Source organism: Collinsella sp. OM04-5 (assembly GCF_003439125.1).
Taxonomy (GTDB): Bacteria; Actinomycetota; Coriobacteriia; order Coriobacteriales; family Coriobacteriaceae; genus Collinsella.
In genome coordinates this window covers 57,672-113,028 of record NZ_QSUU01000002.1, presented here as the reverse complement: position 1 = coordinate 113,028, position 55,357 = coordinate 57,672, and the positions used below count along the sequence as shown (strand labels likewise).

Here is a 55,357-nt window from a genome sequence, read left to right as displayed (position 1 = left end):
GGCCATGTGCGCCGGCACGTGCGGTATCGGCCCGATCACGCACTTCGATACCGATGCGTTTGCCGTCAAGGTGGCGGCCGAGGTCAAGGGTTTTGACGGCAACGAGTACTTTGGCAAGCACGATGCCAAGCACCTGGACCCCTGCGTTCAGTTTGCACTGGCGGCGTCGGACGAGGCCATGCACGATGCAGGCTTTGATGTCGAGGGCGCCATCGATCGCGAGCGCCTGGGCGTCTACGTGGGTTCAGGCGTGGGCGGCATGCAGACACTCGTCGACAACGTCCACACGATTGCCGATCGGGGGCCTCGCCGTGCATCGCCCTATATGATCGCGATGATGATTCCCAATATGGCCTCGGGCAATATCGCGATCCGCCACAAGGCAAAAGGCCCGACCCTGCCCGTGGTGACCGCGTGCGCGACCTCGGCCCATGCCGTGGGCGAGGCGTTCCGCGCCATCAAGCATGGCTATGCCGATGCGATTCTCGCCGGCGGAGCCGAGGCGGCCATTATCCCCGATGCCGTTGCGGGCTTTACGTCCTGCCGTGCGTTGACCACCAACCCCGATCCTGCGACGGCTTGTCGTCCGTTCGATGCGAATCGCGACGGCTTTGTGATGGGCGAGGGCGCCTGCGTGCTCGTGCTCGAGAGCATGGAGCATGCGCAGGCGCGCGGTGCGCACATTTATGCCGAGGTCGTGGGCTACGGCAACACCGATGATGCCTATCACATCACGAGTCCCGATCCCGAGGCTGCCGGCATTGCCCGCGCGATATCGCTGGCGGTGGCCGAGGGCGACGTTAAGCCTTCCGAGGGCCTCTACATCAACGCTCACGGCACCTCGACCAAACTCAACGATTCGTCCGAGACGGTGGGCATCAAGCGAGCGCTCGGCGAGGACGCGGCGCGCGCCGCACATGTCTCGTCGACCAAGTCGATGACCGGTCACATGATCGGTGCCACGGGTGCCATCGAGGTCATGGCCTGTGCCATGGCGCTCGAGCAGGGCGTGGTGCCGCCGACCATTAACTACCACACGCCCGATCCCGCCTGCGATCTTGACTACACGCCCAATCGCGCGGTTCGCGCCGACCTTACCTGGGCGCTTTCGACCAACCTGGGCTTTGGCGGGCACAACGCCGCCATCGCGCTGCGTAGATATACGAGGAGCTAGAGCATGGATTCCAAAAGACTTGCCGAGATAGCCGATGTTATGGAGGACCGCGGCCTCACGCGCGTGCGCGTCGAGGAGCCCGATGGCACCGCGGTCGAGCTCGAGCGCGCGAGCGCCGCGCAGCCGGTTGCCGTGCCCATGCCTATGCCGGGTGCCGTGACTGCTCCGGTTGCGGCTCCCGCAGTCGCGCCTGCCGCACCGGAGCCCGCCGCGCAGGCGCCCGCCGCCGCACCGGAGTCCAAAGGCACCGAGGTGACCGCTCCCATGGTCGGCGTTTTCTACGCTGCCCCGGCGCCGGGCGACGAGCCGTTTGTGCACGTGGGCTCCAAGGTCAAGGCCGGCGAGACCCTCTGCATCATCGAGGCCATGAAGGTTCTCAACGAGGTGACGGCCGAGGCGGATGGCGAGGTGCTCGAGATCTGCGTGGCCGACGGCGACCTCGTGGAGTTCGGCAGTTGCCTTATGAGGATCGGATAGGTGGTATCCATGAACAAAGAAGAGCTCAAGAAGCTGTTGCCGCATCGCGAGCCGATGCTTTTGCTCGACGAAGCCGAGCTGGTGGGCGATGAGGCCCACGGCAAGATCACGATCACGGGCGACGAGTACTTTTTGCAGGGGCATTTTCCGGGAAACCCGGTGGTCCCCGGCGTGATTCAGTGCGAGATGCTCGCTCAGAACTGCTGCGTGCTGCTGATGGACGACGAGGAGGCGCGCGGCGCGACGCCGTTCTATACGAGCCTCGATAAGGTGCGCTTTAAGCGTCCGGTGCGCCCGGGCGACACGGTTGATCTGGTGTGCACCATCACGCGTGCGCGCGGGCCGTTCCGCTTTGCGACGGGTACTGCGAGCGTCAACGGTGAGGTTTGCTGCCGCGCTGATATGTCTTTTGCACTCATGCACGAAAGTTAAGGAAGGCTTCATGTTCGACAAAGTGCTCATCGCCAACCGCGGAGAAGTCGCGGTCCGTGTTATCCGCGCGTGCCGCGATATGGGCATCAAGACCGTCGCCGTTTATTCCACGGCCGATGCGGACGCGCTGCACGTGCAGCTTGCCGACGAGGCGTATTGCATCGGCGGCCCGCGTCTTGCCGAGAGCTACCTCAACGACGATGCCGTGCTCACCTGTGCCGTGAAGTCGGGGGCAAAGGCAATTCATCCCGGCTATGGCTTTTTCTCCGAGAAGGCGAGCTTCGTGCGCGACTGCGACAAGTATGGCCTGGCGTTTGTCGGTCCTTCGGCCGAGGTGATCGACAGCATGGGCGACAAGGACGCCGCGCGTCGAACGGCCGCCGCGGCGGGCGTACCCATCGTGCCAGGCTGCGATTTGCTCAAAAGTCCCGAGGAGGCGACGGCCGAGGCCGAGCGCATTGGCTGCCCCGTGCTTATTAAGGCGCGCGCCGGCGGTGGCGGTCGCGGCATTCGCAAGGTCGAGCGCGTGGAAGATGCGGCAAAGGCGTTCATCGAGGCACGTGCCGAGGGCGAGGCCGTCTTTGGCGACGGCGAGTGCTACATGGAGAAGTTCGTCGCGCCGGCGCACCATGTCGAGGTGCAGATTATGGCCGATAAGCAGGGCCATGTGTTTTCGCTCGGCGAGCGCGAGTGCTCGGTTCAGCGTCGCAACCAAAAGCTGATCGAGGAGAGCCCCGCGCCGTGCCTCGACGGACGCGACGACATTCGTGCTCGCATGCACAAAGCAGCGCGTGACCTGGCTCGTGCCGTCGGCTACGAAGGAGCCGGTACCATCGAGTTCCTGTATTCGGACGACGGCAATTTCTACTTTATGGAAATGAACACGCGCTTACAGGTGGAGCATCCGGTTACGGAGTTTGTGACCGATACCGACTTGGTCAAGTGGCAGCTGCGCGTGGCAGCCGGCCAGCCTCTGCCCTTTGAGCAGGAGGACATGCCGGTCCGTAACCACGCCATGGAGTGCCGCATCAATGCCGAAACGCCGGACTTTCTGCCGTCATGCGGAACGGTCACCGCGTTGCGTGTGCCGGGTGGTCCGCGCGTGCGCTGGGATTCCGCCATGTTTACCGGGGCCGCCGTTCCGCCGTACTACGACTCCATGCTCGGCAAGCTCATTGTGTGTGCGCCCACGCGTGACGGCGCCATTCGCAAGATGCGCTCGGCCCTGGGCGAGCTCGTGATTGAGGGCGTGAGCGAAAACAGCGAGCTTCAGCTCGACGTGCTGGCAAACGACGAGTTCTTGTCGGGCATGTACCACACCGATCTGATGGGGCATCTCTATGCTGATGAATAGAAAAGCGAAGACGGTCAACGTCCTCGAGGGGCCGATGACCGAGTCGTGCGCCGAGTTTCCCGCGCGCCACGTGTTTATCAAGTGCCCGGAGTGCCGCCGCGTGATCGATGAGGCACGCCTGCACGACAACCTCGAGGTCTGCCCCCGTTGCGGCAAACACTTTCGCGTGAGCGGTCGCGCGCGTATGCGCATGACGGTCGACGAGGGCACGTTTGAGGAATGGGATGCTAATCTGGCGTCGGAGGACTTCCTCTCGTTTCCCGGTTATGCCGACAAACTCAAGAGCGTGAGCGAGCGTTCGGGCGAGCGCGATGCCGTTGTGTGCGGCAGGGGCAAAATCTGCGGTTGCGATACAGCTCTCTTCTTTATGGATGCCAACTTTATGATGGGCTCGATGGGCTCCGTGGTGGGCGAAAAGATCTGTCGCACATTTGAGCGTGCGACCGAGCTGGGATTGCCAGTTGTCGGCTTTACCGTTTCGGGCGGTGCGCGCATGCAAGAGGGCGTGACATCGCTTATGCAGATGGCCAAGATTTCTGCGGCGGTTAGGCGCCACAGCGAGGCGGGCGGTCTGTATATCACGGTGCTCACCGATCCTACGACCGGAGGCGTAACCGCGAGCTTCGCCATGGAGGGCGACATTATTCTGGCCGAGCCCGATGCCCTGACGGCATTTGCCGGCCCGCGCGTGATCGAGCAGAACATGCATAAGCGCTTGCCCAAGGGATTCCAGCGCTCCGAGTTTTTGCTGGAGCACGGCTTTTGCGATGCCGTTGTTCCACGCGGCGAGATTGCGCTCACGGTAGGCGAGCTGCTGGCGCTGCACGAAGGGCATGCGCCCGGCTTGGGGGCACCGCATGAAATTGTGCATACGGGTCGTCGCGGCAAAAAGCTGGGGCACTTGTTTAAGCGCTCGGCCGCACCAAAAAGCGCGCTCGAAATCGTCAAACAGACTCGCTCGGCGAACCGTGCCACGGCAGGCGAGATGATCTCGTTGGGTCTCGACGGATTCGTAGAGCTGCACGGCGACCGCTACTTTGGCGACGATGCTGCCGTGGTGGGCGGCATTGGCTGGAAAGACGGGCGGCCCGTGACGGTTATCGCCATCGAGCGCGGTACCACGACCAAAGAGCGCATGCGTCGCAACTTTGGTATGGCACATCCCGAGGGCTACCGCAAGGCACGTCGCCTGATGCACCAAGCCGAGAAATTTGGCCGGCCGGTTCTGTGCCTGGTTGATACTTCGGGCGCGTTTTGCGGCATCGGTGCCGAGGAACGCGGCCAGGGCGAGGCGATTGCCCAGAATCTCATGGAGATGAGCGGCCTTAAGACGCCGATTGTCTCGGTGGTGACAGGCGAGGGCGGCTCTGGTGGCGCGCTGGCGCTATCCGTGGCCGACCGCATCCTGATGCTCTCGAGCTCGGCCTATTCGGTCGTGAGCCCCGAGGCCTGTGCGTCGATCCTGTGGAAGGATACCGACCGCGCGAATGAGGCCGCCGAAGCGCTTAAGCTCACGGCCCCCGATCTGTTGGCGCTCGGCATCATCGACGGCATTGTCGACGATAGGGGCCTGTCGCATGAGGAGATTGCCGGTGCCGTTATGTCCTCGGCATTTGATGCCTTCGATACGCTTGGGCGGCTCGACGACGCGACCCTCACAAACCTCCGCTACGAAAAGTACCGCGCAATCGGTCAGTACCGCACGATGTGACAAAGGGACAGTCCGCATGTCACATTGGGAAAGGCGTTCCATGTCACAAGTTTCTAACACCTCGTTTGCAACGACGGTCTCATCAAACGCCATGGCCGTGGTGGACTATCTGTCCAAAAGCATGATGTCGGCGCTGCCGTTTATTGTCTGTGCGGCGTTGTTCCGCACCGTCGCCGTCATTATGGGCGAAGGCATGCTGGGCCTGTGGTCTGCCGATTCCGAAATCTATCGCCTGTTCTACAGTTGGCTCTATAACGCCGGCTACTACTTTTTGCCCATCTATCTTGGTTGGGCGGCCGCCCGCCAGCTCGGTTGCTCGGAGCAGCTGGGCATGATGCTGGGCGGCGTATTGATTGCGCCTGATCTGCTTAAGCTTGTCGATGCCGCATCGACGACGGGGGCATCGATGACTTCCGTGTATGGTCTGCTTCCCGCGCCGGTCAATGATTACACGACGACTGTTATTCCGGTTCTCATCTCGGTGCCCGTGCTATGGCGAGTGGAGTGTTTCTTTCGGCGCGTTATCCCTCAGGCCGTGGCGTTTTCGTTCGTTTCGTTTGCGACCATGCTTGTCATGGTTCCGGTTTCGCTGTGTATCACGGCGCCGGCGGGCAGCTATCTGGGCATGCTGTTGGGCCAGCTTATGTTTATGCTTGGCAATTCCGGTGGCATCGTGTCGCTGCTCACGCTCATGGGGCTTGCCGCGGGCTGGGAGTTCCTTAAGATCGCGGGCGTCAGCAACGTTGTCCTATCGCTCGCCTATGCGCAGTTTATGAGTGTGGGAACGGATTCGTGCATTCTGATCGCCGCGACGATGGCAACGTTCGCCGTTTGGGGTATGCCCTTTGGCGCGTCGCTTCGCGTTGCGGATAAGGACGAGAAGACGCTCATGCTGGGCTATTCGATCTCGGGCGTGCTCGGCGGCGTAAGCGAGCCGGCGCTGTACGGTTGCGGCTTTAAATATGGCAGGTGCCTGACGTGCATGGCCATTGGCGGTGCCGTCGGAGGCCTTGTTGCGGCCGTGGGCCACGTTACGGCCTATACCATCGGCATGACGAATGTCCTCGTGGTCATTGGTTTTGCCACGGGCGGCATCTCGAACCTGCTGTGGTGCTGTGCTGCCGGCGGTGTGGCATTTGCGGTGTCTGCGGCGCTGAGCTACTGCTTTGGCGTGGTGCCGGCGAAGGGGCGGACGACGGGGGACGGAGCTGATTCACCCGAAACAGTGGCGAGCGCTGCTGAAGTGAGCGCATAAACCTGTGCGACACAAGGACGATTCCTTTGTCATGTTCCAAGGTCGTGGTCCGTGTGGGTTGCGGCCTTTTTGTATCTGTGGGGCAAAGTGGCTACACTACAATCCGTTTGAGCAATAGATATATAGGTAGTACCGTGGGGGCAGATAGAGATGGTCGAGTGGATCGTTCGTCGTGCGCAGGGCGACCGTGCGCGTGTAGGCACGTTGACGGGCGTGGTGTGTATTCTCGCCAATGTGGCACTATGCGCTGCGAAGGGTGTAATTGGCGTGCTGTCGGGATCGGTTTCGATTGTGGCGGATGCCATGAACAACCTGTCCGATGCCAGCTCGAATATCGTGAGCGTGCTGGGCTTTAAGCTGGCGAGCAAGCCAGCGGACCCTGAGCATCCTTACGGACATGGACGCTACGAGTATCTCTCGGGTCTGGTCGTGGCGGCGCTCGTGCTGCTGATTGGCGTTGAGCTGGTGAAGTCCTCGGTTGAGCGCGTCATTCACCCCGAACCTGTCGAGTTCTCGCTTGCCCTGGTGGCGGTTCTAGCGCTTTCGATGATTGTTAAGCTGTGGATGGCAGCCCTCAACCAAAAGCTCGGTGACCGCATTGAGTCCGAGACGCTGCACGCGACCGCTCAGGATTCCAAGAACGATGTCCTTGCTACGGGCGCCGTGCTGGCGTGCGCAATTATTTCGCAGATGACGCACATCAATCTTGACGCGTGGGTCGGCCTTGCCGTTGGCGCCTATATTGGTTGGAGCGGCTTTGAGCTCATCCAAGATACGGTGAGCCCGCTTTTGGGCCAGGCGCCCGATCCCAAGCTGGTCAAGCACATTCGAGACAAGATCATGAGCTACCCCGGCGTTTTGGGCGTTCATGACCTGATGGTTCACGATTACGGTCCGGGCAGGAAGTTTGCAAGTGCGCACGCCGAGATGGCGGCCGAGGCCAGCCCGCTGGAATCTCATGACACGCTCGACAATATTGAGCAGGCGTTTAGGAGCGAAGACGGCATGATTGTCACGCTCCATTACGACCCCATCGTGACCGACGATTCAAAGGTGGCGAGCATGCGCCTGCGCATCAACGCTATGGCTCAAGAGATCGATAGCCGCCTTTCGATTCATGATCTGCGCTGCGTGCCGGGCCCCACGCACACCAATGTGATATTTGACTGCGTGCGACCCTCGGATCTGCAGATGAGTGCCGAAGACCTAAAGCACGCGCTGGCACAACGGGTCGAATCCGAATATCCCAAGTCAATTGCCAAGATTACGATCGACGAAGACTACGTAGGACATACCCACGAGTAGGGCCGAGCCGATAAAGCAAATGATGCAGAAGGGGAGAGCATGAAGAAGCTATATCTACTCCGCCACGGCCAGACAGAATTCAACGTCAAAAAGCTGGTCCAGGGCCGCTGCGATTCACCGTTAACCGACCTGGGTCGTCAGCAAGCCGGGATGGCAGCCGCGTGGCTCAAAGCCCACAACGTCGTCCCCGACAAAGTGGTCTCATCACCCTTAGGCCGAGCCATGGACACGGCAAGTCTCGTCGCATGCGAACTCCTCGGTCCGGACGCCGCAGTCGAGCCCTGCGAAGGCATCATCGAGCGCAGCTACGGCTCCTTCGAAGAGGGCCCGCACGACGCCCTGCCCACCGACGTCTGGGATCCGGGCGAGGACCTGGTCCCCTTTGGAGGAGAAGGAAGTCATGCCCTGCAGGAGCGCATGGTAGGCACCCTCACCAACCTCATGGGCGCCGAGGGCATCGAAACCCTCCTAGCAGTAAGCCACGGCAGCGCCAGCCGCCAATTCATCAAGGCTGAAGCCCCAGAGGGCTACGAGCTCCCAACAAAACTCCCCAACTGCGCCATCATGATTTTCGATTTTGACGAGGAAGATTTGCAAGGAGAGGGCGATAGGTCCCAATGCAAGTTCACTCTCCAGCAAATAGTGGACCCCCAACAAAGTCATTAGCCTGAACGAGCAGAGTTAAGCAGACATCAACGTGTCGTCTCCCGAGCTTGGCAGAGGTGCGGCGAAATATATTAAGTTTGTCGCGAGTTCCGCACGCAAAGGAAAGCACTTAATGTGCTTTCCGTCTTGCGCAGGACTGTAGAGCAGCAAACTTAATATATTTCGCCGCCCCTCTGCCAAGCCCAGGCGACTCCACGCACTTTACCTGCGTAAACAATGTGAGTGAAATATGAATCTCGATGGATACGCCCGCAGCCGTGTATACTAAACAGCTGTGTGTAACCAGGGGAGTATTCTGGCTGGACAAAATGCCTGCTTAATAGGGTTGTCAGGTAGTCCGGGCGAAATACAAGGCTGGGGAGCACGTCGTGTAAGTAGTGGTCCTCTAGGGGCGTACGCTCGGTGGTGTACGCATTGTCCCAAGACCACGCGAGAGTTGGGATCATATCTTGATCAGCATGATTCTCGGCCGCAAGATTGGCATGACCCAGGTTTGGGACGAGGACGACAACGTCGTTCCCGTCACGGTCATCCAGGCTGGCCCCTGCGCTGTCTCGCAGGTTAAAACTCAGGCAACCGACGGCTATGACGCCGTCCAGATCGGTTTCGGCGACATCAAGGCCAAGAACGTGAACAAGCCCATGGCTGGTCACTTCGCCAAGGCTGGCGTCGAGCCTGTCCGCTTCCTTCGTGAGGTCCGCGTCGAGAACGGCGAGGAGCACAAGGTCGGCGAGGTCGTCACCGTCGCTGATTTCGCTGATGTCGAGAAGGTCGACGTCATCGGTACCTCCAAGGGTAAGGGCTTCCAGGGTCGCATCAAGCGCTGGGGTCAGCGCCGCGGTCCTATGACGCATGGTTCTCACTTCCAGCGTCACCCCGGTTCTATCGGTCAGTGCGCCTATCCTGCGCGCGTCCTCAAGGGCGTCAAGATGGCCGGTCACATGGGTAACGAGCGCGTTACCGTCAAGAACCTTTCCGTTGTCCGCATCGATGCCGAGCAGAACCTCATCTTGGTCAAGGGCGCTGTCCCGGGTGCCAAGAATGGTCTCGTCGCCATCCGTATGGCCTAAGGGCCCAGCCCATTTAGCCCAGCGTCATACCAAGGAGAACACTTAAATGGCAAAGTTTGAAGTAAAGAACAGCGAGGGCAAGAAGGTCGCCGAGGCCGAGCTCGCCGCTGAGGTGTACGGCATTGAGCCGAACATCCACGTTATGCACCACATCGTCAAGTGCCAGATGGCCTCTTGGCGTCAGGGCACCCAGTCTGCTAAGGGTCGCTCTGAGGTTTCCGGTGGCGGCAAGAAGCCTTGGCGTCAGAAGGGCACCGGCCGTGCCCGCCAGGGTTCCATCCGTGCTGCCCAGTGGCGTCACGGTGGCGTTGTCTTCGCCCCCAAGCCCCGTTCCTACGCTAAGCGTATGAACAACAAGGAGGTCAAGCTGGCTATGCGCTCCGCGCTGTCCGCCAAGCTGGCCGATGGCGAGCTCGTGCTCGTCGACGACTACGGCTTCGAGAAGCCTTCCACCAAGGCTGCTGTCGCCATGCTCAAGGCTCTCGGCCTTGAGGGCAAGCGTCTGACCATCATCGTTCGCGACGAGGACGTCAACGCCTACCTGTCGTTCCGCAACATTCCCAAGACGTTCATCATCACCGCCGACGAGGCCAACACCTACGATCTCGTCAACAACAACGCTGTGCTGATGCCCGCCGACATCGCCGCTCACTTCGGGGAGGTGCTTGCATAAATGACCGCCCACGAGATCATCATCCGTCCGATCGTGTCCGAGCGTTCCTTCTCCGGCATGGAGCAGAACAAGTACACGTTCGAGGTCGCCAAGGATGCTAACAAGTATCAGATCAAGGACGCTGTCGAGGAGATCTTCGGCGTCAAGGTCGTTCGCGTGAACACCCTGACGGTCAAGCCCAAGACCAAGCGCGTGCGCTATGTCGCCGGCAAGACCCGTTCTTGGAAGAAGGCCATCGTCACGCTGGCCGAGGGCGACACCATCGAGGTCTTTGGCAACCAGGCCTAAGACTCGCTGCTGTTGAGTGAGCTCATGCCTCCCAAATAGGGGAGGCGAGAGCTCAAGGTTTTGGGCGTATAAAATGGACACGCCCGGAACCGTGTATACGTCCGGTGTCATCGCACCCGAGGCAGAACCTCGAATCCCTGTCTGCGATGGCTAACGGATTCCTATTGAAAGGGATTGTAATGGCTGTAAAGCACCTTAAGCCGACCTCCGCTGGTAGGCGTTGGCAGACGATCTCCGATTTCTCCGAGATCACCTGCACCAAGCCCGAGAAGTCTCTTCTCGAGCCCCTGCCCAAGAAGGCCGGTCGTAACAACAACGGCCGCATCACCACCCGCCACCAGGGCGGCGGCGTGAAGCGTCGTTACCGCGTGATCGACTTCAAGCGCAACAAGGACGGCGTGCCCGCCAAGGTTGCCACGATCGAGTACGATCCGAACCGTTCCGCTCGCATCGCTCTGCTGCACTACGCTGACGGTGAGAAGCGCTACATCCTGGCCCCCAAGGGCCTCGAGGTCGGTCAGACCGTCATGTCCGGTTCTGACGCCGACATCAAGCCGGGCAACGCTCTGCCCCTCGCCGACATCCCCGTCGGTACGCTCATCCACGCCGTCGAGTTCCAGCCGGGCAAGGGCGCCGCTATCGCCCGTTCCGCCGGTAACTCCTGCCAGCTGATGGGTAAGGAGGGCAAGTACGCTATCGTCCGTATGCCTTCCTCCGAGATGCGTCGCATCCTCGTTACCTGCCGTGCCACCGTCGGTGAGGTCGGCAACGCCGATCACGCCAACATCGTCATCGGCAAGGCCGGCCGTAAGCGTCACATGAACGTGCGCCCGACCGTCCGCGGTACCGTCATGAACCCTGTCGACCACCCGCACGGCGGTGGCGAGGGCAAGAACCACACCTCTGGTCGTCCCTCTGTTACCCCCTGGGGTAAGCCGACGAAGGGCCTTCGTACGCGCAAGAAGAAGAAGGTCTCGAACCAGCACATCATTCGTCGCCGTAAGAAGTAATTTCGGATACCGAGTTTTAGGAGAAAGCACTTATGAGCAGAAGTCTCAAAAAGGGCCCGTTCGTGGAGACTCGCCTTCTCTCGCGTATCACCGCGATGAACGAGGCTGGCAAGAAGGACGTCGTGAAGACCTGGTCCCGCGCGTCCACCATCTTCCCCGAGATGGTTGGTCACACCATCGCCGTCCACGACGGCCGCAAGCATGTGCCCGTGTATGTTACCGAGTCCATGGTTGGTCACAAGCTCGGCGAGTTCGCGCCGACTCGTACGTTCCGTGGCCACAAGGCCAAATAGGGGGTTAACCGTAAATGGCAACTAAGTCTATTGAAACTGAGGCCACCGAGGTTCGCGCCGTCGCTAAGTACGTGCGTGTTTCCCCCAGCAAGGCCCGCCTGGTGGTCGATCTGATCCGCCGCAAGCCTGTCGCTCAGGCCTTCGACATCCTCCACTTCTGCGACCGCGCCGTCGCCGTGGATGTCGAGAAGGTTCTCCGTTCCGCCGTTGCGAACGCCGAGAACAACAACGGTCTGCGTGCCGACAACCTGGTTGTCGCCGCTGCCTATGTTGACGAGGGTCCGACGCTTAAGCGCATCCGTCCCCGCGCCAAGGGTTCCGCTTCTCGCATTCTGAAGCGTACTTCCCACATCACCGTCGTCGTTGCTCCTCGAAAGGAGGCGTAAAGCTGTATGGGTCAGAAAGTCTACCCCACCGGCTTCCGTCTTGGCATCACCGAGAACTGGCGCTCCCGCTGGTTCGCAGAGAAGGATTACGCTAAGACCCTCGGTAACGATCTCGAGATCCGCAAGTACCTCGAGAAGCGTCTTTCCCGCGCAGCTGTCTCCCGCGTCGAGATCGAGCGCGCTGGCGACAAGGTGAAGGTTATCATCCTCACCGCTCGCCCCGGCGTTGTCATCGGTAAGAAGGGTGCCGAGATCGATACCCTCCGCACCGAGCTCGAGAAGGTCGCTGGCGTCTCCAAGGGCCAGCTCTCCGTCGACGTTGTCGAGATCAAGCGCCCCGAGCTCGACGCCAACCTCGTTGCTCAGTCCATCGCTGAGCAGCTCGAGGGCCGCGTTGCCTTCCGTCGCGCTATGCGCAAGGCTGTCCAGTCCGCCCGCAAGGCCGGTGCCAAGGGCATCCGTATCCAGTGCTCCGGTCGTCTCGGCGGTGCCGAGATGGGCCGTCGTGAGTGGTACCGTGAGGGTCGCGTGCCTCTGCACACCCTTCGTGCCAAGATCGACTACGGCACGGCTGTCGCCAGCACCACCATGGGTGCCTGCGGCGTGAAGGTCTGGATCTACCTGGGCGAGAAGCTCCCGGGCCAGCCTGTTCCCAACCCTGCACTCGAGGGCTCTTCCCGTCCTCGTCGTCGTAACTCCGAGAGGAGGGGTCAGTAGTGCTTGCCCCTAAGCGTATTCTTCACCGCAAGGTGCAGCGTGGCTCCATGAAGGGCCAGGCCAAGGGTAATACCGAGCTGCATTTCGGCGAGTTTGGTATCCAGGCTCTCGAGGCCCATTGGATCACCAACCGTCAGATCGAGGCCGCTCGTATTGCCATGACCCGCTACATGAAGCGTGGCGGTCGTGTGTACATCACGATCTTCCCCGATAAGCCCATCACCAAGAAGCCTGCCGAGACTCGCATGGGTTCTGGTAAGGGTAACCCCGAGGAGTGGGTGGCCGTCGTCAAGCCCGGCCGCATCATGTTCGAGGTCAAGGGCGTGCCCGAGGAGGTCGCTCGCGAGGCTCTGCGTCTTGCACAGCACAAGCTTCCCATCAAGACCAAGATTGTTGCTGCCAAGAACGCTGAGCAGCGCATCCAGAAGGAGATGGCTGAGGAGGCCGCTCTCGAGGCCAAGTGGGCTGCTGAGGACGCCGCCGCCGCCAAGGAGGAGAACTAATGAAGCCCGCAGAGATTCGTGAGCTCTCGGACGCTCAGCTCGTTGAGAAGCTGAAGGAAATGCGCGCCGAGCTCTTTAACCTTCGTTTCCAGATGGCCACCAGCCAGCTGGACAACACCGCTCGCGTCAACACCGTGAAGAAGGACATCGCTCGCGTCCTCACGGAGCAGCGCGCCCGCGAGATTGCAGCGGAGAAGTCCGCTGTCGCCGAGTAGGACCTAAGGAGAGAACATGACTGATTCGCGTAACTCGCGTAAGGTCCGTACGGGTGTCGTTACCTCCGTCTCCGGTGCCAAGACCATTGTTGTCACCATCACCGAGCGCAAGCGTCACCCCAAGTACGGCAAGATGATGACCAGCTCCAAGAAGCTGCACGCTCACGACGAGGAGTGCACGGCTGGCGTGGGCGACACCGTCCGCGTTATGGAGACCCGTCCTATGTCCAAGATGAAGCGTTGGCGCCTCATCGAGGTCGTCGAGCGCGCTAAATAAGCAGTCGCTCTTACGACTTGTACGTTTCCGAAGATGTGCGTATGCCTGGCTTGCATACCACGGGCCGTATAAAGGCTGCGCACCTCTCTTCGGTTCTTAGTTCGGAGGAACATCTACCATGATTCAGATGCAAACCATGCTGAACGTCGCCGACAACTCCGGCGCTCGCAAGATTCGCTGCATCAAGGTGCTTGGCGGTTCCAAGCGTCGTTATGCAGGCATCGGCGATGTGTTCATCGGTGCTGTCCAGGAGGCTACCCCTGGCGCCAACGTCAAGAAGAAGGACGTTGTCCGTTGCGTCGTCGTTCGCACCGTTAAGGAGATCCGCCGCAAGGATGGCTCCTACATTCGCTTTGATGAGAACGCCTGCGTTGTCATCAACAACGATGGTTCGCCCGTCGGCACCCGTATCTTCGGGCCCGTCGCTCGCGAGCTTCGTGACAAGAAGTACATGAAGATCGTCTCGCTCGCTCCCGAGACCCTGTAGTTAGGGGAGATATATGTATATCAAGAAGGGCGATAAGGTCCAGGTTCTCTCTGGTAAGGATCGCGGCAAGCAGGGCGTTGTCCTGCGTGCTCTCCCCGCCGAGAACAAGGTCGTTGTCGAGGGCGTTTCGGTCGTCAAGAAGGCCGTCAAGCCCAACGCTGCCAACCAGCAGGGCGGCATCGTTTCGCAGGAGGCTCCCATCGACGCCTCCAACGTCAATCTCGTCTGCCCCGAGTGCGGTAAGGTTACCCGCGTCGGTCACGAGAAGGACGGCAAGAACAAGCTGCGCGTCTGCAAGAAGTGCGGTCACAAGTTCTAAGCTGCCCGCAACATCAAGTTGCTAGCAAAGGCCCGGATGCCACGGCACCCGGGCCTTTTTCTATCCCTACTCATTGCACTCATTGGGGACAGACTTAAATGAGTGCCCTTAATGGGCAAGCATAGATGAGCGGGTGCGCTGTACAAATTGCTTGTGTGCGCGTTTATGCGCGTTAGATTGCGTTAATTGCACACCCATGCGTATAGATGCGCCGTTTTCGGGACAACAATGACCGTTTAGCGGTGAGATACGCAAAAACGCGCACAGAAGCGCGTGTTTGTGCGAATATAGAGCTGTCAGAAAGCAAGGCGTTCTATGACACAGGAGGCACATAATGGCAGATTCCAAGCAGGCTCCGCTCGACGCCGCGGCAGCCGCAAAAGCAGCGTTCGCTTCGGTCCAGGACAAGCCATTCCCCGATGATATCTTTACGGCTCCCGAGCTTCGTTGGGCTGTGATCGGGTGCGGCGTTATCGCCAACCAGATGGCCCAGTCTCTCGCTCTTGCCGGCCGCAAGCTTGCGGGCGTCGCCAACCGTACGCTGTCCAAGGCTCAGGCTTTTGCTGAGCAGTATGGCATCGAGAAGGTCTATGAATCGGTTGAGGACCTCTACGCCGATCCGGGCATCGACGCCGTCTATATCACCACGCCGCACAACACGCATATCACCTATCTGCGTGACGCGCTGGCCGCCGGCAAGCACGTGCTCTGCGAGAAAGCCATTACCCTCAATTCCGCTGAGCTCGACGAGGCGCGTGCCATCGCCGACGAGCACAACGTCGTCCTCATGGACGCCACCACGGTGCTTCATATGCCCTTGTATCAAGAGCTGCGCCGTCGCATGGATGCCGGCGAGTTTGGTCGCATGAACCTCGCCCAGCTCAACTTTGGTAGCTACAAGGAGTACGGCGATCTGACCAATCGCTTCTACAACCGCAACCTTGCTGGCGGTGCCATGCTCGACATTGGCGTGTATGCCCTGTCCGTCATGCGTCTCTTTATGGCAAGCCAGCCCATTGAGGTCGTTTCGTTGGGCAACACCTGTGAGACCGGTGTTGACGTTGCGGGCGGCATCGTCTGCCGTAATGCCGAGCAGCAGCTGGGTGTTGTGAGCCTCACGCTCCACTCCAAGCAACCCAAGCGCTCGATTATTAGCTTCGATAAGTGCTATATCGAGGTCAACGAGTATCCGCGCGCCGATCACGCGACTATCGTGTGGACTGCGGACGGCCACCGCGAGGAGGTCCACGCCGGCACCGAGGCTTACGCCCTTTGCTATGAGATGGCCGATCTTGAGAAGGCCGTTGCCGGCGACGACTCTAAGCGTGAGCTTCTGGGCTATGCTTCTGATGTTATGGAGCTGATGACCAAGCTACGCGCCGACTGGGGAGTCGTGTACCCCGAGGAGGAGTAAGCGATGCTAGCGGAAGATAGGCTCAACGCGATCGTGTCGATGGTTCAGCAGACCGGCTCGGTTACCGTGCCGGAGCTTGCCGAAGCCCTGGGCGTGACGGCGTCTACCATTCGGCGCGACCTGCAGACGCTCGACCGAGCACACCGTATCGCCAAGGTGCACGGAGGCGCGACAAGTCTGGAGCGCGCGCACGTGACGCGCGACCTAACGCTTAATGAGCGCAGCGACCTCCATAACGACGACAAGGAGCGTATCTGCGCCCGTGCGGCGGCACTTGTGGAGCCCGAGAGCTTTGTATACATCGACTCGGGTTCGACGACGCTCAGGCTCATCGAGCATCTTCCACACCTTGAAGATGTCACCTATGTGACCGATTCCGTGCTCCATGCTCAACGCCTTGCTTTGCGCGGCATGCGTACCGTGGTGCTGGGTGGCGAGCTCAAACCCGAGACCGAGGCGCTCGTTGGCCCCGATGCCTTGGCAACCTTAGACCGCTACAACTTCAACTGTGGCTTTTGGGGCTCTAACGGCATTGCCGCCGAGCAGGGCTTCACGGCGCCCGATATCGAGGAGGCGCAAGTAAAGCGTATCTCGATGCGCCATACGGCCAAGCGCTTCGTAATCTCGGACGCCAGTAAATTTGGCATGGTGGCGCCCGTCAAGTTCGCGGACTTCCGTGACGCAACGATTGTTACCGCAGGCGATGTCCCTGCCAAGTACCGGGCAATGGACAACGTCATCACGGTCTAACAGCAAGGGACGGGCTAAGGCCAAAACCACCGCGAAGGGGCAGGAACCTTTGTGGTGGTTTTGACGTTTGTCCAGATAAAACCTGCCAAAATAAACCTGTCCCTTTTTGGCAGGTTTTAGGGCTCCCAGGGGCAGGGGGCTTCGATGTGGATGTGCTCGCCGGTTACGGGATGCGTGAAGGATACGCTGTGGGCGTGGAGCATCAGGCCGCAGGGACGCGGCGTTCCGTACAGGTCGTCGCCAATCAAGGGATGATGCTCGCTTGCCAGGTGCACGCGGATCTGGTGCTTGCGGCCGGTGAGCAGCTCGACATCAATATACGAGCGCGTAGGCAGGCCACGGCGGCTCTTAAGGCGCTTGAGTACCTTGACGCGCGTCTGAGACGGCTTGCCGCTGGCGCCAACGCGCATCTTGCGGCTATCGTGGCGGTCGCGGGCGATAGGCTTGTCGATGAGCTTCTCGTTCCAGTCGATTTTGCCCTCGGCGAGCGCTAGGTAGTGCTTTTCGAACGCGTGGTCGATAATCATCTGATCAAAGGCGGGCTGCGTCTGCTTGTCGAGTGAGAACAGCACCACGCCGGTGGTGTCGCGGTCCAAGCGGTTGAGCGGCTGCATGTCGGTCGCGGCAAAGCCGTCGCCCATCGCCAGCAGCAGGTCGCTGGCGTAGTCGGTGAGCGTGCGCTCGCCGGTGCCGTCGCCGTGGACGATCATGCCGGCGGGCTTGCCGATGGCCATGAGCCAGGCGTCGCAGTAGAGGACTTGAGGTTCTTCGTTCACGTGTAAGCCTTTCGGTTAGCTGATTCCCACAAACATGCAGCCCGAGGTGGCACCGCGCAGGCGGGCGGCGGGCTTGCGGCCGGCTTGCGCTGCCTCGACGGCGCGGCGGACGCGAGCGGTGGCGCGGCCCACCTCATCCGTCTCGAGCAGTGTGCCGTCCACCATAAGACGACGGACGCCGGCGTCGAGCAGCTGTGGTACCTGCGGCGTGAGGTCGATGGGGTAGGCGTCGTACAAGCGTGAGCGGCCGTGGATGTCGGTACGCACCGGCATGACCTTTCCGTCGATATTCTTGAGCGAGAGCTTACGGGCACGCAGGCGGCAGCTGGCACAATCGTGGATGCAACCGTTGGCAACCTGCAGAATGCAATGCTCGCTTGTCATAACGCGCGGGCGGCCAAAGACGGTGATGCCTAGAGCCGCGGGCGCGGCGGCGCCGAGCGAGACAATCTCGTCGAGCGTGATCTCGGGCGAGAGCCAAAACGCACCGGCTCCGCGCTCGGCAAGCGCCTCCATGCAGGGCGTGTTGTGCACCGGCAGGCAAGAGCGAATCTCGGCCGTGGCGCCAACCTGGGCGGCCAGGGCAAGCTCAGAGATGTTGCCAATAGCGACCGTGGCGCCGGCAACAACCCATGGGTCAACGCGGACGTGGTCAACGGCGCGGCAGACCTCGTCGAGTGCGGGCACAATACCCTGCTCAAATGCATCGGCAGGGGAGAGTCCGACAGCCTCGAGCGCGTCGGTGGTCATGTAGATGCGCGTTGCACCCTCCGCGCGAGCGGCCTCGGCGGCCTCGAGCGAGGTGACGGTAGCGCAGATCTGCGGCTCATCGCGGTAGTGCTCGGGCGCGGGGCGGGAATCATTGGTGACAATCGCCGGTAGCTCGAGCGTGCGGGCGCGCTCCTCGTACGGTGCCAGAATGGCCTCTTCCAGCGCCTTACAAGCGGCGGCGCGCACCTTGTGCACGGCGGAAAAGCCCATGCCGCAACTCTCGTCGAGGGCCACGTCAAAGCTCGCGGCCTCAAAGGGAGAGGAGCCCATGCGCCCGACGTGCTCAACCAGATCGGATGCCTCGACGGCGCGGGTCTTGGCGGCCTCGACGGTGAAGCCCGTGGCGGTGGCGGTGAGCGCGGGGTCGTCACAGCAGGTGAGCGTGACAGTAAACGGCTTGCCCAGGCGCGCCACGACGGATACATCAACAGCTCGGCGGCGCAGCACATCGCGCTTGAGCGCGGCGCTGGCAGCGTCAATAGCGCGCTGGCTTCGAATCACGCGCACGCGGCAGCCCTCGGGCATGCTACGGGGCACGCGACACTCGATAACATCGCCGGCAGCGGCATCATCGGCGGCGATGGTGGTCAGGAACTGGTCGAACTCATCGTCGTGGCGAAGCTCCAGCAGGTCGCCCTTGCCCACGGGCTCAAACAACTCAATGCGGGCGATGGCGGCGCGGCGACGGCGGTCGTCGGGCTTGAGCCCGCGCACATCGCGGTTGGCCAGGTGGCTGCCGAGCACCGTGCCCACGATCTGGCCGCGGTTGTTGGAGCGCTCGTAACTCATCATCTCGTCACCCGAGGTACCGTCCTGATAGGCGTGCGTAAAGTCGCGGTTAAAGCAGCGCTTGAGCTGGCGCTGGCGGGCGGCTTCCTCGTCCTTGGCAACGGTGGCTCCGGATAGCATGTCGTCAATTTCGTGACGATACACATCAACGATGGAGTACACGTAATCGGGCGCCTTCATGCGGCCCTCGAGCTTGAGCGACGCGGCGCCGGCGTCATACAGACGGCGAACAAGCTGCGAGGTGTTGGTGTCACGCGGGCACAGCGCGCGCTCGCGACCGGCAGGGGAGAGCGAGCGACCGTTCTCGTCGATCAGCTCGTAGGGCAAGCGGCAGGGCTGGGCGCACATGCCACGGTTGGCCGATCGTCCCGCCATGGCAAAGCTCGAAAGCAGACACAGGCCCGAATAGCAAAAGCAGATGGCGCCATGGCTAAAGACCTCAAGGTCCACATCGGGCGCGGCATCGTGAATGGCGGCAATCTCGTCGATGGAAAGCTCGCGCGAGAGGGTCACGCGGTCGGCGCCCTGCTCGCGGCACCAAAGGGTTCCGCGGTCGTCGTGGATGTTCGTCTGGGTCGAGATATGCGTCTCGATGCTGGGCATCGTGCGTTTGACCTCAAAGAACAGGCCCCAGTCCTGGATGATGAAGGCGTCGGCGCCCAGCGTGGAGCAGCGATGGATGAGCTGCAGCGCATCGCTCATCTCGGACTGCTTGATGACGATGTTGACCGTGACGTAGACGCGCGAGCCGGCCAGATGCGCGGCGCGGCAGGCCTGCTCAAAGGCCTCGTCGGTAAAGTTGGTGGCCTTGCGGCGGGCGTTGAAGCTGCCCATGCCGCAGTAGATGGCGTCTGCCCCGGCGGCGAGTGCGGCGGCAAAGGGCTCGGGCCCTCCGGCGGGCGCCAAAAGCTCGGGTCTGCGGTTGGTGGTTCGACTGGCGGTTGCGGTCATATCCTGCCTTTCAAAATGCTCAGATAATCAAAAGTATAGTGGTGCCGTCGCGGCAGGCGATGCCCGTGCTCTAAGCGGGATAAAGTCTTCAGCAGCTTGGACTGGCTGCTTCACATGAGAACCGTTCAGCGGTCCGGGGAAACCGTTGGGCGATAAAATATTCTCGCAACGTGATAATAATCTTGCATCGCGCGGACACCTTGAGTACTATCCCAATCAAGCGCGGTGTTCAGACCGAACTGTGCCTCCCGGTGTGAACGCCGCGCTCCCGTTCCCTTTTACTTGTAAGGAGAAAAACATGAGCAAGACCGTCGTGTCTTCCGATAACGCACCCGCAGCCATCGGCCCGTATTCCCCTGGTATCCAGACCGGCAACATGGTGTTCCTGTCCGGCCAGCTGGGCATCGATCCCGCAACTGGCAAGATGCCCGAGGGCGTCGAGGCCCAGGCCAAGCAGTCCCTTGCTAACGTCGAGGCCCTGCTGACCGCTGCCGGCGCCACCTTTGCCGATGTCGTCAAGACCACAGTCTACCTGGCTGACATTGCCGACTTCGCCGCCGTGAACGAGATCTACGCCTCCAAGTTCGAGGCCCCGTTCCCCGCGCGCAGCGCTTTCCAGGTTGCCTCTCTTCCGGCTGGCGGTCTGGTCGAGATCGAGGTCGTCGCCGCTCTCTAAGGCGTTGACCACAACTAAACATGACATGCAAAAAGACCCTGCAGCGCGTGCGAGCTGCAGGGTCTTTTGTCAGGTGACGAATCGCTTGTGGAGCCGCGCTCCATTTTGCTCGTTAGCCCTCCTTGCGGACTTTTTGCAGGTAGCGGTACACGCTGGGCTCCGAGATGCCCAACGCGGTGGCAGTGCAGGCCACGGCGCCCTTGAGCATGAACACCCCGTTGCCGTTGAGGTGGCGAATGACGTCCACGCGGTCGTTCTGACCAAGCGACGCTACATCCAGCCCGCGCGCGCTCAGCAACTCGGCAATGCTGCGGTCGATGAGCTCCTGGGTGGACTCCGAAAGGCTTTCGACCTCGATAGGGGCGGGCTCCGTGCGCGTCGGCGCTGCGTCGAAGCACGCCATGAGCTGCTGCGCCATGGCGTTGATGGAGCGTACGGTCGAGAGGTCGGTGTTGACGCAGAGCATACCGACGATCTCGTCATCCTCGCGGATAAAGAACGTCGCGGACTCCAACGTCTTGCCGCCGGCACCGCGCCCCTCGTAGCCCGTAATAAACGGCAGGTCGCGATACTTGGGGTCGTGCATGATCTTGAGCGCCAGATCGGTGGCGGGACCGCCGATCTTACGGCCGCTCACGATGCCGTTGCGAATATCGACGATGGCGTGGTCGGGATCCGAGAAATCGTGCAGCACGATTTCGCTGTTCTTACCGAGTATCTGCTCCAGGAAATCGACCATCGGCAAAAAGCGACGTACGGTCTCGTTCACGGGCAACTCCTTTGGGTGAAAGCGGAAGTTTCATAACAATTTTTTCTCATGGTAACACGCTGCTCATCATCTCGTATATCCGCAGGTACATGACGTAATGCAGACGAACGGTATGATTTTGGCGGTAAACGGTTGACCAAAAGAAAAGTTAGATGCTATTTTGACCAGACACTTTCCTGACCTGCGGAAATGCATTATCTCAGCTGAAGAATAGTCTGATAACAAAAAATTATTATTGAGAATGAGAATCATCTTTAATACGATATGCAACGAAGGCACAACCTCAACCCCGCACTGCGTCACAATAGAGCGTTAGATGCGAAAACAACTATTTCGAGGATTGGTGGTCAAATGACCCAGGAGACGGTTACGAACGGCACTGAAGCCCTGTTCACTCGTGAAGGCATGCCTCCCGTTAAGGAAATGATCCCGTGTGCCCTTCAGCACGTACTGGCATCGTTTGCCGGCATCATCACCCCGGCTGTCATCATGGCCGGCGTCTACGGCTTTAATAGCCAGCAGAGCACCGACATCATCCAGGTCGCGCTCATTCTTTCGGCGATCGACACGGCCCTTCAGGCCTTTGCCCCCTTCCGTCGCATCGGCGGCGGCCTGCCCATCGTCATGGGCGTTTCGTTCGCGTTCCTCCCGGCCCTGCAGGCCATGGGCGCCTCGGGCTTTAGCTTTGGCGCGCTGTTGGGCGGCGAGATTGTCGGCGGTGCCGTCGCGGTCCTCTTTGGTCTGGCCTACAGCAAGATTAAGTGGCTGTTCCCACCCGTCGTGACCGGTACGGTCATCTTCTCCATCGGCGTTTCGCTGTATCCCACGGCCGTCAAGTATATGGCCGGCGGTATGGGTACGCCACTGTGGGGCACCCCGCAGGCCTGGTGCGTCGCTCTTATCACCTTCGCCGTGGTCTTTGCGCTCGCCAACTTTGGCAAGGGCACGCTCAAGCTGGGATCCGTGTTCTTTGGCATGATCGTTGGCATGATCGTCTCCATCCCCTTTGGCATGATCGACTTCTCAAGCGTCGCCACCGCTCAGGTCTTCGCCCTTCCCAAGCTCATGCCCTATGCGCTCGAGTTTGATCCCGAGGTCTGCATTACCCTCGCCGTCGTGTTCCCCATGGTTGCCATCCAGGTTATCGGCGACGTCTCCGCCGCCTGCCTGGGCTCCATCGACCGTATGCCCACCGAGCGCGAGCTCTCCGGCGCTATCGTGTCCCAGGGCCTCACCTCTATGGTCGGCGGCCTGCTGGGCGGTCTTCCCACCAGCGCCCTTGGCCAGAACGTGGGCATCATCTGCTCCAACAAGGTCGTCAACAAGTGGGTCTTTGTGATCATCGCGGCCGTCTTTGCCATCGCCGGTCTGTTCCCGCAGCTCTCTGCCGTCCTTTCCGCTATCCCGCAGCCCGTCATCGGCGGCGCGACCGTCGGCGTCTTTGGCACCATTACCATGAACGGCGTGCGCATGTTCACCCGCGAGGGCCTCACGCAGCGCACTACCACCATCGTCGGTACCTCCGTCGTCTTTGGCCTGGGTATCTGGATGGCCAGCGGTTGCCTTGCCGGCGAGGGTATGCCCGCCTGGGTGTCCACCGTCATCGGCTCCAATGCCGTAACCCCCACCGCCATCATGGCCATCGTCCTTAACCTGATTCTTCCGCAGACGCCGGTCGTGGCTCAGCACATCGATGCTGCCAAGGACGCTGCCGTGGATCTGGTCTTGCCCGAGAGCAAGAAGTAACCAATTCGGTGCTATTCGTCGGCGGACGCATCGCCTCGTCCGCCGACGTCATGCGGCGTCAAGCCGCACTTCAAAGGGTTTGTCCCTTTGGTGAAGCGTTGACGGGAGAGGGCCCGTTTCCGGTGTAGGCCGGCGCTTCGCACTCCGCCATGTCAGAGGTGTCAAACCCCGCCTCTGATGTTGAAGGGAGCATCCATGCTTCTGGTCGCTAACGGTTCCGTTTTTACCCGCAACGCTCAGACCCCGTTTATTCCAAACGGTGCGGTCGCCATTGACGGAGATACGATCGTCGAAGTGGGCCCCGAGTGCGAGCTCAAGGTCAAGTACCCGGATGCCGAGTACGTCGACGCCCAGGGCAACCTCATCATGCCCGGACTCATCAATTGCCACACCCACATCTACTCGGGTCTGGCTCGCGGCCTTGCCATTAAGGGCTGCAACCCCACCAACTTCCTGGAGAATCTTGAGCAGCAGTGGTGGAAGATCGATGACAACCTGACGCTCGACGGCACCAAGGCCAGCGCCTATGCCACGATTCTGGACTCCATCCGCGATGGCGTCACAACGATCTTCGATCACCACGCGAGCTTCTGCGAGATCCCAGGCAGCCTCTTTACCATTAAGGATGCAGCTCAGGAGCTGGGCATGCGTTCGTGCCTGTGCTACGAGGTCTCCGACCGCCGCGGCCAGGAAAAATGCGACCAGGCCATTGCCGAGAACGCCGAGTTTGCCCAGTGGGCCGCCAAGGAGCGTCGCGATAACGACAATCACATGATCGCCGCCATGTTTGGCGGTCACGCCACCTTTACGCTTTCGGACGAGACCATGGACAAGATGGCCGAGGCCAACAACGGCCTGACCGGCTTCCACATCCATGTGTGCGAGGGCATGAATGACGTGTGGGACTCCCGTCTCAACCGTGGTGGCATCAGCCCCGTCGAGCGCCTGCTGCAGCACAATCTGCTGGGTCCCGACACCATGCTCGGCCACTGCATCCACGTGACGCCCGCCGAGATGGATATCGTCAAGGAGTCCGGCACCTGGCTGGTCAACAACCCCGAATCCAATATGGGCAACGCCGTGGGCTGCGCTCCCGTGCTCGAGTTCTTCCGCCGCGGCATCCCCGTGTGCATGGGCACCGACGCCTACACCCACGATATGCTCGAGAGCCTCAAGGTCTTCCTGATCATTCAGCGCCACAACGCCGCCATGCCCAACGTGGGCTGGTGCGAGGCCATGACCATGCTGTTCGAGAACAACGCCAAGATGGCGAGCAAGTACTTCGATCGCAAGCTCGGTGTGCTCGAGGCCGGTGCTGCCGCCGACGTCATCGTTATGGACTACAAGCCCTTTACGCCGCTGAGCGAGGAGAACATCGACGGCCACATGCTCTTTGGCATGATGGGCAAAAATTGCCGCACCACCATCATCAACGGCCGCGTCCTGTACAAGGATCGCGAGTTCGTTGGCATTGATGAGGACAAGATCAACGCGTGGACCATGGCCGAGTCCAAGAAGCTCTGGAGCACGCTCAACGATCGCGCCTACTAATTACAAGTAGATTTGCGCGCGTCAGATGTTTCGCCGCATCCGACGCGCGTATAGGCGACCTCCGCGGGGTCGCCGGCGCTGTGCTAGCGCTACACCGTATTTGCGCCCGCCGCGCGGTCTCGCCGGGCGTTACAGAGAGGAGCTCACTATGAGCGACATCATGAGGCCGATCCCGTTTTCGCAGCTGATGAACTGGATCATCGAGGAGCACAAGACTCAGGGCGCCGTCTTTGGCGTGCGCAAGATGGCCACGACCAACCAGGAGGGCGCGCTTCCCATTTTTGACGAGCGCATCGAGACTCCGTTTGGCCCGGCCGCCGGCCCCAATACACAGCTTGCCCAGAACATCGTGGCCTCTTATGTGGCCGGTTCTCGCTTCTTTGAGCTCAAGACCGTCCAGGTTATGGACGGCGAGGAGCTTTCCCGTTGCGTCAACAAGCCCTGCATTGTGGCGCAGGACGAGTGCTACAACTGCGAGTGGTCGACCGAGCTCGAGGTTCCGCAGGCCTTTGCCGAGTACGTGAGGGCATGGTTCGCCTGCCACCTGATCGCTCGCGAGTACGGCCTGGGTAGCCCGGACGGCTTTGTCTTCAATATGTCCGTGGGCTATGACCTGGAGGGCATCAAGAGCCCCAAGGTCGACGCCTACATCGAGGGCATGAAGGACGCCAGCGGATCTGACGTCTGGAACGAGTGTCGCACATGGGCGCTCGCCAATCTGGACCAGTTTGAGCATGTCGATGCCGCGTTTGTCGAGTCCATTCCGGCGCGCGTCTCCAACTCTATCACCGAGTCTACCCTGCACGGTTGCCCGCCAGCGGAGATCGAGCGCATCGCGACCTATCTGATCACCGAGAAGGGCCTCAACACCTACATCAAGTGCAACCCCACGCTGCTGGGCTATGAGTTTGCCCGCCAGCGTCTGAATGAGCTGGGCTTTGACTACATCGTCTTCGACGATACGCACTTCCGCGAGGACCTGCAGTGGGCCGACGCCGTGCCCATGTTCGAGCGCCTGATTGCCCTGTGCGCCGAGCGCGGCCTGGAGTTTGGCGTCAAGCTGACCAACACGTTCCCCGTCGACGTGACGAGGAACGAGCTGCCTTCTACCGAGATGTACATGTCCGGCCGTTCGCTGTTCTCGCTGACCATCGAGGCCGCCCGCCGCATTACCGAGCAGTTCGATGGCAAGCTGCGCATCAGCTACTCCGGCGGTGCCACGGTCTACAACATCCGCGCTCTGTACGATGCCGGTATTTGGCCCGTTACCCTGGCGACCGACGTGCTCAAGCCCGGTGGCTACGAGCGCTTTAGCCAGATGGCCGGCGAGTTTACCGACCTGGATGGCAAGCCGTTCGCGGGCGTCTCTCTCGAGGCCGTGACCGCGATCCAGACCGACTCGCTCACCAACCCGCTCTATAAGAAGCCGCTGCGCCCGCTGCCCGACCGCAAGGTCGCCGGCAAGAGCCCGCTTTCCGACTGCTTTACCACGCCGTGCCGCACGAGCTGCCCCATCCAGCAGGATATTCCCGCCTATCTGGCGGCTGTTGACGAGGGCCGTTACGAGGACGCACTCAACATCATCATCGAGCGCAACGCCCTGCCGTTCATTACCGGCACCATCTGCCCGCATCCCTGCGGCCGTGCCTGCGAGCGTGCGTTCTACGAGCCCGAAGGCGCCCAGATCCGCGCCAGCAAGCTCAAGGCCGCCCGCGAGGCCATGACCGCCGTGCTGCCCAAGCTGCGCGCCCAGGCCGTCGCCAACGACGGCGAGCGCAACGTTGCCGTTATCGGCGGCGGCCCGGCCGGTCTGGCGACGGCGTTCTTCCTGACGCGTGCCGGCGTGCCCGTCACCATCTTTGAGGCCCGCGACTCTCTTGGCGGCGTGGTCCGTCACGTAATCCCCGAGTTCCGTATCGCGAGCGACGATATCTCCCACGACGCCGAGCTCTGCCTGGCCTTTGGCGCCAAGGTGCAGCTCAACGCTCGCGTTGATTCCATTGACGAGCTCAAGGCCCAGGGCTTTACCGACGTGGTCGTGGCCACCGGTGCCTGGATGCCCGGCTCTGCGGGCTTGGGCGAGGGTGCCGAGCTCGATGTGCTGGAGTTCCTCGAGGCCGCCAAGAAGGGCGAGAAGCTCGAGCTGGGCGAGGACGTCGTGGTCATTGGCGCCGGCAACACCGCCATGGACGCGGCCCGCGTGGCCAAGCGCCTGGCTGGCGTGAAGAACGTGCGCCTGGTGTATCGCCGCACCAAGAAGCAGATGCCCGCCGACGAGGAAGAGCTCGATTTTGCTCTTGCCGACGGCGTTGAGTTCTGCGAGTTGCTGGCGCCCAAGGCACTCAACGGTGCCGTGCTGACCTGCGATGTTACGGAGCTTGGCGAGCCGGATGCAAGCGGCCGTCGCAGCCCCGTCGCCACGGGCGAGACCGTTGAGCTTCCCGCCACCACGGTGATCTGCGCCGTGGGCGAGGGCATCGATGCCAGCCTGTACGATGCCGCGGGCGTCGAGCACGACCGCCGCGGTCGTCTTGCCGCCACCTCCACCGGCGTAGAGGGCGTCTGGGCTGCGGGCGACTGCCGCCGCGGTCCTGCTACCGTGGTCGAGGCTATCGCCGACGCCGCCGAGGTCGCCCGTGCCATTGCCGGCGTGGACTTTAACAAGTACGCCGACTGCAACGAGCAGGCCGGTCGCGAGGACACCTGCTACGAGCGCAAGGGGTCGCTGTGCCGCGACAAGCGCAACTGCACCAAGACCCGCTGCCTGGGCTGCGGCTCGGTGTGCGAGGTCTGCTGCGACGTGTGCCCCAACCGCGCCAACGTGGCAATTAAGGTGCCGGGCCTGGCCAAGCATCAGGTGGTACATGTCGACGGCATGTGCAACGAGTGCGGCAACTGCGCCGTGTTCTGCCCCTACCAGGAGGGTCGTCCCTATAAGGACAAGCTCACCCTGTTCTGGAGCGAGCAGGACATGGAGAACTCCGAGAACGAGGGCTTCCTGGCTGTGGACGAGGACCACTTTAAAGTCCGCGTCGCCGGCACGGTCCGCACCGTCTCGGTCGATGCCGTCAACACCGGTCTTCCCGAGGCCGTCCGCCTGACCATCAGGGCCGTGCGCGACAACTATTCGTACCTTCTTAAGAAATAGGCGAGTCTCTTATGGCCAAATCCATTCAACATAACGTGGCCTACGTTGCCTGCGGAAGCGGCTGTGCCTCCGCAGGCGGCGACGCCCGCTGCAACGAAGGCTGCATTGGCTGTGGCGCCTGCGTCACGGCCTGCCCCCACGGCGCCATTGCGCTGGTTGATGGCATCGCCCGCGTGGACCGCTCCAGGTGCACGGGTTGTGGCCTGTGCGGCATGGCATGCCCGCAGCGCGTGATTGCCTTCGTCCCCGGCTACCAGAACATTCTGGTGCGCTGCAACAACACCGATAAGGGCGCCATTGCGCGCAAGGTCTGCGACACGAGCTGCATCGGTTGCGGCATGTGCGCCAAAAAGTGCCCTGCCGGCGCTATCCGCATCGAGGACAACTGTGCCCATATCGACGGCGCGGACTGCCTGTCGTGCGGCATGTGCGCCGTCGTTTGCCCGCATGGCGCCATCCACGACCGCACCGGCATCGCCGCCGGCGTGTAGAAGGGAATCACCATGGCACAGGAATTCACTTTTACCGTTAACGGTGTCGAGCGCACGACGACCCAAAACAAACCGCTGCTGCGCTACCTGCGCGACGACCTGCACATCCATTCCGCCAAGGACGGCTGCTCCGAGGGCGCGTGCGGTACCTGCACCATCCATGTGGACGGTGCGGCCGTCAAGGCGTGCGTGCTGACCACCGCCCTTGCCGCCGGTCGCAACATCGTGACCGTCGAGGGCCTGCCTCAGGACGTGCGCGAGGCCTTTGTGTACGCCTTTGGCGCCGTGGGCGCCGTGCAGTGCGGTTTTTGCATCCCCGGCATGGTCATGGCGGGTGCGGCGCTGATCGCCGAGGACCCCGAGCCCACCGAGGAGCAGATTAAGTACGCCATCCGCGGCAACGTCTGCCGCTGCACCGGCTACAAGAAGATTATCGAGGGCATTTCGCTGGCCGCTGCGGTGCTCCGCGGCGAAAAGCAGATCGACGAGGACTTGGAGCGCGGCGACGACTACGGCGTGGGCAAGCGCGCCTTCCGTATCGACGTGCGCAAGAAGGTGCTCGGCGAGGGCAAGTATCCCGATGACATCGACGAGCTCGATCAGCCGGGTCTGACCTACGCCAGCGCCGTGCGCTCCAAGTATCCGCGCGCCCGCGTGCTCTCCATCGATACCTCCAAGGCCGAGGCCCTGCCCGGTGTGGTGGGCATCTTGCGCGCCGAGGACGTGCCGGTCAACCAGGTCGGCCACCTTATCCAGGACTGGGATGTCATGATCGCCCAGGGCGATATCACCCGCTGCGTGGGTGACGCCATCGTGCTGGTGGTCGCCGAGGACGAAGCGACGCTCGAGAAGGCCAAGAAGCTCGTAAAGATCGATTACGAGCCGCTGGAGCCCGTGCGTAACATTGTCGAGGCCAGGGCTGCCGACGCCCCGCGCCTGCACGACAGCTTCTTTGCCTTTGGCAACACGGTGGAGCTCAAGGACAACGTGTGCCAGAGCCGCCATGTGACGCGCGGCGACGCCGCCAAGGCGCTGGCAGAGAGCGCGTTCACCGTGACACAGCGCTTTACCACGCCTTTTACCGAGCATGCCTTCTTGGAGCCCGAGTGCGCCGTTGCCTTCCCGTACAAGAACGGCGTCAAGGTGCAGTCGACCGACCAGGGTGCCTACGACACGCGCAAAGAGTGTGCCCACATGTTTGGCTGGGACAACGAGCCCGAGCGCGTGGTCGTCGAGACCATGCTCGTGGGCGGCGGCTTTGGCGGTAAGGAGGACGTTTCGATCCAGCACCTGGCCGCGCTTGCTGCCTATAAGCTCCAGCGTCCTGTGAAGTGCAAGCTCACGCGTGCCGAGTCGCTCGCGTTCCATCCCAAGCGCCATGCCATGGACGGCACCTTTACGCTGGGTTGCGACGCCGAAGGCAACTTTACCGGTCTGGACTGCGAGATCAACTTTGACACCGGCGCCTACGCGTCGCTGTGCGGCCCGGTGCTCGAGCGCGCCTGCACGCATGCCGTCGGCCCCTACAAGTACCAGAACACCGACATCCGCGGCTTTGGCTACTACACCAACAACCCGCCCGCCGGCGCGTACCGCGGCTTTGGCGTGTGCCAGTCCGAGTTTGCGCTCGAGAGCCTGATCGACCTGCTGGCCGAGAAGGTCGGTCTGGACCCGTGGGAGATTCGTTATAGAAACGCCATCGAGCCGGGCGAGGTTTTGCCCAACGGCCAGATTGCCGACTGCTCCACGGCGCTTAAGGAGACGCTGCTCGAGGTCAAAGATGCCTACTATGCGCATCCCGGACACGCCGGTATCGCCTGCGCCATGAAGAACGCCGGCGTGGGCGTGGGCCTGCCCGATGCCGGCCGCTGCAAGATTCGCGTCGAGAACGGCGTGGCCGTGGTCTATGCCGCCACGTCCGACATCGGCCAGGGCTGTAACACCGTCTTTTTGCAGGACGTTGCCGAGGCATGCGGCCTGCCGCTGAGCTGCATTGCCAACGGCGAGTGCTCCACCGAGAACGCTCCCGACTCCGGCACCACGTCTGGCTCGCGTCAGACGGTCGTGACCGGCGAGGCCGTGCGCGGTGCCGCCTTCCTGCTGCGCGATGCCATGGTTGGCATCGAGGCCGGCAAGCCTGCGCCTACCGCCCCGGTGAGCGCCCATGGTGACGGCGTCAAGATCGAGTACGACGACGGTCGCGCCTATCAGCTACGCACACAGGAACTCGTCGCCGGCCAGGGCATGCATCCTCAGGATCCCGCGGCCGCCATCAAGGCGCTCGAGGGATGCGAGTTTGGCTACGTGTATCTGGAGCCGACCGACAAACTGGGCGCCGACGTCCCCAATCCCAAGAGCCACATCTGCTACGGCTTTGCCACGCACGTGGTCATTCTGGACGATGACGGCCGCGTGAGCGAGGTCTATGCCGCGCACGATTCCGGCAAGGTGGTCAACCCCATCTCGATCCAAGGTCAGATTGAAGGCGGCGTGCTCATGGGTATGGGCTATGCGCTCACCGAGGACTGGCCGCTTAAGGACTGCGTACCCCAGGCAAGGTACGGCACGCTCGGGCTGTTCCGTGCGCCCGAGATTCCGGATATCCACGCCATCTACGTGGAGAAGGACGAACTGCTGCCCGTGGCATACGGCGGCAAGGGCATCGGCGAGATCGCAACGATCCCCACGGCGCCCGCCGTGCAGAATGCCTACCGCGCGTTTGACGGCAAGCTGCGTCCAAATCTGCCCATGGTGGATACGCCGTACAGCCGCGCTCGTCACCGCGGGTAGGGTAGAACGCGGACGCCCATTGCTGACGGGCTGTTCGCGCTCAACATCAACTGTATATGCTGCGCCTTTGGCCCCGGCTCCATCGCGAGCCGGGGCTTTTTGTTTGGAGCGGAAACTGCGTCCCAGATTTCGGCTCCAGAATGGGATGCGCTTTCCGGAACAGCCCTCAACCGGAAACTGCGTCCCGGAATTGGCGCTCAGAATGGGATGCAGTTTCCGGATCGGCCTTCAAGCGGAAATTGCATCCCATTCTGAGTCTTCATTCTGGGACACGCTTTCCGCAAGGAGCTTCGTCGGGAAAGCGCATCCCATTTTGAGCATTCAATCTGGGACATGGTTTCCGCGGGTGCTGCCAACCGGAAAGTGTGTCCCGGTTTGGCAGGCAGACGGGCATAAGCTCAGCAGCCCCTACAGCTCAATATCGTTGAGCCATGTCGGGAGCATGGTCTGGCGGATGCCTGCCGTCTGCAGCTTTTTCGCGAGCATGCCTGCCGAACGGACTTCGATCATGGTAAAGCGGATGAGCGGATGGCCGTAGAGCGATAGGTGCGCCTCGCGCTGTCGTTCGGCAACGAGCGCCTCGGCGGTGGTGCGTCCGGCCAGCATGGTCTGGTCGGTATATTTGATGAGCCCGTCGAGCTCGCCCAGCGTGAGTTCCTGCGCCTGGCGCTCCCAGGCAAAGTCCGTTCGTATGGGTTTGGCCGAATCGAAGGGGTCCGTCAGCTCGTATTGAAGCCAGTCGGGTGCAAAGCCCGTCTCGATCATGACGGCTCGGGCGACCGATTCCCCGCCGCTCTCGGCGCGGGCGTCGGCATATCGAAGCGTTGTGAGGGCGGTGCGAATCGCGCGCCCATTGCGGGCAGTCGCTCGTTGCTCAACGGCCTTCATCAGCTGTTCCGGCGCAAGGCCGAGCTTTGAGATCGCCGAATCGGCAATGGGCATGCCGTCGGCAAAACCAGTTTGCAGCAGGCAATCTGTGGCCGTTTGGATGGGCGGCGTTACCGATACGTCGGCTCTGCGTATTGCTCCGGCCGGCTCAATCTGGTGTCGCTGAATATGTGCGCCCGGACGAGCCGACGGCTTTGTCGAGCTGCAAACATGCACGACGTTCAGGTGTCGCCACGAGACCTCGAGCCCCAGCAGGCAAGCTGCCGAAAACGAGCAGAACGTCCAATCGGGATGGATGATCGCAAGGGCGCGGATAATCTCGCAATGGCGTTGCGCTCGGTTGAGTTCATCCCAGCGCGTTTTTCGCGCAAACAACCCCGGCATGGGCGAGACAACCGTGCCGCCGGTGCGCCGAAGGAGCGCTTTTCGGATCGCCATGCTCGGGGGAATCAGACAGCGCCCCTCTTGTTCGGCTTGAGTGAGCAGTTGGTCGATGAGCTGGTCATTGCAATGGGTCATGAGCTACCGCCTCCTTTTGGGTAGCAAAAACGTATCAGCTGGAACTTGCCGCTCAGCTGACCAAAAGCTGACCAAAATCTAACCATGCAGGTAGATGGCCTGTTTTCGGCGACATTTTTACATTCGAATCGGTGGGCGGTGATCGGCTCCCGTGAACGGCAACAAGTTATGAAGACCTGGTAAGTTTAGGGACGTGTACTTTTTGAAAAAGAGCATTCTATCTGCTGTTTTGTGTTTCTGGATCGCATATTTGAAGGCATGTGATAAGGGCGGCGGACTGTCGCCTTGTATCTGCGGAAACTGTGACCCGGAATTGCCACTCGGGATGGGACGTGCTTTCCGGATCGCCCTTCAAGCGGAAACTACATCCCAGATTTCGGCTCCAAACCGGGATGTGCTTTCCCGGCGGTGTCTCTGGCGGAAATTGCACCCCGGAATGAGCGCTCAGAGTGGAACATGCTTTCCTAACGAAGCCGCATGCGGAAACTACGTCCCGGATTCGATGCTCAGGACGGGATGCCGTTTCCGATAGAGGCATGGGGTGGAAAGTCTCCCATTTCTAATGTTCAAGAAATGGGAGGCAGCTCATCGCGAGCTGGGCCTTTTGTTTGGAGCGGAGGCAGCATCCCGGAATTCGGGCAATCCGGTGGTCAGGGGTTGAGCGAGCGTCGCGCTAAGGATGCCAAGCGTAAAACCTTCAATGAACATAGCGTAAAAACTACATCCGCAACGGCGTAAAAACTACATTGGAAGTAGCATAAAATCCGCATTGAGAATGGCGTAATTTCGTATATCGCATGATCGCCCGAGCTTGCACACGGCCTTTTGCGAGCTCTTGCCATGAACGAGAGCCAGGCTGTCACGTACAAGACGCTCATAAAGGACGCCTCGTACGGTGAGGCGGGCCCCGACGAGAGGACCATCGCTGCGCACCTGGATCTCTTCAACAGGCTCAAGCTGACCGAGGACCTGTGCGGATGGGAGCCGCCCATGCGCTCGAAGGCTCGCGTTCGCGTGCGCCCCAAGCGCTACTTCTGCGACCCGTCATTTGCGGCGGCGTTGCTGGGGGCTACCCCTGAGCGGCTGCTTGGCGATATGCAAACGCTGGGGATGCTCTTTGAGGACCTCGTTCTGCGCGACGTGCGCGTGTTCCTTTCCACCTACGGCGGTGTCGACAACAGTGTCCATTATTTCCGAGATGAGAAGGGCCTTGAGGTCGATCTGATCGTTGAGCACGACGGGCGCTGGGGAGCTATCGAGGTCAAGCTGAGTGATGCGAAAGCAGACGATGGAGCGAGAAATCTCAAGGCGCTGGAGAGGAAAGTGCTCTCCAATCCTGCCGCCCAGAATGCCGCGCCGGCGTTTTTGGCGGTCGTGGTTGGAAAGGGGAGCATTGCCTACACACGCGACGACGGCGTGGCGGTGATCCCCATGGCGGCACTTGGGGCGTAGCGGTTTTGCGGGCGTGCCGTGCTTCCTTTACCGAAAATCCATTTGGTAAACCCGGCGCCCGTGGGTAAAATAAGGTCGACGGCAGCCCAAGTAGTGAAGAGCTGGGCAGCGCCGTTGCTTGGATTAAGGGGTCATCGCCTTAGCGGCGTCGACCCCTCTTTTATGCTTCGTACGCTGCTTGAGTGCCTCGGTAAGTCCGATAAGCGCCGTGAGGAGCGAGACCAAAGCGGTCAGGAGCTTCACAAAATCAGTTAGATCGGTCATGGGCATCACCTCCCGTCGCATGGAGGGCGCTGCCCGGCACATGGAACTGCCGCCAACAATAACCAGTCTATCAAACTGCAGCCATAAATACGAATATATGTTCGATAATAACAACGACGTGACCATCTCAAAGCGCAGCTTTACGCAAGGATGTCGGAAAGCTGCACTGTGCGATTTCATGTCCGCACGGACACTTATCCTTACGGCAATGTAGCTGCCTGTGAAACAGGCGGCAGTTGACGGAGAAAGGCCCTCACCGTGCCAGACAAAAAGACGCCGTGTATCTCGGCTATCGATACGACGAACTTTGCGCGTCAGATTGTGCTCGACTTCGAGTTTGCGCCGGTGTCAAGGCAGCGCCAGCGCCGCGGGTTGCGCAACGAGATTATCGAGGTCGGCGCGGTTAAGCTCGATAACCGCGGCAACGTGATGGGCGAGTTCTCGCAGTTTGTGCAGACGGAATATGCCGAAGGCGTTGCGTTCCCCGTTCGCGAGCTTACGGGGATATCGGCCGTGGACACCGCGATGGCCGATCCGCTCTACATGGTGATCAAAAGGCTCAGCGATTGGATCGGTCGCTACTCCGCCCAGGTGGTCTGTTGGAGCGGGGCGGATCGTCGACAGCTTTTGACTGAGTGCCAGGCAAAGCATATCGATCTTTCCGCATTTCCTACGGACTGGGCCGACCTGCAGGCGTTTTACACCTCGATCATGGACATGAGCAGCCACGGGTGCGTCTCTTTGAGTGACGCAGCGACGTGGTTTGGCATCGAGTTCGACGAGTCGACGGGTCACGCCCACAGCGCCCTAGCCGATGCGCGCGTGACCGCCAAGCTGCTCAAGCAGATGATGGACGGGGACTACCGCGTGAGCCCGCGCGCCCAGGAGGTCCGTCAACGGTGGGGGATGGGCGAGCGAGCTCAGACGCGCCTTTCCAGCAAGTGCCCCGAGCTGGGCGACCTGCTGCTAAAGCTGAAGGCGGAGGGGGTAGGCCTTTTGAGAACGCCATTCGGTTTGGCATGGCGGGGCTGTAAGCGCGAGCCCGCCCTGCTGTTTGAATCGAAGCGTCAACCAGTATGACGAGCTGTCTGGCCTGTCTGCCTACGCCCTCGCAATCCCGCGTGCCGCACTCAGCAGCTCGTACTCCCTCTGGCTCCATTGGCGCAGCTCGGCCGCGCGCACGGCGTCGCGGCACAGGTTCAGGAACACCTCGGCTCCCTCGCAGAAACACTCGCGGGCAAAGGTGCCGGATCCGTCCGCAACGCACTTGCCGTCGGCAAACAGATTCCAGCTGGATGGCTCGCGCGAATCGTCTCCGAGCAGCTTGACCTGCAGCACGTGCGGGTCGCCGGCGGCGCAGAGCTCTTCCTCGAGCTTCTGCACGGTAAAGCGCATCTGGTGGGAGAGACTGCTCTTGACCATGGCCGAGGCGTAGCCATTTGGCTTATCCAGAAGATGCATTCGTTTTGGCTTGGCTGCCAGGTTGTGGAAGTTGCGCTCACTGCGCACAGAGAAATTGTCCATACGGACTCCTTTCATCGATGTTGGCAGGGCCACCGTGCCTCTTGGCCGGTTGGCGTCGGGATCGTGGAGCCAACTCTCTACCCCGACTCTGGATAAAACGCGCCCGCTCCCTGCGGGCAAGAGGAAGTCTATCAGCGCGCGCGGACAGAAATCAAGCGCCGCTTGCGAAATGACGCGCGGACGGCGTTGGTTTCCCAAGTGATCACTCGGCTTTCATCCGGAAAAGTGTCGAAATCAGCCGTTTAAAAGTACGGAAAAGTGTCGAAATAGGCACCTTAGAACTTCGGAAAAGTGTCAAATTCGATAGGCAAATTATCAGGAAAAGTGTAGCTGGATGACAAGACAGCACTTAGAAGCCGGTGCTGGATGCGAGATCCTGCGGCAGCCTTCAGCTCTCGCTACTCATCGTCTCCGTCGTTGGGGTCGCCCTTGAGGGTGTTGATGTCCAGATACTTGTTATCGTCCTCTTTTTGCTGGGTCTCCGACTCCGCTTGGGTGGGGCCGGAGAACAGACGGAATCCCTCAAACGCAATGACGCCGAGCAGGGCAATGACAATGGCGATAAAGGCAACCTTGACTGCCTGCGGAAATTCCGAGAAACGCAGCGCCTTTTCCTCGGCGTAATAATCGGCGAAGCGCTCTTCGCCCGTGCTTTTGGTATACGCCGGCGCGGACGCGGCCTCCGGGTCATATTCCGGTGCAGGCGCGGCAGCGTACGGATCGTTGAGATAATTGCTCGATGCGGTGCCATAATCCTCGGTCTCGATGCGACCGGTGCCAGTATAGCTATCGGAATAATCGGAATATGCCGCACCGCCCTCATAATCCGCGGCGCTCGTGTTGGCGGCAAAAAGCGGGTTAACTGGAACGTCGAGCACCGGCATGCCGGTTGAGGTCTCATCCAGATCGGCTGCAGCCCAGGAATCGTAGGCAACCTGATGGGCAACGGGCTCATCGAGCCTTGTGATCGGAGGCTTGCGTGCCGCAGGAACAGGCAACTGCTGGGCGCTGTACATAACGGTGCTGTCGGCCGATTTGCCCTGCGTCGCTGCAGCGAGAAATGCCGCCGTCTCGGACGGGTCGCTTGCGGGGCGGGGAGCGGGCGCGGGCGCCGAAATGGGTGCGGGCGTAGATGCGGGCGTCGAAACAGGCGGCTGCGCAGGAGTCGGCGCAGATGCGGGCTTAGGCGCAAGTGCGGGATTGGGGCTTGACGGGCGAGCCCCACCGCCCATGAGTTCGTCGGCGGTCCACGGGCGATCATCCATCACGTCGTCAAGGCTCAGCGAAAACAGGTCGTCTTCACCCTCATCGAACATGCGGTGCACATGTCCACCAATTGCCGGAATCAATCCGCGACCGGTGCATGATGCCTTGCTCAACGCCATTCTATTCCACCCTTTCGAAATACTAATGACATCGATTATATGGAACTTCCCAAGCGGCTCGGTCTTGGATTCGAGCTTTCCAGAACTCGCGCCCAAAAGGGGAGGGGCAATCTAGGCGAGTGCCTACTTGTCGTCGGCCGCCGCCTTGGCCTCATTGAGGTAGCTATAGAAGCTGTACTTGGAGATGCCAAAGAACTCGCAGGCGCGCTCGCTCGACTTGGAAATGAGGAAGGCGCCGCGACGGTCGAGGTAGCCAATGGCACGAATGCGCTCGTCTTTGGTCATGAGCGCCGCGGGCTTGCCCACAAACTGCTCGCACTCGTGCAGCAGGTCCTCGAGCAGGTCGCCGATGTTCTTGGTAATGGGCTCGGGCTCGGTGTAGCCCGTGCCGCCGGTGCCGGTAAAGGCGTCGAGCGAACGCTCAAAAGCCTTCATAAGCGTAATGTCAAAGTTGATGCCCAAAATGCCGACGGGCTTGCCCTCGTCGTTGCGGATAAAGATGGTCGAGGACTTGAGCAGCTTGCCATCGGTGGTTTTAGTGAGGTACGGCTCGCGGTCGTGTACGTCGGTGGTGCCCTCGTGCATGGACTCAAACACGATATGGCTGGGGCCGTCGCCCAGTTTGCGCCCGCTGACGTGGCCATTTTCGATCACTACGATGGAGTGGTCCACGTCCTCGGTCTCCAGATCGTGGACGACGACTTCGCAGTTGGGGCCAAATTGGAGCGCCAGACCGTGTGCAAGGCGCTTGTAAAACTCAATCTGTGCGGGGGTCATGGGTGCCTTCCTAAAAATTAGTTTGGGCACACTTTGCCATAAACCACACTTGTTCGCAAATAACGAAAGCGTTGCTGCGTTATGTGACCGTTCGGCGGCGAAAAGGTACCGATTGCGGCAACTAACAATTTGTTAGGTTATCCAATCAAAAAGTGTGATAGAACATTACTAACAAACTTTTTGTTTGGCATCCACATAAAAGTTCAGCCGTGTGAATGGGATCGGGCTGAAACGCGTATGCGGGGGCCGGCAAGAGAGGACTTAAGGAGTTCACCGTATGGCCGATAAGATCCAGTGGGCGGGCAACACGATGCCCAAGAGCGATGACAAGCACTTGGGAATCATGAGCCTCGACCACGTGAAGAAGGCCCGCGCCTTCCACCAGTCGTTCCCTCAGTACACCGTTACTCCGCTTGCCCGCCTGGACGGCCAGGCCGCGCGCCTGGGCCTGTCCAACCTGTGCGTTAAGGACGAGAGCTATCGCTTTGGCCTCAACGCCTTTAAGGTCCTGGGCGGCTCGTTTGCCATGGCCAACTATATTGCCGACGAGACCGGCAAGGACGTTGCCGACTGCACCTTCGATTACCTGACCTCCGATCAGCTGGCCGAGGACTTTGGCCAGGCTACCTTCTTTACCGCCACCGACGGCAACCATGGCCGCGGCGTGGCATGGGCTGCCAACAAGCTGGGCCAGAAGGCCGTCGTGCACATGCCCAAGGGTTCCACCAAGCCCCGCTTCGATAACATTGCCGCCGAGGGCGCCACGGTGACCATCGAAGAGGTCAACTACGACGAGTGCGTGCGCATGGCCGCCGCCGAGGCCGACGCCTGCGAGCGCGGCGTCATCGTTCAGGACACCGCCTGGGAGGGCTACGAGAAGATCCCGTCCTGGATCATGGAGGGTTACGGCACCATGGCTTCCGAGGCTGCCGAGCAGCTGCGCGAGATGGCTATCAACCGCCCGACGCACGTCTTTGTCCAGGCTGGCGTGGGCTCGCTGGCCGGCGCCGTGGTGGGCTACTTCACCAACCTGTATCCCGATAACCCGCCCACCTTCGTCGTGGTTGAGTGCGCACCGGCCGCCTGCCTGTACAAGGGCGCTGCCGCCGGCGACGGCGACCCGCGTATCGTGGACGGCGACATGCCCTCCATCATGGCCGGCCTGTGCTGCGGCGAGCCCAACATCCTTGGCTGGGATATCCTGCGCAACCACACCACCGCCTTCGTGTCCTGCCCCGACTGGGTCACCGCTCGCGGCATGCGCACCCTGGGCGCTCCCGAGAAGGGCGACCCGCGCGTCATCTCCGGCGAGTCCGGCGCCGTGACCACCGGCCTGGTCGAGACCCTCATGCTCGATCCCGAGTACGCCGAGCTCAAAGAGCTCATCGGTCTGGACAAGACAAGCTCCGTGCTCTGCTTCTCCACGGAAGGTGACACGGACCCGGATCAGTACCGTCGCATCGTCTGGGAGGGCGAGTACCCCACTTGCTAGCAGACTGACCTGTCCGGAGGCAGCCGGAGGACTTTACTCCCTGCTCGGACAGTCCTGCTCGCACGGAGAGCACATTAAGTGCTCTCCGGCTCGTGCGGAACTCGCGACGGAGCAAAGTCCTCCGTCCGCCTCCTATGGTTACTTGCTTGTGGGGTGCTCAACCTCACGCCGCTTGGCACAAGTGATCTATCTGAAATATCTACCTGTAGGTAAACCCTTGTAGAAAGGTTGACTGTTATGACTAAAGAACTCGATTTTGATGCCATTAAGGCTGCGGCTGAGTCCCATCGTGCTGATATGACGCGTTTTCTTCGCGCAATGATTAGCCACCCCTCTGAGTCTTGCGAGGAGGGTGAGGTTGTCGCTTGCATCAAGGCCGAGATGGAGAGCCTTGGCTATGACGAGGTCAAGGTCGACGGCCTGGGCAACGTTATGGGCTTTATGGGCGAGGGCGACAAGATCATCGCCATCGACTCCCACATCGACACCGTCGGTATCGGCAACATCGAGAACTGGGATGCCGATCCCTATGAGGGCTACGAAACCGACGAGATCATCTACGGCCGCGGCGGCTCCGACCAGGAGGGCGGCATGGCTTCTGCTACCTATGCTGCCAAGATGATGAAGGACATGGGCCTCATCCCCGAGGGCTACAAGATCATGGTCGTCGGCACCGTCCAGGAAGAGGACTGCGACGGCATGTGCTGGCAGTACATCTACAACAAGGACGGCATTAAGCCCGAGTTCGTCATTTCCACTGAGCCCACCGACGGCGGCATCTATCGCGGTCACCGCGGCCGCATGGAGATCCGCGTCGACGTTCACGGCACCTCCTGCCACGGTTCCGCTCCCGACCGCGGCGACAACGCCATCTACAAGATGGCCGACATCATCGCCGACGTCCGCGCCCTCAACAACAACGGCTGCGACGAGTCGACCGACATCAAGGGCCTCGTCAAGATGCTCGACCCCAAGTACAACCCCGAGCACTTTGAGGACGCCCGCTTCCTGGGCCGCGGCACCTGCACCGTCAGCCAGATCTTCTACACCAGCCCCAGCCGCTGCGCTGTCGCTGACTCCTGCGCCATCTCCATCGACCGTCGCATGACCGCCGGCGAGACCTGGGAGTCCTGCCTGGACGAGATCCGCAACCTGCCGGCCGCCAAGAAGTACGGCGACGACGTGAAGGTCTCCATGTACATGTACGACCGTCCGTCCTGGACCGGCGAGGTCTACGAGACCGAGGCTTACTTCCCCACGTGGATCAACAAGGAGACCGCTCCGCACGTCAAGGCCCTCGTCGACGCCCACAAGGCCATGTTCGGTGACGAGCGCATCGGCTGCGAGCCCAGCATGGACAAGCGCACCGGCCGTCCGCTGTGCGACAAGTGGACCTTCTCCACGAACTGCGTTTCCATCCAGGGCCGCTATGGCATCCCCTGCGTTGGCTTTGGCCCGGGTGCCGAGTCTCAGGCTCACGCTCCCAACGAGGTCACCTACAAGGACGACCTGGTCACCGCTGCCGCCATGTATGTTGCTGCTTTGAACCTCTACGATCCGAGCCAGGCCGATGGCGACGCTACCGTGTTCCGCGCTGGTCTGACCAACAACAAGATCGACTAGTCCCATTCCTCGATCTTGTTGAGCCGGGGACAGCCTGTGTCCCCGGCACCCCCTGTTGACTTGGGGCCCGCGGTCGTTATCTCCCATGCTTCCTCAACGGTAGCGGGTCCTCGTCATAGCGCTCTGCATGTTCTAGCCACACGCGCATGCCGGAGCACATCTACTCATTGCGATCGTTTCATCTATGGAAAGGATATTTACATGGACGCCAAGTTTACCGAGCTCGTCGAGCAGCTGAACGGCCTCGATTTTAAGGGCATGTACGGCAGCGACTTCCTGCACACCTGGGATAAGACCACCGATGAGCTCAAGGCTCTCTACATCGTTGCCGACGCCCTGCGCGAGCTGCGTGAGAACAACGTTTCGTCCAAGATCTTCGACTCGGGCCTGGCCGTCTCCCTGTTCCGCGACAACTCCACCCGTACGCGCTTCTCCTTCTCTAAGGCCGCCAACCTGCTCGGCCTCGAGCTGCAGGACCTGGACGAGAAGAAGTCCCAGATCGCTCACGGCGAGACCGTCCGCGAGACCGCTACCATGATCTCCTTCATGGCCGACGTCATCGGCATCCGCGACGACATGTACATCGGCAAGGGCGACGCCTACATGGCCGAGGTCTCCGAGTCTGTCCAGCAGGCCTACGAGGACGGCGTTCTGGATCACCGTCCCACGCTCATCTCCCTGCAGTCCGACTCCGATCACCCCACGCAGTCCTCTGCCGACATGCTCTACCTCATCAACGAGTTTGGCGGTCTTGAGAACCTCAAGGGCAAGAAGGTTGCCGTCACCTGGGCCTATTCGCCCTCTTACGGCAAGCCGCTGTCCTGCCCGCAGTCGCTGATCAGCCTGCTGCCCCGCTTTGGCATGGACGTCACCCTGGCCCACCCCGAGGGCTACGACCTCATGCCCGAGGTCGTCGAGCGCGCCAAGGGCTATGCCGCCGAGTCCGGCACCACCTTTAAGCAGGTCAACACCATGGCCGAGGCCTTCGAGGGCGCCGACATCGTGATCCCCAAGAGCTGGGCTCCGTTTGCCGCCATGGAGAAGCGTACCAACCTGTACGCCGAGGGCGACGACGCCGGCATCGCAGCGCTCGAGAAGGAGCTGCTCGCTCAGAACGCCACCCATCAGGACTGGTGCTCCACGACCGAGCTCATGGAGAAGACCGCCAACGGCCAGGACACCATCTTTATGCACCCGCTGCCCGCCGACATCTCCGGTGTCTCCTGCGAGCACGGCGAGGTCAACGCCGACGTCTTTGACATGCACCGCGTGGGCATGTACAAGGAGGCCAGCTACAAGCCGTACGCCATCGCAGCCATGATGTTCCTGCAGAAGGTTGCCGATCCCGCCGCTACCCTCAAGGCCCTCGACGAGCGCAACACCGCCCGTTGGTTCCAGGCCTAAAGCCGCGCTGGGGTAAGCCATGTAAAGGGGGCGCTCTGCCAACCGGCGGGGTGCCCCTTTTTGCATCGTGGGCGTGCGGGATAAGCGCTTTCGATGTAGATGCCCCGCGACGCGAGTTATGGGTACGATGGCTTCAGGGGAGGTATCGCCATGAAACTTGGTTGCGTCATTATGGCTTCGGGCGAGGGCAAGCGGTTTGGCTCTAACAAGATGCTTGCCGATATCTATGGCAAGCCGCTGATTGCCCGGACCATTGATTCGGTTCCCCGGGGCTTTGACGTCGTGGTTTCGACGCGTTGGCCCGAGGTCGCCCAGATTTGCGAGGACAAGCATTGCCCGTGTGTGCTGCACGATGGCAAACTGCGCAGCGAAAGCGTCCGTGCGGGCCTTTCGTGGGGAGTCGAACGCAACTGGAAAGGCTGCCTCTTTTTGCCGGGCGACCAGCCGCTTGTGAGTTCGGATTCTTTTGAGGGTATGGTTCGTGCGTTTGACGAGCGTGACCGCAATCATCCGGTGCGTCTTGCGTGCAACGGCGAGCCTTCGAGCCCGGTGCTCTTTCCGGCGGAATTGTTCGATGCACTTATGTGTCTTGAGGGTAAGGACGGCGGCGGTTCGATCCTCAAGGACCGTACCGACGTGGTGCTGGTCGAGGCGCGTGCCTACGAGCTGTGGGACGTCGATACCGTCAAGGGACAGCGACGCATAACGGAGCATATCGCCGCCTGCTCGTATTTTGATCGCGTGGCCAACTGCATCAATCAATAAGGAGCAATTATGATCATCATCAAAAACGGCGCACTCGTGACGCCCCAGGGGCTTCGCCGCGCCGATCTTGCCATGGATGGCGATAAGATCGTGCGGATTGCCGCGGCGATTGAGCCGGCCGAGGGCGATACCGTCGAGGATGCTGCGGGCTGCTGGGTGTTCCCGGGCTTTATCGATGGGCACACGCACATGCAGTGCTGGACCGGCATGGATTGGACAGCCGATAGCTTTGAGACCGGCACGCGCGCGGCTGCCTGCGGCGGCACGACGACCATTGTGGACTACGCGACGGCCGATCGCGGCGTGACCATGCCCGATGCCTTGGTCGAGTGGCGTCATCGCGCCGACGGCACCTGCACCGCCAACTATGCCTTCCATATGGCGCTTGCCGAGTGGAATGAGCGCAACCGCGCCGATCTTTCGGCCATGCGCGAGGCGGGCGTGTCGTCGTTTAAGACCTACTTTGCCTACGACCATCTGCGCCTGGACGATGCCGAGACGCTCGAGGTGCTGGAGGAGCTCAAGCGCGTGGGCGGTATCCTGTGCGTGCATTGCGAGAACGGCACGTTGGTCAACGCGCTGCAGAAGCGCGTGTTTGAGCAGGGTATCCACGGGCCCGAGGGCCATGCGCTCAGCCGTCCGGACGTGTGTGAGGCCGAGGCCGTGAGCCGCCTGCTGTATCTGGCGCACTTGGCCGGGGACGCTCCGGTCAACGTGGTGCACCTTTCGACCAAGCTGGGGCTCGAGGCCATTCGCGCTGCCAAAGCGCGCGGGCAGAAGAACATCTATGTCGAGACATGCCCTCAGTATCTGATGCTCGACGACACCTGCTATCTGGAGCAGGGCGAGGACGGCTTTGCGGGCGCCAAGTACGTGATGAGCCCGCCGCTGCGCCATGCCGGTGACCGTGCCGCGCTGCGCGAGGCGCTTGTGGCTGGCGAGATCGATACTATTGCGACCGATCATTGCAGCTTTAACCTGCACGGGCAAAAGGACCGAGGACGCGATGATTTCCGCGCGATTCCCAACGGCGGGCCCGGCGTGGAGCATCGTCCCGTCGCGATTGCCACGAGCTTTGAGGGACAGCTGGGCCCCGAGGACCTCTGCCGCCTGATGAGCGAGAACCCGGCGCGCGTGTTTGGCATGTACCCGCGCAAGGGCTGTCTTGCCGAGGGCTCCGATGCCGACGTGTGCGTGTGGGATCCCAAGGCGCGCTGGACGATCAGTGCCGCGATGCAGCATCAGGCTGTGGACTACACGCCGCTCGAGGGTTTTGAGGCACATGGCCGCGCCAAGGCCGTGTTTGTGAACGGCGTGCTGGCCGCGCGCGACGGCGAGCCCACCGGAGCCCAACCCGGCCGCTACGTGCCCCGCTAACGGGAAGACCGCCGGGGTAGCTAATTTGGGAGATGATTTTTTGGGACGGGGTAGCAAAAAGAGCCCCGTCCCAAATTTGCTACCCCTGGAGGCTGGTGGCGATGAGGGGGCGGTTGAGGGCTGCCTCGAAGCGATCTGCCATTGTTGGGTCGGCAAGCGTGTCGGCTTGGTTGAGCATGATACGGGCATTGTTGAGGTTCAGCATCTGCAGCTCGGCATTGAGCACCTGGGCGACGCGCTCTGGGGTGGCAGCGTCGGTGGGCTCGCAGCCGCAGCGCTCGCAGAAGAGCTCGGGGCGGTGGACGGCTTCGTTGATGGGCTTGCCGAGCCCCGAGGCGCCGACGACCCAGACAACGTTTGCCGTGGCGGCGGGAATTACCGGCTCCCAGGCGGCGTGCGCCTTGAGCGGGAGCCGCTTGCTGCCGTCCGCCTCGGCCAGGACGTAGTCAAAGCGCTGCGCCAGCTGGTCGAGCGGCGCGGCGGGGGAGGAGAGCTTGCCCGTCTGGGGGTCCAAGACACCTGCTTGGCAGATCCTTCCCCGCACAAGCCCCGCGCAGGCCTCGCAGGTGCAGCCTGGGGCGTGTAGGGCACCTGGCTTCCAGGGCGCGGCGTCCAGACGACGGCTCGATCCGTCCCACGGCACGCCGGCGACGGGAAACATATGCGTGGTGGTGCAGAGGAGCACGCGGCCGCCAGCGCGCATAAGCTCAAGGCTCAGCGTCTTGAGCAAGGTCGACTTGCCGCCGCTGCCGATAATCGCGGTAATGCCCGGCTCGATCCTGAGCGCCGAGGCAAGATTACCGTTAACCGTTTCCATATGTTCACCGCCGTATAATACTGTGATAATAAATAATCATCAGAGCAGCGGTCGAACCGCTTTTGCTCTGCTCAAACCGTAGCACAGGGAGGTGCCCCGGGAATGCTCGTTTATGTTCGCGGCGCCGGCGATATCGCCACGGGCGTCGCTGCCCGTTTGGTGCGCTCCGGCGTGTCGGTCGTTATGGCCGATATCGCGGTTCCCACGTGCATCCGCCGCACAATTAGTTTTTGCGAGGCCATTCGCCTGGGCGAGGTCGAGGTCGAAGGCATTCGCGCTCGCTTGGCGCAGACGCCGGCTGAGGCGCTTGAGATTACCGAGGCCGGAGACGTCGCCGTTGTGGTGGACCCTCAGGCCAAGATGCTCGGCGAGCTGAAACCCGCGGCTGTGGTCGACGCGATTTTGGCCAAGCGCAACTTGGGCACCACGCGCGACATGGCGCCTGCCGTCATTGCCGTGGGGCCGGGCTTTACCGCGCCGGTCGATTGCGACGCCGTGGTCGAGACCATGCGCGGGCATTTTCTCGGCCGTGTCATTACCCAAGGTTCGCCCCAGCCCAACACGGGCGTGCCGGGTGTCATCGCCGGCTATGGCAAGGAACGTGTTATCCACAGCCCCGCTGCCGGTGTGTTTAGGTCCGACCATGCGATCGGCGATATCGTGAGCGCCGGGGACGTGATTGGCTACGCGGGCGATACGCCCATGTGCACGCAGATCGATGGCTGCTTGCGCGGCCTTTTGGCCGACGGCGTTCAGGTGACCGAGGGCTTTAAATGTGCCGACGTCGACCCGCGCGGCGATGCCAGCTATATCAACTATATTTCGGACAAGGCGACGTCGGTCGGCGGCGGCGTGCTCGAGGCGCTCGCCATGCTCACCGGTGTATTCCAGGGATAGGAAATTGCAATGGAAAAGCTCGATGTGGTGAATGCTGCGCTTGGCGCTCTGAAGGCCGGTAAGACGTGCGAGCTGGTGGTAGTTGCCGGCACGGCAGGGTCATCGCCGCGCGGCGTGGGCGCCTGGATGGCCGTCTTTGCCGATGGCAGCCAAGCAGGTACCATCGGCGGCGGCAAGATCGAGCTCTTTGCGCTGAACGAGGCGCGCGAGCTGCTGGCCGCAGGGCAATCGCGTCTGGTCCGCTACACCATGGGCGGCGAGAACTCCGATACCGGCATGATCTGCGGCGGAGCCATCTGCCTGTGCTATCTGCACCTGGATGTATCGCAGGTGCTGTTGTTCCAGTCGGTTGCCGACGTCTTGGCGTATCGACGCATCGGCGACTTCGTCATCGACTTTGAACCGTTTATCGCAAACGCGCTCGAGGGCGATGTGGCCGAGTACCATGGCGGGGCATCGCGCCATACCATTGCGGGCTGCCCCGAGCTTTCGCTGGTGGAGGAGGGGAGTAAGGTCACCTACACCAACGCCGCCTCCGAGATTCCCCCGGCGCACATCGAGACGCTCTGCCCCGAGGGCCTGACCTACATCTTTGGCTGCGGACACGTGGGCGCTGCGACGGCGCGCGTACTCACGGCGGCGGGCTTTGCCGTTGTGGCGTGCGATGACCGCCCCGGCACGCTGACGCCCGAATGGGTGCCCGGTGTCTACGATCGTCGCCTGGTCGATTACAAGAACCTGAGCAAGCAGTGCCCCATCGGCCCGCGCGACTTGGTGGTCGTGGCCACAGCAGGCCACAAGTCCGATATCGACGTGGTGATTCAGGCCATGCGCGCTAAACCCGCCTATCTGGGCTGCTTGGGCTCGCGCCGCAAGACGGCCTTTGTGCGCGCCCGTTTGGAGCAGGAGGGCTTTACGCAGGACCAGATCGACGAGCTGCACCTGCCGATCGGCGTTGCCATCGAGGCCGAGGATCCCGAGGAGATTGCCATCTCCATCGCCGCCGAGATGATCCACCTGCGCCGCACCAAACTCGTCCCCCGCAAGCGCTAGTCGCATCCCCATCAATAAGTTGCGGTGAAATGCGGGCTGTTTAAGCCAGTTAAGCCGTCAAACAGTCCCTATTTCACCGCAACTGTCATTTTCCTCCGTCGCATGCGGATCGGTTTGTGCGGGGGAGTTGTGGAGTTGTGCAGGCAGACGAGGTTTTTCTGGAAAAACGCTCCCGATGCGCGTATAGTACCGATTGTTTTGTCGGCTCCTGCTGTGTCGAGTCCAAACCGCGTAATGCCATGAGCGGCGCGGATGCAGCCAGGAGGCACGAGGACAACCCATCGTGGCCACGCCCCGTGCTTAAAACCCCAAGAAGGAGTGAACAATGGCAGAAGAGAAGTATGTGCCGCGTCTGAAGACCAAGTACAACAACGAGGTCAAGCAGCAGCTTCAGGACAAGTTCCAGTACGAGAACGTCATGATGATCCCCAAGTTTGAGAAGATCGTCGTGAACATGGGTGTCGGCGAGGCCGCTACCGATTCCAAGGCCATCGACGGTGCCGTGCGCGACCTGCGCGCCATCACCGGCCAGCAGCCGATGATCACCCGTGCCCGCAAGTCCATCGCTACCTTCCGCCTGCGCGCTGGTATGCCGATCGGCTGCAAGGTTACCCTGCGTGGCGACCGTATGTGGGAGTTCTTCGATCGTCTGACCTCTGTCGCAATCCCCCGTATCCGCGACTTCCGCGGCATCTCCGCCAAGAGCTTCGACGGCCGTGGTAACTTCTCCATGGGCGTCACCGAGCAGCTCATCTTCCCCGAAATCGACTTCGACTCCGTCGATCACCAGCGTGGTATGGACATCACTTTCGTGACCACCGCCAACACCGATGAGGAGGCCAAGGCCCTTCTGGACGCCTTCGGTTTCCCGTTCAAGAAATAGGTTCACCTGCCCTATGAGCGCCGTTCCCAGAAGGGGGCGGCGCTTGGGGCGAACAATACTCTATGTGAGGAGGATATAAGTGGCTAAGACATCGATGATCGTCAAGTGCAATCGCAAGCAGAAGTTCTCTACTCGTGAGTACACGCGCTGCCAGCGCTGCGGCCGTCCGCACTCTGTGTACCGCAAGTTCGGCCTGTGCCGTGTCTGCTTCCGCGAGCTTGCACTCAAGGGCGAGCTTCCCGGCGTTAAGAAGGCCAGCTGGTAAGTCACTACCAGCGTTTCAAGCATCAGTTTGGAACAGGGAAAACGCGCTAAAAAGGCTTTGCCGTTAAGGGCGGCGAAGAACCAAGAGCACGTGTTCATCAAGAACGAAGGAGAATCTGTATGAACCTTACAGACCCGATCGCAGATATGCTTACGCGCATCCGTAACGCTAACTCTGTGAACAAGGCCACGGTCTCCATGCCGAGCAGCAAGAAGCTCGTCGAGATCGCTCGTGTTCTGCACGAGGAGGGCTACATCGAGGGCTACGATGTCGAGGACACCGTTCCCCAGAAGACTCTGCACATCACGCTTAAGTATGGTCCCAAGAAGGCTAAGGTCATCAACGGCATCCGCCGCATTTCCAAGCCGGGCCTGCGTAAGTACACCGGCGTTGCCGACATGCCCCGCGTCCGCGGTGGCCTTGGTACCGCCATTATTTCCACCAGCCATGGCGTCATGACCGACCGCGATGCTCGCAAGCACAACGTCGGCGGCGAGATCATCGCTTACGTCTGGTAATTCGCTCGGTAGGTAGAAGGAAAGGAGATCACCGTGTCTCGTATCGGTAATAAGCCTGTCCAGATTCCCGCCGGAGTCGAAGTGGCAGTCAACGGCAACAACGTTGTCGTCAAGGGCCCCAAGGGCCAGCTCGAGCTCGATGTCTTTGAGAAGCTCGCTATCAACGTCGAGGACAACGTCCTCACCGTTTCCCGTCCCGACGACGAGCGTGAGACCCGTGCCCGCCACGGCCTCACCCGCGCCCTCATCCACAACATGGTTGTTGGCGTTTCCGAGGGCTTCGAGAAGAAGCTCGAGCTCGCCGGCGTCGGTTACCGCGTGCAGCAGAAGGGTAAGAACCTCGAGTTCTCCCTGGGCTTCTCGCACCCCGTGATCGTCGAGGCTCCCGAGGGCATCACCTTCGAGGTTCCCGACAACACCCACGTGAACGTCAAGGGTATCAACAAGCAGCAGGTCGGTCAGATCGCCGCTGAGATCCGCGGCCATCGTCCTCCCGAGCCTTACAAGGGCAAGGGTATCCACTACGTTGGCGAGCACATCCGCCGCAAGCTGGGTAAGGCCGCCAAGTAGTCGTAACCGACTCACTCGCATAAGACCAGCACCCCGTCAGGTGCTGGCAAGATCAACCTTTTTAGGAGTTTACGTATGAACAAGCATAAGGCGAAGCTGGAAGGCCTCAAGCGTCGTCAGCGTCGTGTTCGCGGCAAGGTCTCGGGTACCTCCGAGCGTCCGCGTCTTCGCGTGACCCGTACTAACGCCAACATCTATGCCCAGATCATCGACGACAGCAAGGGCTCCAGCCTGACGCTCGTCTCTGCCTCGACCCTCGAGGCCGAGTTCAAGGGCACCCACACCTCGAACAAGGAGGCTGCGGAGAAGGTCGGTCAGCTCGTTGGCAAGCGTGCCATCGAGGCCGGCATCACCAAGGTCGCCTTCGATCGCGGTGGCCGTATCTACCATGGCCGCGTCAAGGCCCTCGCCGACGGTGCTCGTGCCGCCGGTCTCGAGTTCTAGGAGGTATGTAGCACATGGCTCGTAATCAGAAGCAGCAGCGCGAGGCCTCCGAGTTCGAGGAGCGCGTCGTTTACATCAACCGCGTGTCGAAGACCGTCAAGGGTGGTCGTCGCATGAGCCTCGTCGCTCTCGTCGTCGTTGGCGACGGCAAGGGCAACGTCGGCGTTGGTATGGGCAAGTCCGCTGAGGTGCCCCTGGCCATCTCCAAGGCGTCTCTCGATGCCAAGAAGAACATGTTCCACGTGCCGGTGACCGAGCAGGGCACCATCCCGCACGAGGTTCTCGGCCACTTTGGTGCCGGCCGCATCATCATCAAGCCCGCTGTCGAGGGTACCGGCGTTATCGCCGGCGGCGCTGTGCGTCCCCTCTTCGAGCTTGCTGGCATCAAGAACGTCCTGTCCAAGTCCCTCGGTACCGACAACGGCCTCAACATCATCAAGGCTGCCGTCGAGGGCCTCAAGGAGCTCTCCAGCCCTGAGGACGTCGCGGCTCGCCGTGGCCTGACGGTCTCCGAGATGTTCGTCGGTAAGGAGAACTAAGCATGGCTGACACCATCAAGATCAAGCAGGTCCGCAGCACCAACGGTTGCAAGCAGGACCAGGTCCGTACTGTCCGTGCCCTCGGTCTCCACAGGATCCGCGAGGTTCGCGAGATTGCTGACAACGAGTCCGTCCGCGGCATGATCTTCAAGGTCAAGCACCTTGTCGAGATTGTAGAGGAGTAGCAAATGCAGCTTCACGATCTTACTCCCGCGCCCGGTTCCACCAAGAACCGCAAGCGCGTCGGCCGTGGCAATTCTTCGGGTCACGGCACCACTTCTGGCCGCGGCCAGAAGGGCCAGGGTTCCCGCTCTGGTGGCACCAAGGGTGCCGGCTTCGAGGGTGGCCAGACTCCGCTGGCTATGCGCCTGCCCAAGCTTCCGGGCTTCCGCAACCCCCGTCGTATCGAGTACACCGCTGTTAACGTTGAGCGTCTCGAGCGTAAGTTCGAGGACGGCGCCGTAATCGACGGTGCCGCTCTTAAGGCCGCTCGCATCACCAAGAGCGAGTTCGAGCCCGTCAAGGTGCTCGGCAATGGTGAGCTCACCAAGAAGTTCACGGTCAAGGTCGACAAGGTCAGCGCTTCTGCGCAGGCCAAGATCGAGGCCGCTGGCGGAAAGGTCGAGCTGCCGTGCTAAATGGTCTTAAGAATGCTTTCCGCATCAAAGAATTGCGCGAAAAGATTCTTTTTACCATAGCTATGCTCGTCGTGTACCGCATTGGTGCGCACGTTCCTGTGCCCGGCATTCCCTTCCAGGGGATGCTGGGCCTTTTCTCGACCGATAACAATTCGGTCGCCGCAGGTGCTATGGCCCTCCTGAATCTTTTCTCTGGCGGCGCGTTGAGCTATGTGTCGGTGTTTTCGCTGGGCATCATGCCTTACATCACCAGCTCGATCATCCTCCAGATGCTCCAGGCCGTCGTGCCTTCCCTGCATGAGCTTGCCCGCGAGGGCGAGGTCGGTCAGACCAAGATTACGCAGTATTCGCGTTACCTCACCCTGGCTCTGGCAATCCTCAACTCCGTGGGTTACCTCTTCCTCTTTAAGAGCTTCGGCATCAGCTTCAATGGCGCCGGCGCTCCCGAGATCATCTTCGACCTCATGATCGTCGGTACGCTCACCGCAGGCGCTATGCTGATCATGTGGATTGGTGAGCTCATCACCCAGCGCGGTATCGGCAATGGCATGTCGCTGATCATCTTTGCGAACATCATGGCCGGCCTTCCGCAGGCCATCTTCTCCAGCACCGAGGGTAATGCCGGTGGCATCATCACCATGGTGATCATCTGCGCCATCATCCTGCTGGTTATCCCGCTGATTGTTTTCCTTGAGCGCGGCCAGCGCCGCATCCCGGTCTCCTATGCCAAGCGCGTCGTGGGCCGTCGCATGATGGGTGGCCAGACCACCTACCTGCCCATCAAGGTCAACACCGCGGGCGTCGTGCCGATCATCTTTGCCTCGGCGCTGCTGTACTTCCCGGCTCAGATTGCCGTGTTCTTCCCCGGCATCGGCTGGATTCAGGCAGTTGCCTCTGCGCTTTCGACCGGTTGGCTCAACTGGGTGCTTAACGTTGTCCTCATCGTGTTCTTCGCGTACTTCTACACCTCCATGGTGTTCAACCCCGATGACACGGCCGACAACCTTAAGAAGCAGGGTGGCTTTATTCCGGGCGTCCGTCCGGGTAGGGCTACCGCGGCCTACATCAAGAACGCGCTCAACAAGATCACGCTTCCCAGCGCTGTCTTTTTGGCGCTCATCGCCATCGTGCCTTCGATCATCTTCTCCTTCACGGGTAACCATCTGATCCAGGCATTTGGCGGCACGTCCATCCTCATCATGGTCGGCGTCGTGCTCGACACGGTCGATAAGCTCGAAGGCCAGATCAAGATGTATGATTACGATGGATTCTTTAAATAGGCTAGAGGAGGATTGCTCATGAACCTCGTATTGCTCGGAGCTCCGGGTGCCGGTAAGGGCACCGTCGCGCAGGAGCTCGTCGCCGAGTTTGGCGTCGCTCACATTTCCACGGGCGACCTGCTGCGTGCTGCCGTCAAGGGTGGCACCGAGCTTGGTATTCAGGCTAAGAAGTACATGGACGCTGGCGAGCTCGTTCCCGACCAGCTCGTGATCGACCTTGTCAAGGAGCGCCTTGCTGCCGATGACGCCCAGCAGGGCTTCATCCTCGACGGCTTCCCGCGCAACACCGCCCAGGCTGTGACGCTCGACTCCGAGCTCTCCGCCATGGGTCGCGAGATCGACTGCGCCCTTCTGGTCGACGTGGCCCCCGAGGTCATCATCGATCGTCTGTCTTCGCGTCGCACCTGCCGCGCCTGTGGTTACACCGGCACCGCTGCCGATGCTACCTGCCCCAAGTGCGCCGGCGAGATGTATCAGCGCGACGACGACAAGCCCGAGACCATCAAGAATCGTCTCGACGTCTACGAGAAGTCCACGAGCCCGCTCGTCGACTACTATCGTGGCCAGGGTCTGCTCAAGTCGGTCAACGGCGACCAGGCTCGCGAGACCGTGTACGGGGATGTCAAAGAGGCTCTCGGTCTATGATCAAGATTAAGTCTGCAACGCAAATCGAGCAGATGAAGAAGGCAGGAGCGCTATCTAAGATGGCGCTCCGCCACGTTGGAGCCATGGTGCGCCCCGGTGTTTCGACTTTTGAGCTCGATCAGCTTGCGGAGCAGATTATCCGCATGCATGGCGGCACCCCGGCCTTTAAGGGTTACGGCGGGTTCCCGGGGACCATTTGCGCATCGATCAATGATGCCGTGGTCCACGGTATTCCCAACCCCGACATGATCCTGCGCGATGGCGATATCATCTCCATCGATACGGGAGCCGTTGTCGACGGTTGGGTCGGCGATAACGCTTGGACGTTTTTCGTCGGCACCCCCACGCCCGAGGCTAAGGCCCTGTGCGAGGTCACGCGCGATTGTCTTAAGGCTGCCATCGAGCAGGCTGTTCCCGGTAACCATATCGGGGACGTCGGTTATGCCGTTCAGTCCCTCGCCGAGTCTCACGGTTACGGCGTGCTTCGTGACTATGTGGGCCATGGCATTGGCCGCGTGATGCACGAGGACCCCAACGTTCCTAACTATGGAAAGAAGGGGAGGGGCGTTCGCCTCCAGGCCGGCATGGTCATTGCCATCGAGCCGATGGTTACGATGGGTTCCAACCATGTGAGCACGGGCTCCGACGGTTGGATTGTTACGACCAACGACCACCTGCCCGCCGCGCACTACGAGAATACCGTCGCCATTACCAATGACGGTCCGGTGATTCTCACCACGGATGCCCAAGGTGCTTGGTGTTCCTTGCAGGGCGGTGAAATGTAGGGGCCGCGTTCAAACACGTCGGCATCTACATTTCTGAAAAGTAACAAGTTCCGCTTAGTTGTGGAGCCATTACGAAGATATTACGATACGTGCATGCGTATTGTAGAATACTCAATCGCTGTCGTTTTCTAGAGAAAGATGATTGCTTGTGAAGAAGGAAGACGCAATTGAGCTCGAGGGTACGGTAAAGGAGCCGCTGCCCAACGCCATGTTTAAGGTCGAGCTCGAGAACGGTCATTCGGTTCTGTGCAACATTTCTGGCAAGATTCGAATGAATTACATCCGTATTCTCCCCGGTGACAGGGTTGTCGTGGAGCTTTCCCCGTACGACCTGACCCGTGGCCGCATCACCTATCGCTACAAATAGCGGCACGCATACACGCACTCCACTTCCGGCTGCAGGCTTAGCTCAACCTACGGTCGGATTGTGTGTGAAGACCAGCCATAGTTTTAAACGCCTGCGGCTGGGCGAGTAGATAGTAGGGAAGTAGTTTGAGCGCTACCGAAAGGAAGAACGATGAAGGTACGTCCTTCGGTCAAGAAGATGTGCGATAAGTGCAAAATCATTAGGCGCCATGGCAAGGTCCTCGTCATTTGCGAGAACCCCCGTCATAAGCAGCGTCAGGGTTAAGAGAGGAGACTACGTTGGCCCGTATTAATGGTGTCGACCTCCCGCGTGAGAAGCGCGTTGAGATCGGTCTGACCTACATTTACGGCATCGGCCGCACCACTGCGACGAAGATCTGCGTCGAGTGCAACGTTAACGTGGATACGCGCGTTAAGGACCTCACCGAGGATGAGGTTAACGCCATCCGCGATTATATCGATAAGAACCAGATCATGGTTGAGGGCGACCTCCGCCGTGAGCGCAACCAGAACGTCAAGCGCCTTATGGACATCGGCTGCAACCGCGGCCTTCGTCACCGCAAGGGCCTCCCGGTCCGCGGCCAGCGCACCCACACTAACGCTCGTACCCGCAAGGGCCCGAAGCGTCAGATCGGTGCTAAGAAGAAGAAATAAGGAGCGCTAGATAGATGGCTACTGCTAAGAAGAACGTTCGCGCTGCCCGTCTGAAGCGCGCGGACCGTAAGAACATTTCCGTGGGCCAGGCTCACATTCGTTCTACGTTCAACAACACGATCGTTTCGATCACCGATCCCCAGGGCAACGTCATTTCCTGGAAGTCGGCTGGCCAGGTGGGCTTCAAGGGCTCCCGTAAGTCCACGCCGTTCGCTGCCCAGATGGCTGCCGAGGCTGCTGCCAAGCAGGCCATGGAGCACGGTATGAAGAAGGTTTCCGTCTTCGTCAAGGGCCCCGGC

The 55,357-nt window shown here is 61.0% G+C and carries 60 protein-coding genes, 1 pseudogene and 1 riboswitch (2 of these 62 only partly in view); of the genes and pseudogenes, 52 read left to right on the top strand and 9 right to left on the bottom strand.

Annotation, left to right across the window (positions count from 1 at the left end; translation table 11 throughout):
* The 22 genes and pseudogenes from fabF to DXB53_RS01625 all read left to right on the top strand — a co-directional run.
* Window positions 1–1,174 carry the 3' portion of a beta-ketoacyl-ACP synthase II gene (gene fabF, locus DXB53_RS01730; RefSeq protein ID WP_117583070.1) on the top strand. Its footprint begins 74 nt before the window's first position, so 1,174 of the gene's 1,248 nt are visible here — the last part of the coding sequence; the start codon falls outside the window, past its left edge; its stop codon occupies window positions 1,172–1,174.
* Between the two features lie 3 nt (window positions 1,175–1,177).
* Window positions 1,178–1,651 carry an acetyl-CoA carboxylase biotin carboxyl carrier protein gene (gene accB, locus DXB53_RS01725; RefSeq protein WP_117583069.1) on the top strand — a complete coding sequence of 158 codons (474 nt, stop codon included), beginning with the start codon at window positions 1,178–1,180 and terminating at the stop codon, window positions 1,649–1,651.
* A gap of 9 nt (window positions 1,652–1,660) precedes the next feature.
* On the top strand, window positions 1,661–2,083 hold the full coding sequence (gene fabZ, locus DXB53_RS01720) for a 3-hydroxyacyl-ACP dehydratase FabZ (protein WP_117583068.1): 423 nt from the start codon (window positions 1,661–1,663) through the stop codon (window positions 2,081–2,083).
* A 10-nt stretch (window positions 2,084–2,093) separates the two neighbouring features.
* Window positions 2,094–3,437: an acetyl/propionyl/methylcrotonyl-CoA carboxylase subunit alpha gene (locus tag DXB53_RS01715; protein WP_117583067.1), complete on the top strand. Its 1,344-nt coding sequence runs from the start codon at window positions 2,094–2,096 to the stop codon at window positions 3,435–3,437.
* Window positions 3,430–5,148 (top strand): acetyl-CoA carboxylase, carboxyltransferase subunit beta, encoded by a 1,719-nt coding sequence (accD, locus tag DXB53_RS01710; protein ID WP_233503779.1) that lies wholly within the window; start codon window positions 3,430–3,432, stop codon window positions 5,146–5,148. The genes DXB53_RS01715 and accD overlap by 8 nt, the downstream gene beginning before the upstream one ends.
* Window positions 5,149–5,188: 40 nt before the next feature.
* Window positions 5,189–6,403, top strand: coding sequence for a PTS fructose transporter subunit IIB (locus tag DXB53_RS01705; RefSeq protein ID WP_117583065.1), 1,215 nt, complete (start codon window positions 5,189–5,191; stop codon window positions 6,401–6,403).
* Window positions 6,404–6,553: 150 nt separating this feature from the next.
* Window positions 6,554–7,708 carry a cation diffusion facilitator family transporter gene (locus DXB53_RS01700; RefSeq protein ID WP_117583064.1) on the top strand — a complete coding sequence of 385 codons (1,155 nt, stop codon included), beginning with the start codon at window positions 6,554–6,556 and terminating at the stop codon, window positions 7,706–7,708.
* A 39-nt stretch (window positions 7,709–7,747) separates the two neighbouring features.
* On the top strand, window positions 7,748–8,374 hold the full coding sequence (locus DXB53_RS01695; protein ID WP_117583063.1) for a histidine phosphatase family protein: 627 nt from the start codon (window positions 7,748–7,750) through the stop codon (window positions 8,372–8,374).
* Window positions 8,375–8,823: 449 nt separating this feature from the next.
* Window positions 8,824–9,444 carry a 50S ribosomal protein L3 gene (gene rplC, locus DXB53_RS01690; protein WP_035137484.1) on the top strand — a complete coding sequence of 207 codons (621 nt, stop codon included), beginning with the start codon at window positions 8,824–8,826 and terminating at the stop codon, window positions 9,442–9,444.
* Window positions 9,445–9,490: 46 nt separating this feature from the next.
* Window positions 9,491–10,117 (top strand): 50S ribosomal protein L4, encoded by a 627-nt coding sequence (rplD, locus tag DXB53_RS01685; RefSeq protein ID WP_006235032.1) that lies wholly within the window; start codon window positions 9,491–9,493, stop codon window positions 10,115–10,117.
* Window positions 10,118–10,405 carry a 50S ribosomal protein L23 gene (gene rplW / locus DXB53_RS01680; protein WP_006235033.1) on the top strand — a complete coding sequence of 96 codons (288 nt, stop codon included), beginning with the start codon at window positions 10,118–10,120 and terminating at the stop codon, window positions 10,403–10,405.
* A gap of 179 nt (window positions 10,406–10,584) precedes the next feature.
* The gene (gene rplB / locus DXB53_RS01675; RefSeq protein ID WP_117583062.1) at window positions 10,585–11,415 is read left to right on the top strand and encodes a 50S ribosomal protein L2; all 831 of its coding nucleotides are present in this window, start codon (window positions 10,585–10,587) and stop codon (window positions 11,413–11,415) included.
* 32 nt (window positions 11,416–11,447) lie between these two features.
* Window positions 11,448–11,708 (top strand): 30S ribosomal protein S19, encoded by a 261-nt coding sequence (gene rpsS, locus DXB53_RS01670; protein ID WP_006235035.1) that lies wholly within the window; start codon window positions 11,448–11,450, stop codon window positions 11,706–11,708.
* Between the two features lie 14 nt (window positions 11,709–11,722).
* On the top strand, window positions 11,723–12,094 hold the full coding sequence (rplV, locus tag DXB53_RS01665) for a 50S ribosomal protein L22 (protein WP_006235036.1): 372 nt from the start codon (window positions 11,723–11,725) through the stop codon (window positions 12,092–12,094).
* Window positions 12,095–12,100: 6 nt separating this feature from the next.
* Window positions 12,101–12,811 carry a 30S ribosomal protein S3 gene (gene rpsC, locus DXB53_RS01660; RefSeq protein WP_006235037.1) on the top strand — a complete coding sequence of 237 codons (711 nt, stop codon included), beginning with the start codon at window positions 12,101–12,103 and terminating at the stop codon, window positions 12,809–12,811.
* Window positions 12,811–13,206: pseudogene (rplP, locus tag DXB53_RS01655) on the top strand (50S ribosomal protein L16); the annotation flags it as partial. The gene rpsC and the pseudogene rplP, both read left to right, overlap by 1 nt.
* Before the next feature lie 107 nt (window positions 13,207–13,313).
* Window positions 13,314–13,529 (top strand): 50S ribosomal protein L29, encoded by a 216-nt coding sequence (gene rpmC / locus DXB53_RS01650; protein WP_006235039.1) that lies wholly within the window; start codon window positions 13,314–13,316, stop codon window positions 13,527–13,529.
* A 16-nt stretch (window positions 13,530–13,545) separates the two neighbouring features.
* Window positions 13,546–13,806 (top strand): 30S ribosomal protein S17, encoded by a 261-nt coding sequence (gene rpsQ, locus DXB53_RS01645; protein ID WP_006235040.1) that lies wholly within the window; start codon window positions 13,546–13,548, stop codon window positions 13,804–13,806.
* Between the two features lie 118 nt (window positions 13,807–13,924).
* Complete coding sequence (gene rplN / locus DXB53_RS01640) at window positions 13,925–14,293, top strand: 50S ribosomal protein L14 (protein ID WP_006235041.1); 369 nt, start codon at window positions 13,925–13,927, stop codon at window positions 14,291–14,293.
* Between the two features lie 13 nt (window positions 14,294–14,306).
* Complete coding sequence (rplX, locus tag DXB53_RS01635) at window positions 14,307–14,612, top strand: 50S ribosomal protein L24 (RefSeq protein WP_006235043.1); 306 nt, start codon at window positions 14,307–14,309, stop codon at window positions 14,610–14,612.
* Between the two features lie 334 nt (window positions 14,613–14,946).
* Window positions 14,947–16,026 (top strand): Gfo/Idh/MocA family protein, encoded by a 1,080-nt coding sequence (locus DXB53_RS01630; protein WP_117583061.1) that lies wholly within the window; start codon window positions 14,947–14,949, stop codon window positions 16,024–16,026.
* A gap of 3 nt (window positions 16,027–16,029) precedes the next feature.
* A complete protein-coding gene (locus DXB53_RS01625; RefSeq protein WP_117583060.1) occupies window positions 16,030–16,776 on the top strand; it encodes a DeoR/GlpR family DNA-binding transcription regulator in 747 nt (248 codons plus the stop codon).
* Between the two features lie 116 nt (window positions 16,777–16,892).
* Here DXB53_RS01625 and DXB53_RS01620 read toward each other — a convergent pair whose 3' ends face one another.
* Both DXB53_RS01620 and DXB53_RS01615 read right to left on the bottom strand, forming a co-directional pair.
* Window positions 16,893–17,552: an RluA family pseudouridine synthase gene (locus DXB53_RS01620; RefSeq protein WP_233503778.1), complete on the bottom strand. Its 660-nt coding sequence runs from the start codon at window positions 17,550–17,552 to the stop codon at window positions 16,893–16,895.
* A gap of 15 nt (window positions 17,553–17,567) precedes the next feature.
* On the bottom strand, window positions 17,568–20,063 hold the full coding sequence (locus DXB53_RS01615; RefSeq protein WP_117583059.1) for a U32 family peptidase: 2,496 nt from the start codon (window positions 20,061–20,063) through the stop codon (window positions 17,568–17,570).
* A gap of 298 nt (window positions 20,064–20,361) precedes the next feature.
* Between DXB53_RS01615 and DXB53_RS01610 the strand changes: the two genes are divergently transcribed.
* Complete coding sequence (locus DXB53_RS01610; protein ID WP_117583058.1) at window positions 20,362–20,739, top strand: RidA family protein; 378 nt, start codon at window positions 20,362–20,364, stop codon at window positions 20,737–20,739.
* 112 nt (window positions 20,740–20,851) lie between these two features.
* Here DXB53_RS01610 and DXB53_RS01605 read toward each other — a convergent pair whose 3' ends face one another.
* Window positions 20,852–21,508, bottom strand: coding sequence for a transcriptional regulator (locus DXB53_RS01605; protein WP_233503777.1), 657 nt, complete (start codon window positions 21,506–21,508; stop codon window positions 20,852–20,854).
* Between the two features lie 351 nt (window positions 21,509–21,859).
* Here DXB53_RS01605 and DXB53_RS01600 point away from each other — a divergent pair, with 351 nt between their 5' ends.
* The 5 genes from DXB53_RS01600 (at window position 21,860) to xdh (ending at window position 31,234) form a co-directional block, all read left to right on the top strand.
* Window positions 21,860–23,254 (top strand): uracil-xanthine permease family protein, encoded by a 1,395-nt coding sequence (locus tag DXB53_RS01600; RefSeq protein ID WP_055285183.1) that lies wholly within the window; start codon window positions 21,860–21,862, stop codon window positions 23,252–23,254.
* Window positions 23,255–23,449: 195 nt separating this feature from the next.
* On the top strand, window positions 23,450–24,805 hold the full coding sequence (ssnA, locus tag DXB53_RS01595; RefSeq protein ID WP_117583057.1) for a putative aminohydrolase SsnA: 1,356 nt from the start codon (window positions 23,450–23,452) through the stop codon (window positions 24,803–24,805).
* Between the two features lie 148 nt (window positions 24,806–24,953).
* Complete coding sequence (ygfK, locus tag DXB53_RS01590) at window positions 24,954–27,953, top strand: putative selenate reductase subunit YgfK (protein WP_117583056.1); 3,000 nt, start codon at window positions 24,954–24,956, stop codon at window positions 27,951–27,953.
* A gap of 11 nt (window positions 27,954–27,964) precedes the next feature.
* Window positions 27,965–28,444: a 4Fe-4S binding protein gene (locus DXB53_RS01585; protein WP_117583055.1), complete on the top strand. Its 480-nt coding sequence runs from the start codon at window positions 27,965–27,967 to the stop codon at window positions 28,442–28,444.
* A gap of 12 nt (window positions 28,445–28,456) precedes the next feature.
* Window positions 28,457–31,234: a selenium-dependent xanthine dehydrogenase gene (gene xdh, locus DXB53_RS01580; protein WP_117583054.1), complete on the top strand. Its 2,778-nt coding sequence runs from the start codon at window positions 28,457–28,459 to the stop codon at window positions 31,232–31,234.
* Between the two features lie 408 nt (window positions 31,235–31,642).
* Here xdh and DXB53_RS01575 read toward each other — a convergent pair whose 3' ends face one another.
* Complete coding sequence (locus DXB53_RS01575) at window positions 31,643–32,641, bottom strand: hypothetical protein (protein ID WP_117583053.1); 999 nt, start codon at window positions 32,639–32,641, stop codon at window positions 31,643–31,645.
* An 840-nt stretch (window positions 32,642–33,481) separates the two neighbouring features.
* Between DXB53_RS01575 and DXB53_RS01570 the strand changes: the two genes are divergently transcribed.
* Window positions 33,482–34,093 carry a DUF4143 domain-containing protein gene (locus DXB53_RS01570; RefSeq protein WP_233503776.1) on the top strand — a complete coding sequence of 204 codons (612 nt, stop codon included), beginning with the start codon at window positions 33,482–33,484 and terminating at the stop codon, window positions 34,091–34,093.
* A 123-nt stretch (window positions 34,094–34,216) separates the two neighbouring features.
* On the opposite strand, the gene DXB53_RS10010 is transcribed toward DXB53_RS01570, so the two are convergent.
* Window positions 34,217–34,357 carry a hypothetical protein gene (locus DXB53_RS10010; protein WP_199409661.1) on the bottom strand — a complete coding sequence of 47 codons (141 nt, stop codon included), beginning with the start codon at window positions 34,355–34,357 and terminating at the stop codon, window positions 34,217–34,219.
* Between the two features lie 258 nt (window positions 34,358–34,615).
* Between DXB53_RS10010 and DXB53_RS01560 the strand changes: the two genes are divergently transcribed.
* Window positions 34,616–35,437: a 3'-5' exonuclease gene (locus DXB53_RS01560; RefSeq protein WP_117583051.1), complete on the top strand. Its 822-nt coding sequence runs from the start codon at window positions 34,616–34,618 to the stop codon at window positions 35,435–35,437.
* A gap of 21 nt (window positions 35,438–35,458) precedes the next feature.
* On the opposite strand, the gene DXB53_RS01555 is transcribed toward DXB53_RS01560, so the two are convergent.
* From DXB53_RS01555 to DXB53_RS01540, 3 genes are all read right to left on the bottom strand, one after another.
* Complete coding sequence (locus DXB53_RS01555; RefSeq protein ID WP_117583050.1) at window positions 35,459–35,881, bottom strand: hypothetical protein; 423 nt, start codon at window positions 35,879–35,881, stop codon at window positions 35,459–35,461.
* Between the two features lie 8 nt (window positions 35,882–35,889).
* A riboswitch (SAM riboswitch) is annotated at window positions 35,890–35,980 on the bottom strand.
* Between the two features lie 299 nt (window positions 35,981–36,279).
* Window positions 36,280–37,266, bottom strand: coding sequence for a hypothetical protein (locus DXB53_RS09915; RefSeq protein WP_158556477.1), 987 nt, complete (start codon window positions 37,264–37,266; stop codon window positions 36,280–36,282).
* Between the two features lie 123 nt (window positions 37,267–37,389).
* Window positions 37,390–38,043, bottom strand: coding sequence for a transcriptional regulator (locus DXB53_RS01540; protein WP_117583047.1), 654 nt, complete (start codon window positions 38,041–38,043; stop codon window positions 37,390–37,392).
* 277 nt (window positions 38,044–38,320) lie between these two features.
* Here DXB53_RS01540 and dpaL point away from each other — a divergent pair, with 277 nt between their 5' ends.
* The 5 genes from dpaL (at window position 38,321) to hydA (ending at window position 44,704) form a co-directional block, all read left to right on the top strand.
* Window positions 38,321–39,535 (top strand): diaminopropionate ammonia-lyase, encoded by a 1,215-nt coding sequence (gene dpaL, locus DXB53_RS01535; protein WP_117583046.1) that lies wholly within the window; start codon window positions 38,321–38,323, stop codon window positions 39,533–39,535.
* Window positions 39,536–39,772: 237 nt separating this feature from the next.
* Window positions 39,773–41,158, top strand: coding sequence for a YgeY family selenium metabolism-linked hydrolase (locus DXB53_RS01530; protein ID WP_099432046.1), 1,386 nt, complete (start codon window positions 39,773–39,775; stop codon window positions 41,156–41,158).
* A gap of 201 nt (window positions 41,159–41,359) precedes the next feature.
* Window positions 41,360–42,562 carry a knotted carbamoyltransferase YgeW gene (ygeW, locus tag DXB53_RS01525; protein WP_055252229.1) on the top strand — a complete coding sequence of 401 codons (1,203 nt, stop codon included), beginning with the start codon at window positions 41,360–41,362 and terminating at the stop codon, window positions 42,560–42,562.
* Between the two features lie 150 nt (window positions 42,563–42,712).
* Window positions 42,713–43,327: a nucleotidyltransferase family protein gene (locus DXB53_RS01520; protein ID WP_158551618.1), complete on the top strand. Its 615-nt coding sequence runs from the start codon at window positions 42,713–42,715 to the stop codon at window positions 43,325–43,327.
* Between the two features lie 9 nt (window positions 43,328–43,336).
* Window positions 43,337–44,704 (top strand): dihydropyrimidinase, encoded by a 1,368-nt coding sequence (gene hydA, locus DXB53_RS01515; RefSeq protein ID WP_117583044.1) that lies wholly within the window; start codon window positions 43,337–43,339, stop codon window positions 44,702–44,704.
* Window positions 44,705–44,783: 79 nt separating this feature from the next.
* On the opposite strand, the gene yqeC is transcribed toward hydA, so the two are convergent.
* Window positions 44,784–45,521 (bottom strand): selenium cofactor biosynthesis protein YqeC, encoded by a 738-nt coding sequence (gene yqeC / locus DXB53_RS01510; protein WP_117583043.1) that lies wholly within the window; start codon window positions 45,519–45,521, stop codon window positions 44,784–44,786.
* Between the two features lie 102 nt (window positions 45,522–45,623).
* On the opposite strand from yqeC, the gene yqeB reads away from it, so the two are divergent.
* The 17 genes from yqeB to rpsK all read left to right on the top strand — a co-directional run.
* Entirely contained in the window at window positions 45,624–46,418 is a 795-nt protein-coding gene (gene yqeB, locus DXB53_RS01505; protein ID WP_117583042.1) for a selenium-dependent molybdenum cofactor biosynthesis protein YqeB, read from the top strand.
* 9 nt (window positions 46,419–46,427) lie between these two features.
* Window positions 46,428–47,471, top strand: a complete 1,044-nt coding sequence (locus DXB53_RS01500) for an XdhC family protein (protein ID WP_117583041.1) — start codon at window positions 46,428–46,430, stop codon at window positions 47,469–47,471.
* A 325-nt stretch (window positions 47,472–47,796) separates the two neighbouring features.
* Window positions 47,797–48,354: a 50S ribosomal protein L5 gene (gene rplE / locus DXB53_RS01495; RefSeq protein WP_006235260.1), complete on the top strand. Its 558-nt coding sequence runs from the start codon at window positions 47,797–47,799 to the stop codon at window positions 48,352–48,354.
* A gap of 79 nt (window positions 48,355–48,433) precedes the next feature.
* Window positions 48,434–48,619, top strand: coding sequence for a type Z 30S ribosomal protein S14 (locus DXB53_RS01490; RefSeq protein ID WP_022094280.1), 186 nt, complete (start codon window positions 48,434–48,436; stop codon window positions 48,617–48,619).
* Window positions 48,620–48,738: 119 nt separating this feature from the next.
* Window positions 48,739–49,137, top strand: a complete 399-nt coding sequence (gene rpsH, locus DXB53_RS01485) for a 30S ribosomal protein S8 (protein ID WP_006235262.1) — start codon at window positions 48,739–48,741, stop codon at window positions 49,135–49,137.
* Window positions 49,138–49,170: 33 nt separating this feature from the next.
* Window positions 49,171–49,707: a 50S ribosomal protein L6 gene (rplF, locus tag DXB53_RS01480; protein WP_006235263.1), complete on the top strand. Its 537-nt coding sequence runs from the start codon at window positions 49,171–49,173 to the stop codon at window positions 49,705–49,707.
* A gap of 75 nt (window positions 49,708–49,782) precedes the next feature.
* Entirely contained in the window at window positions 49,783–50,151 is a 369-nt protein-coding gene (gene rplR / locus DXB53_RS01475) for a 50S ribosomal protein L18 (protein ID WP_006235264.1), read from the top strand.
* A gap of 14 nt (window positions 50,152–50,165) precedes the next feature.
* Window positions 50,166–50,690 (top strand): 30S ribosomal protein S5, encoded by a 525-nt coding sequence (rpsE, locus tag DXB53_RS01470; protein ID WP_055252236.1) that lies wholly within the window; start codon window positions 50,166–50,168, stop codon window positions 50,688–50,690.
* Between the two features lie 2 nt (window positions 50,691–50,692).
* Window positions 50,693–50,875 carry a 50S ribosomal protein L30 gene (rpmD, locus tag DXB53_RS01465; protein WP_006235266.1) on the top strand — a complete coding sequence of 61 codons (183 nt, stop codon included), beginning with the start codon at window positions 50,693–50,695 and terminating at the stop codon, window positions 50,873–50,875.
* 3 nt (window positions 50,876–50,878) lie between these two features.
* A complete protein-coding gene (gene rplO / locus DXB53_RS01460) occupies window positions 50,879–51,328 on the top strand; it encodes a 50S ribosomal protein L15 (RefSeq protein WP_006235267.1) in 450 nt (149 codons plus the stop codon).
* Window positions 51,322–52,608 carry a preprotein translocase subunit SecY gene (gene secY, locus DXB53_RS01455; protein ID WP_035137447.1) on the top strand — a complete coding sequence of 429 codons (1,287 nt, stop codon included), beginning with the start codon at window positions 51,322–51,324 and terminating at the stop codon, window positions 52,606–52,608. The genes rplO and secY overlap by 7 nt, the downstream gene beginning before the upstream one ends.
* Window positions 52,609–52,626: 18 nt before the next feature.
* Window positions 52,627–53,253 (top strand): adenylate kinase, encoded by a 627-nt coding sequence (locus DXB53_RS01450; RefSeq protein ID WP_055252238.1) that lies wholly within the window; start codon window positions 52,627–52,629, stop codon window positions 53,251–53,253.
* Window positions 53,250–54,038 (top strand): type I methionyl aminopeptidase, encoded by a 789-nt coding sequence (gene map / locus DXB53_RS01445; protein ID WP_006235270.1) that lies wholly within the window; start codon window positions 53,250–53,252, stop codon window positions 54,036–54,038. The genes DXB53_RS01450 and map overlap by 4 nt, the downstream gene beginning before the upstream one ends.
* 148 nt (window positions 54,039–54,186) lie before the next feature.
* Window positions 54,187–54,405, top strand: coding sequence for a translation initiation factor IF-1 (gene infA, locus DXB53_RS01440; protein WP_035137443.1), 219 nt, complete (start codon window positions 54,187–54,189; stop codon window positions 54,403–54,405).
* Window positions 54,406–54,555: 150 nt separating this feature from the next.
* Entirely contained in the window at window positions 54,556–54,669 is a 114-nt protein-coding gene (gene rpmJ, locus DXB53_RS01435; protein WP_006363204.1) for a 50S ribosomal protein L36, read from the top strand.
* A gap of 14 nt (window positions 54,670–54,683) precedes the next feature.
* Window positions 54,684–55,058, top strand: a complete 375-nt coding sequence (rpsM, locus tag DXB53_RS01430) for a 30S ribosomal protein S13 (RefSeq protein WP_022094275.1) — start codon at window positions 54,684–54,686, stop codon at window positions 55,056–55,058.
* A gap of 14 nt (window positions 55,059–55,072) precedes the next feature.
* Window positions 55,073–55,357, top strand: partial view of a 30S ribosomal protein S11 gene (gene rpsK, locus DXB53_RS01425; RefSeq protein WP_006235274.1) — the 5' portion only. Its footprint extends 120 nt past the window's final position; only the first 285 of its 405 coding nucleotides appear in the window; its start codon is at window positions 55,073–55,075; its stop codon lies off the right edge, out of view.

What these genes read in the sequence shown, in the direction of transcription:
- yqeC (WP_117583043.1), bottom strand. Translation starts at nt 45,521, where the DNA reads ATGGAAACGGTTAACGGTAATCTTGCCTCGGCGCTCAGGATCGAGCCG.
- DXB53_RS01600 (WP_055285183.1), top strand. Translation starts at nt 21,860, where the DNA reads ATGACCCAGGAGACGGTTACGAACGGCACTGAAGCCCTGTTCACTCGT.
- xdh (WP_117583054.1), top strand. Translation starts at nt 28,457, where the DNA reads ATGGCACAGGAATTCACTTTTACCGTTAACGGTGTCGAGCGCACGACG.
- DXB53_RS01520 (WP_158551618.1), top strand. Translation starts at nt 42,713, where the DNA reads ATGAAACTTGGTTGCGTCATTATGGCTTCGGGCGAGGGCAAGCGGTTT.
- DXB53_RS09915 (WP_158556477.1), bottom strand. Translation starts at nt 37,266, where the DNA reads ATGGCGTTGAGCAAGGCATCATGCACCGGTCGCGGATTGATTCCGGCA.
- DXB53_RS01555 (WP_117583050.1), bottom strand. Translation starts at nt 35,881, where the DNA reads ATGGACAATTTCTCTGTGCGCAGTGAGCGCAACTTCCACAACCTGGCA.
- rplV (WP_006235036.1), top strand. Translation starts at nt 11,723, where the DNA reads ATGGCAACTAAGTCTATTGAAACTGAGGCCACCGAGGTTCGCGCCGTC.
- DXB53_RS01540 (WP_117583047.1), bottom strand. Translation starts at nt 38,043, where the DNA reads ATGACCCCCGCACAGATTGAGTTTTACAAGCGCCTTGCACACGGTCTG.
- DXB53_RS01500 (WP_117583041.1), top strand. Translation starts at nt 46,428, where the DNA reads ATGGAAAAGCTCGATGTGGTGAATGCTGCGCTTGGCGCTCTGAAGGCC.
- DXB53_RS01630 (WP_117583061.1), top strand. Translation starts at nt 14,947, where the DNA reads ATGGCAGATTCCAAGCAGGCTCCGCTCGACGCCGCGGCAGCCGCAAAA.
- ygeW (WP_055252229.1), top strand. Translation starts at nt 41,360, where the DNA reads ATGGACGCCAAGTTTACCGAGCTCGTCGAGCAGCTGAACGGCCTCGAT.
- DXB53_RS01615 (WP_117583059.1), bottom strand. Translation starts at nt 20,063, where the DNA reads ATGACCGCAACCGCCAGTCGAACCACCAACCGCAGACCCGAGCTTTTG.
- accB (WP_117583069.1), top strand. Translation starts at nt 1,178, where the DNA reads ATGGATTCCAAAAGACTTGCCGAGATAGCCGATGTTATGGAGGACCGC.
- dpaL (WP_117583046.1), top strand. Translation starts at nt 38,321, where the DNA reads ATGGCCGATAAGATCCAGTGGGCGGGCAACACGATGCCCAAGAGCGAT.
- DXB53_RS01530 (WP_099432046.1), top strand. Translation starts at nt 39,773, where the DNA reads ATGACTAAAGAACTCGATTTTGATGCCATTAAGGCTGCGGCTGAGTCC.
- rpsE (WP_055252236.1), top strand. Translation starts at nt 50,166, where the DNA reads ATGGCTCGTAATCAGAAGCAGCAGCGCGAGGCCTCCGAGTTCGAGGAG.
- rplN (WP_006235041.1), top strand. Translation starts at nt 13,925, where the DNA reads ATGATTCAGATGCAAACCATGCTGAACGTCGCCGACAACTCCGGCGCT.
- rplO (WP_006235267.1), top strand. Translation starts at nt 50,879, where the DNA reads ATGCAGCTTCACGATCTTACTCCCGCGCCCGGTTCCACCAAGAACCGC.
- DXB53_RS01625 (WP_117583060.1), top strand. Translation starts at nt 16,030, where the DNA reads ATGCTAGCGGAAGATAGGCTCAACGCGATCGTGTCGATGGTTCAGCAG.
- DXB53_RS01450 (WP_055252238.1), top strand. Translation starts at nt 52,627, where the DNA reads ATGAACCTCGTATTGCTCGGAGCTCCGGGTGCCGGTAAGGGCACCGTC.
- DXB53_RS01610 (WP_117583058.1), top strand. Translation starts at nt 20,362, where the DNA reads ATGAGCAAGACCGTCGTGTCTTCCGATAACGCACCCGCAGCCATCGGC.
- DXB53_RS01715 (WP_117583067.1), top strand. Translation starts at nt 2,094, where the DNA reads ATGTTCGACAAAGTGCTCATCGCCAACCGCGGAGAAGTCGCGGTCCGT.
- rpsC (WP_006235037.1), top strand. Translation starts at nt 12,101, where the DNA reads ATGGGTCAGAAAGTCTACCCCACCGGCTTCCGTCTTGGCATCACCGAG.
- hydA (WP_117583044.1), top strand. Translation starts at nt 43,337, where the DNA reads ATGATCATCATCAAAAACGGCGCACTCGTGACGCCCCAGGGGCTTCGC.
- rpsQ (WP_006235040.1), top strand. Translation starts at nt 13,546, where the DNA reads ATGACTGATTCGCGTAACTCGCGTAAGGTCCGTACGGGTGTCGTTACC.
- rplW (WP_006235033.1), top strand. Translation starts at nt 10,118, where the DNA reads ATGACCGCCCACGAGATCATCATCCGTCCGATCGTGTCCGAGCGTTCC.
- rpmJ (WP_006363204.1), top strand. Translation starts at nt 54,556, where the DNA reads ATGAAGGTACGTCCTTCGGTCAAGAAGATGTGCGATAAGTGCAAAATC.
- DXB53_RS01570 (WP_233503776.1), top strand. Translation starts at nt 33,482, where the DNA reads ATGAACGAGAGCCAGGCTGTCACGTACAAGACGCTCATAAAGGACGCC.
- accD (WP_233503779.1), top strand. Translation starts at nt 3,430, where the DNA reads ATGAATAGAAAAGCGAAGACGGTCAACGTCCTCGAGGGGCCGATGACC.
- DXB53_RS01585 (WP_117583055.1), top strand. Translation starts at nt 27,965, where the DNA reads ATGGCCAAATCCATTCAACATAACGTGGCCTACGTTGCCTGCGGAAGC.
- DXB53_RS01695 (WP_117583063.1), top strand. Translation starts at nt 7,748, where the DNA reads ATGAAGAAGCTATATCTACTCCGCCACGGCCAGACAGAATTCAACGTC.
- rpmC (WP_006235039.1), top strand. Translation starts at nt 13,314, where the DNA reads ATGAAGCCCGCAGAGATTCGTGAGCTCTCGGACGCTCAGCTCGTTGAG.
- rpsS (WP_006235035.1), top strand. Translation starts at nt 11,448, where the DNA reads ATGAGCAGAAGTCTCAAAAAGGGCCCGTTCGTGGAGACTCGCCTTCTC.
- ygfK (WP_117583056.1), top strand. Translation starts at nt 24,954, where the DNA reads ATGAGCGACATCATGAGGCCGATCCCGTTTTCGCAGCTGATGAACTGG.
- fabZ (WP_117583068.1), top strand. Translation starts at nt 1,661, where the DNA reads ATGAACAAAGAAGAGCTCAAGAAGCTGTTGCCGCATCGCGAGCCGATG.
- rplD (WP_006235032.1), top strand. Translation starts at nt 9,491, where the DNA reads ATGGCAAAGTTTGAAGTAAAGAACAGCGAGGGCAAGAAGGTCGCCGAG.
- rplR (WP_006235264.1), top strand. Translation starts at nt 49,783, where the DNA reads ATGAACAAGCATAAGGCGAAGCTGGAAGGCCTCAAGCGTCGTCAGCGT.
- DXB53_RS01575 (WP_117583053.1), bottom strand. Translation starts at nt 32,641, where the DNA reads ATGACCCATTGCAATGACCAGCTCATCGACCAACTGCTCACTCAAGCC.
- rplE (WP_006235260.1), top strand. Translation starts at nt 47,797, where the DNA reads ATGGCAGAAGAGAAGTATGTGCCGCGTCTGAAGACCAAGTACAACAAC.
- rplB (WP_117583062.1), top strand. Translation starts at nt 10,585, where the DNA reads ATGGCTGTAAAGCACCTTAAGCCGACCTCCGCTGGTAGGCGTTGGCAG.
- rpmD (WP_006235266.1), top strand. Translation starts at nt 50,693, where the DNA reads ATGGCTGACACCATCAAGATCAAGCAGGTCCGCAGCACCAACGGTTGC.
- map (WP_006235270.1), top strand. Translation starts at nt 53,250, where the DNA reads ATGATCAAGATTAAGTCTGCAACGCAAATCGAGCAGATGAAGAAGGCA.
- yqeB (WP_117583042.1), top strand. Translation starts at nt 45,624, where the DNA reads ATGCTCGTTTATGTTCGCGGCGCCGGCGATATCGCCACGGGCGTCGCT.
- DXB53_RS10010 (WP_199409661.1), bottom strand. Translation starts at nt 34,357, where the DNA reads ATGACCGATCTAACTGATTTTGTGAAGCTCCTGACCGCTTTGGTCTCG.
- ssnA (WP_117583057.1), top strand. Translation starts at nt 23,450, where the DNA reads ATGCTTCTGGTCGCTAACGGTTCCGTTTTTACCCGCAACGCTCAGACC.
- DXB53_RS01700 (WP_117583064.1), top strand. Translation starts at nt 6,554, where the DNA reads ATGGTCGAGTGGATCGTTCGTCGTGCGCAGGGCGACCGTGCGCGTGTA.
- DXB53_RS01705 (WP_117583065.1), top strand. Translation starts at nt 5,189, where the DNA reads ATGTCACAAGTTTCTAACACCTCGTTTGCAACGACGGTCTCATCAAAC.
- rplX (WP_006235043.1), top strand. Translation starts at nt 14,307, where the DNA reads ATGTATATCAAGAAGGGCGATAAGGTCCAGGTTCTCTCTGGTAAGGAT.
- rpsH (WP_006235262.1), top strand. Translation starts at nt 48,739, where the DNA reads ATGAACCTTACAGACCCGATCGCAGATATGCTTACGCGCATCCGTAAC.